Source organism: Arenibacter catalasegens (assembly GCF_002909235.1).
In the GTDB taxonomy this organism is placed as follows: domain Bacteria; phylum Bacteroidota; class Bacteroidia; order Flavobacteriales; family Flavobacteriaceae; genus Arenibacter; species Arenibacter catalasegens.
In genome coordinates, this window is sequence record NZ_PHQQ01000027.1 from 1 (window position 1) to 57,671 (window position 57,671).

General features: G+C 40.0%; 39 protein-coding genes and 2 pseudogenes (1 of these 41 running past the window's edge). 7 read left to right on the forward strand and 34 right to left on the reverse strand.

From position 1 onward, the window contains the following. Positions 1-221: 221 nt before the first annotated feature. Together CWD90_RS18380 and CWD90_RS18385 are read right to left on the reverse strand one after the other, a co-directional pair. Positions 222-1,685: a hypothetical protein gene (locus tag CWD90_RS18380; RefSeq protein ID WP_103477535.1), complete on the reverse strand. Its 1,464-nt coding sequence runs from the start codon at positions 1,683-1,685 to the stop codon at positions 222-224. A 574-nt stretch (positions 1,686-2,259) separates the two neighbouring features. Next, on the reverse strand, positions 2,260-2,517 hold the full coding sequence (locus tag CWD90_RS18385) for a hypothetical protein (protein ID WP_103477536.1): 258 nt from the start codon (positions 2,515-2,517) through the stop codon (positions 2,260-2,262). Positions 2,518-2,624: 107 nt separating this feature from the next. Here CWD90_RS18385 and CWD90_RS18390 point away from each other — a divergent pair, with 107 nt between their 5' ends. Continuing rightward, positions 2,625-2,861: a hypothetical protein gene (locus CWD90_RS18390; RefSeq protein WP_103477537.1), complete on the forward strand. Its 237-nt coding sequence runs from the start codon at positions 2,625-2,627 to the stop codon at positions 2,859-2,861. A 36-nt stretch (positions 2,862-2,897) separates the two neighbouring features. Next, positions 2,898-3,368: pseudogene (locus CWD90_RS18395) on the forward strand (SOS response-associated peptidase); the annotation flags it as partial. Positions 3,369-3,442: 74 nt separating this feature from the next. Here CWD90_RS18395 and CWD90_RS18400 read toward each other — a convergent pair. From CWD90_RS18400 to CWD90_RS18440, 9 genes are all read right to left on the reverse strand, one after another. Next, a complete protein-coding gene (locus tag CWD90_RS18400; RefSeq protein ID WP_239986559.1) occupies positions 3,443-4,447 on the reverse strand; it encodes a phosphotriesterase family protein in 1,005 nt (334 codons plus the stop codon). A gap of 34 nt (positions 4,448-4,481) precedes the next feature. Beyond that, positions 4,482-5,339, reverse strand: a complete 858-nt coding sequence (locus CWD90_RS18405; RefSeq protein ID WP_103477539.1) for a sugar phosphate isomerase/epimerase family protein — start codon at positions 5,337-5,339, stop codon at positions 4,482-4,484. A 77-nt stretch (positions 5,340-5,416) separates the two neighbouring features. Beyond that, the gene (locus tag CWD90_RS18410) at positions 5,417-5,950 is read right to left on the reverse strand and encodes a GNAT family N-acetyltransferase (protein ID WP_103477540.1); all 534 of its coding nucleotides are present in this window, start codon (positions 5,948-5,950) and stop codon (positions 5,417-5,419) included. Between the two features lie 152 nt (positions 5,951-6,102). Beyond that, positions 6,103-8,280 (reverse strand): multicopper oxidase family protein, encoded by a 2,178-nt coding sequence (locus CWD90_RS18415; protein WP_239986561.1) that lies wholly within the window; start codon positions 8,278-8,280, stop codon positions 6,103-6,105. Positions 8,281-8,320: 40 nt separating this feature from the next. Then, positions 8,321-9,181, reverse strand: a complete 861-nt coding sequence (locus CWD90_RS18420) for a DUF3347 domain-containing protein (RefSeq protein ID WP_239986560.1) — start codon at positions 9,179-9,181, stop codon at positions 8,321-8,323. Between the two features lie 128 nt (positions 9,182-9,309). Next, complete coding sequence (locus CWD90_RS18425) at positions 9,310-9,681, reverse strand: hypothetical protein (protein WP_103477542.1); 372 nt, start codon at positions 9,679-9,681, stop codon at positions 9,310-9,312. A gap of 210 nt (positions 9,682-9,891) precedes the next feature. Continuing rightward, entirely contained in the window at positions 9,892-10,308 is a 417-nt protein-coding gene (locus tag CWD90_RS18430) for an SRPBCC family protein (RefSeq protein ID WP_103477543.1), read from the reverse strand. Between the two features lie 185 nt (positions 10,309-10,493). Next, positions 10,494-11,987, reverse strand: a complete 1,494-nt coding sequence (locus CWD90_RS18435; RefSeq protein ID WP_103477544.1) for a YfcC family protein — start codon at positions 11,985-11,987, stop codon at positions 10,494-10,496. A 75-nt stretch (positions 11,988-12,062) separates the two neighbouring features. Next, positions 12,063-12,905: a class I SAM-dependent methyltransferase gene (locus tag CWD90_RS18440; protein ID WP_103477545.1), complete on the reverse strand. Its 843-nt coding sequence runs from the start codon at positions 12,903-12,905 to the stop codon at positions 12,063-12,065. A gap of 280 nt (positions 12,906-13,185) precedes the next feature. Here CWD90_RS18440 and katG point away from each other — a divergent pair, with 280 nt between their 5' ends. Continuing rightward, the gene (katG, locus tag CWD90_RS18445) at positions 13,186-15,441 is read left to right on the forward strand and encodes a catalase/peroxidase HPI (protein WP_103477546.1); all 2,256 of its coding nucleotides are present in this window, start codon (positions 13,186-13,188) and stop codon (positions 15,439-15,441) included. A gap of 197 nt (positions 15,442-15,638) precedes the next feature. On the opposite strand, the gene CWD90_RS18450 is transcribed toward katG, so the two are convergent. From CWD90_RS18450 to CWD90_RS18485, 8 genes are all read right to left on the reverse strand, one after another. After that, positions 15,639-16,319, reverse strand: coding sequence for an FAD-binding oxidoreductase (locus tag CWD90_RS18450; protein WP_103477547.1), 681 nt, complete (start codon positions 16,317-16,319; stop codon positions 15,639-15,641). Positions 16,320-16,403: 84 nt separating this feature from the next. Beyond that, the gene (locus tag CWD90_RS18455) at positions 16,404-17,129 is read right to left on the reverse strand and encodes a flavodoxin family protein (protein WP_103477548.1); all 726 of its coding nucleotides are present in this window, start codon (positions 17,127-17,129) and stop codon (positions 16,404-16,406) included. 97 nt (positions 17,130-17,226) lie between these two features. Beyond that, positions 17,227-18,243 (reverse strand): L-glyceraldehyde 3-phosphate reductase, encoded by a 1,017-nt coding sequence (mgrA, locus tag CWD90_RS18460; RefSeq protein ID WP_103477549.1) that lies wholly within the window; start codon positions 18,241-18,243, stop codon positions 17,227-17,229. A gap of 213 nt (positions 18,244-18,456) precedes the next feature. Next, complete coding sequence (locus CWD90_RS18465) at positions 18,457-20,442, reverse strand: beta-galactosidase (protein WP_103477550.1); 1,986 nt, start codon at positions 20,440-20,442, stop codon at positions 18,457-18,459. 374 nt (positions 20,443-20,816) lie between these two features. Then, complete coding sequence (locus tag CWD90_RS18470) at positions 20,817-22,226, reverse strand: purine-cytosine permease family protein (RefSeq protein WP_103477551.1); 1,410 nt, start codon at positions 22,224-22,226, stop codon at positions 20,817-20,819. Between the two features lie 116 nt (positions 22,227-22,342). After that, the gene (locus CWD90_RS18475) at positions 22,343-23,716 is read right to left on the reverse strand and encodes an FGGY-family carbohydrate kinase (protein ID WP_103477552.1); all 1,374 of its coding nucleotides are present in this window, start codon (positions 23,714-23,716) and stop codon (positions 22,343-22,345) included. 9 nt (positions 23,717-23,725) lie between these two features. Further along, complete coding sequence (locus tag CWD90_RS18480) at positions 23,726-25,006, reverse strand: TIM barrel protein (protein ID WP_103477553.1); 1,281 nt, start codon at positions 25,004-25,006, stop codon at positions 23,726-23,728. Positions 25,007-25,094: 88 nt separating this feature from the next. After that, entirely contained in the window at positions 25,095-27,200 is a 2,106-nt protein-coding gene (locus tag CWD90_RS18485) for a bifunctional aldolase/short-chain dehydrogenase (protein WP_103477603.1), read from the reverse strand. A gap of 198 nt (positions 27,201-27,398) precedes the next feature. Here CWD90_RS18485 and CWD90_RS18490 point away from each other — a divergent pair, with 198 nt between their 5' ends. The 4 genes and pseudogenes from CWD90_RS18490 to CWD90_RS18510 all read left to right on the forward strand — a co-directional run bounded on the left by CWD90_RS18490 (position 27,399) and on the right by CWD90_RS18510 (position 34,963). Continuing rightward, positions 27,399-28,439, forward strand: coding sequence for a GntR family transcriptional regulator (locus CWD90_RS18490; protein WP_103477554.1), 1,041 nt, complete (start codon positions 27,399-27,401; stop codon positions 28,437-28,439). A gap of 820 nt (positions 28,440-29,259) precedes the next feature. Continuing rightward, positions 29,260-30,925 (forward strand): annotated as a pseudogene (locus CWD90_RS18500) (L-lactate permease). Between the two features lie 10 nt (positions 30,926-30,935). Then, positions 30,936-33,803 (forward strand): FAD-binding and (Fe-S)-binding domain-containing protein, encoded by a 2,868-nt coding sequence (locus CWD90_RS18505; RefSeq protein WP_103477556.1) that lies wholly within the window; start codon positions 30,936-30,938, stop codon positions 33,801-33,803. Between the two features lie 47 nt (positions 33,804-33,850). Next, positions 33,851-34,963, forward strand: a complete 1,113-nt coding sequence (locus tag CWD90_RS18510) for a pyridoxal-phosphate-dependent aminotransferase family protein (protein ID WP_103477557.1) — start codon at positions 33,851-33,853, stop codon at positions 34,961-34,963. A 682-nt stretch (positions 34,964-35,645) separates the two neighbouring features. Here the strand turns inward: CWD90_RS18510 and CWD90_RS18515 are convergent. The 15 genes from CWD90_RS18515 to CWD90_RS18585 all read right to left on the reverse strand — a co-directional run. Beyond that, positions 35,646-37,532, reverse strand: coding sequence for a cytochrome-c peroxidase (locus CWD90_RS18515; protein ID WP_103477558.1), 1,887 nt, complete (start codon positions 37,530-37,532; stop codon positions 35,646-35,648). A gap of 129 nt (positions 37,533-37,661) precedes the next feature. Next, complete coding sequence (locus CWD90_RS18520) at positions 37,662-39,332, reverse strand: metallophosphoesterase (protein WP_103477559.1); 1,671 nt, start codon at positions 39,330-39,332, stop codon at positions 37,662-37,664. Further along, entirely contained in the window at positions 39,329-40,198 is an 870-nt protein-coding gene (locus CWD90_RS18525) for a tetratricopeptide repeat protein (protein WP_157941270.1), read from the reverse strand. The genes CWD90_RS18520 and CWD90_RS18525 overlap by 4 nt, the downstream gene beginning before the upstream one ends. A 416-nt stretch (positions 40,199-40,614) precedes the next feature. After that, positions 40,615-42,042, reverse strand: coding sequence for a M20 family peptidase (locus CWD90_RS18530; RefSeq protein ID WP_103477561.1), 1,428 nt, complete (start codon positions 42,040-42,042; stop codon positions 40,615-40,617). A 174-nt stretch (positions 42,043-42,216) separates the two neighbouring features. Next, complete coding sequence (locus CWD90_RS18535; protein ID WP_103477562.1) at positions 42,217-42,762, reverse strand: nuclear transport factor 2 family protein; 546 nt, start codon at positions 42,760-42,762, stop codon at positions 42,217-42,219. Between the two features lie 52 nt (positions 42,763-42,814). Continuing rightward, positions 42,815-44,380 carry an amidase family protein gene (locus CWD90_RS18540; protein WP_103477563.1) on the reverse strand — a complete coding sequence of 522 codons (1,566 nt, stop codon included), beginning with the start codon at positions 44,378-44,380 and terminating at the stop codon, positions 42,815-42,817. 140 nt (positions 44,381-44,520) lie between these two features. Next, a complete protein-coding gene (locus CWD90_RS18545; RefSeq protein ID WP_103477564.1) occupies positions 44,521-45,720 on the reverse strand; it encodes a DUF3500 domain-containing protein in 1,200 nt (399 codons plus the stop codon). A gap of 108 nt (positions 45,721-45,828) precedes the next feature. Next, the gene (locus tag CWD90_RS18550) at positions 45,829-46,704 is read right to left on the reverse strand and encodes an amidohydrolase family protein (RefSeq protein WP_157941271.1); all 876 of its coding nucleotides are present in this window, start codon (positions 46,702-46,704) and stop codon (positions 45,829-45,831) included. 640 nt (positions 46,705-47,344) lie between these two features. Continuing rightward, positions 47,345-47,797, reverse strand: coding sequence for a hypothetical protein (locus CWD90_RS18555; RefSeq protein ID WP_103477566.1), 453 nt, complete (start codon positions 47,795-47,797; stop codon positions 47,345-47,347). A gap of 121 nt (positions 47,798-47,918) precedes the next feature. After that, on the reverse strand, positions 47,919-48,749 hold the full coding sequence (locus CWD90_RS18560) for a carboxylesterase family protein (protein WP_103477567.1): 831 nt from the start codon (positions 48,747-48,749) through the stop codon (positions 47,919-47,921). 53 nt (positions 48,750-48,802) lie between these two features. Next, a complete protein-coding gene (locus CWD90_RS18565) occupies positions 48,803-50,311 on the reverse strand; it encodes an alkaline phosphatase D family protein (protein WP_157941272.1) in 1,509 nt (502 codons plus the stop codon). A gap of 79 nt (positions 50,312-50,390) precedes the next feature. Beyond that, complete coding sequence (locus CWD90_RS18570) at positions 50,391-51,047, reverse strand: DNA alkylation repair protein (protein WP_103477569.1); 657 nt, start codon at positions 51,045-51,047, stop codon at positions 50,391-50,393. Positions 51,048-51,541: 494 nt separating this feature from the next. Beyond that, the gene (locus CWD90_RS18575) at positions 51,542-52,480 is read right to left on the reverse strand and encodes an alpha/beta fold hydrolase (protein WP_103477570.1); all 939 of its coding nucleotides are present in this window, start codon (positions 52,478-52,480) and stop codon (positions 51,542-51,544) included. Between the two features lie 846 nt (positions 52,481-53,326). Next, a complete protein-coding gene (gene asnA / locus CWD90_RS18580; protein ID WP_103477571.1) occupies positions 53,327-54,370 on the reverse strand; it encodes an aspartate--ammonia ligase in 1,044 nt (347 codons plus the stop codon). Positions 54,371-54,800: 430 nt separating this feature from the next. Further along, on the reverse strand, positions 54,801-57,671 hold the 3' portion of the coding sequence (locus tag CWD90_RS18585) for a PVC-type heme-binding CxxCH protein (protein WP_103477572.1). It continues 108 nt past the right edge of the window; 2,871 of the gene's 2,979 nt are visible here — the last part of the coding sequence; the start codon falls outside the window, past its right edge; the stop codon is at positions 54,801-54,803.

A 57,671-nucleotide genomic window follows, 5' to 3' on the forward strand; every position in this document is an offset into this window, starting at 1 on the left:
AAAAATAAAATGACGGTAATCAATGCGGTACGGGCCAAAATAATCAACAGGATCTTTACTTTGATCAAAGAAAACAGAAAATATGAAAAAAACTATAATTTACCCTTGGTCAATCCATAAGAATATCGGGATGGCTAATGCCTTCTGGCTGTAGAGAACTGTTCACTGGAAACTATCTGTCGACTACCCTATTAGATCAGCATTATTAAATTTATAGACGACTAATTTAAGGACACCTTTATGCCAGATATAAAATAATCGGGATTGTCCGTCCCAAAAGCCATAAAAACGTATAGGGTGTTATTCTTTATAATTGGGGAGACAAAGGCTCCCAGGTGATCCCAAGCCCAATCATAGGCAGGATACTTTTTGTACAATTGCACAGGGTTTACCAATAATGGACTTCTACTATCATGATTCCAACTACCTCCGTTCCACTTAACCAGTCCGTATTCCCGATTCCTAGAAGTTAAATAGGTAGACCCTAGATCTTCACCCCCTAGGAGAATATAGAGTTCCGAATTAAATTCCATATATGCAGCATCATCTGCTTTCCCCCGTAAATAACCACTTCTGGTATTTCCTTTGTGGATAATATTGGAAGAGATAATACTTTGATTCAAATTCAGGGCATCGAACAAATTTGAAGCAACAATCTCATGGATTTCCCTATCTATAAAACTTGGATTTCTTCGGTGAAATAATATCCTGTACTCATTATTAAATTTGGTGATGGACAAGGGAAAACTGTTTTGATCTAAACCATTCCATTCCGGAATCATTATTTCGGTTGGTTGTTGCAAAATATTTAGCTCCTCATCCACAATCATATATGCAGAAGTATAATTGTTATTGGGCTGTTGTACCCCTAGCAGCACTAGTAAACTACCGTCTTCCAACCTAAGCGGATTTCCCGTAGAAAACACGTTGCCATTTGCTTTGGCAAAAGGGATAGTCATCGTCTCCAATACTAGGTCATCATGGTAAGTCCAATCTTCCAAGTTGGTACTGCTTGCATAATAAATACTTCTTTTGGTATGAGGACCGAATACTACAGGAGTTAATAAAATATAAGTGCCATCAGATTTTTCAATGATACCCCCAGGTTGAATGTAATGCAGGTTTTCTTCAGATATAACGGTAGGGTAAGGGCTAAATAATGGCCTATCATTAATAATTTCGTAATTGATAAATGGATTAAAAAATTCCAAGGTCGAACCAATTCTGGTATTTAAACTTCCGAAATAGGTATTCCCAAGGCCGATCCAACCCTCGGTTGTATTTACACTTACTATTTCAACTACGGTTGAAGCTTCCGCATTTTGGGTTACAAACCAACTTTGATTATTGGTACCCTGCACCAATAGGTTTTCCAAGTTTGAATAATTGGTTTTGATTCTGTTATTGCCCTGATCATATTCTGTTATCTGTATTGGATTCTTTCTGGCAATATTGCTGGATCTATCGGAGATTAGACAGTTGGAAAAAAAACTGTTCAAACTGCCTGCTGGGAAAACCTCTTCTGGCAATAAAACCTCTTCCACTGGCACTTCCTCCTCCTCCTCCTCTTCTGGCAAAGTCTCTTCCTCTGTTGGAATTACTTCTACATTAGTCACTGGGACAACATTGTCCGAATTACAAGCAATAATCAAAAAGAGTATTGAATAAAGAAGTGGTTTTTTCATTAACAGGGTTGGTGGGTTAAGCTATATAGGATAGGTTGGAGATGGAATTAATTTCTTTATATCCTGGGAATATTGGGGTCATATTTGGTTTAAAGATAGTGGTGGTTTTATATGAACGTAAACATACGTTGTTTTAGTGGAACAACGCAGCACAAAATTTATGTCAGTTATCGTTTCCATCAAGGGTCAAAACTACTTATGAACATACCTTGGAAGAATATTGACTACTTCACAATCCATAACCCCGCTACTTTCGCGCGAACTGGCGCAAAATTCATTCCCCTCTTCGTTCTTGGAGGGGAACCGATAGCTGATTTACACCCAAGGAGTTCTCTCCCGATAGATATCAGAACGCATTCGAACGGACAATTTAGGTCACTTCGGCAGAGTCCCTTTTCTGGACGAGAGAAGTCACACATAAAAGGCTGGAGCTACTTGTGCGATTTCTCATATTCATTCGAAATGACTGGTTCCGCAAACTTGAAAATTAGACTGAACATGAACTTCCCTGATTACTGAAGACTGTGCACTTCTCACTATTCAATTCTCAATACCATCCAACGCCAATTAAGCTTCACTCCAAATTAACCCGTTCCCAGCCCGCCTCGGGGAGTTCAAAACGATCCAGTTTCATGACCTTTCTTTCCCCATCGTAATATTTGTATACCAAGTACACGCAATCATCCGAACTTTCAATATAAAATAGGCCCAAACGTTTTGGAAAAGGAAGTCGCATCAATTCGCATTCCTTGTTCAACTGGTGCGCACCTATTTCCATTAAGAGGCGTTTAATGGCATATCGATCATGATTCCTATATACAATATATTTCATTATTTGGATATAATCCTATTTTATGGATATTTTCCAAATTTACAATTTTTTGATTTTGTAGTCAATCCAGAAAAGTTAAATTCTTAAATTAGGGTAAAACTATTTTTATGTGTTTCGGTACCAGGGCAACCACCTCTATTAAGGATGTGGAAAAATTTTACAATGTTTCCAAATTAATGGGCAAGACCCCAATAGAAGGAGAACTCACCTATCACCACGCCAACGGATGGGCACACCCCTTGTTATGGATTATCCCCCAAGAAAGCAGTAACCATATTACCCCTTCGATGTGGGGCATAATGCCACAAAGCAGTATGGGAGCTGATTTTAAAAACTATTATTAGGATGCGGCCAGATTTGGGGCGGGACTCAATGCCCAATCGGAAAAATTTTTTGATCATTTTATTTATAGGTTCAGTGCCATGACCAAACGTTGCGTAATTCCTGTAAACGGATTTTACGAACCCCATACGGCACCTAAAAAGTTCAAGATTCCTTTTTATTTTGAACGAAGAAACGAGGCCCTTATGAGCCTCGCCGGACTCTACACTACGACTAAGGATGGTTACAATACCTTTACCATCTTGACCAAGGCCGCCACTCCCCTTTTTAAAAAAATACACAACACCAAAAATAGAAGGCCCATTATACTAAGGGATGAGGATGTGGACCTATGGTTGAATAACGACCTCAACGAAGAAGAAATCCGTAATGTCATGGAAGATGATATGGAGGATGTGGCCTTAAAAGCCCATCCCATTAGCAAGGATCTTTACAATCCCAAAATAGATTCCAACAGGACAGATATAATTGAGGAAGTACAATACGAGGAATTGGAGATTGAGTATTAGGTACTCCCCTGCCTTATATATCCAGCTATTCCTGGTCACAGTAATTTTAGGACAGCACTTAGCTAGTAATTTACCTACTCCCTTTCTATACCAAAAGCCTTAGCCGGATTTACAGACATCAATAGATTAATATCCTCTTCCGTAAAGCCTTGCTTTCTTAGTTCCGGAAGGAGTTTGCCAAAAATATTAGTATAAGGGGTAATGGTTTGTTGTTGTTTTTGGGGATCGTACCAACCCGCATCATGGGATATTAGAATTCGATCTAGAATGCCATGTTCTTTGGCAAACAACAGTTTCTTAAGATGCCTGTCCACTTCCCAACCCAATCCGTCCAGACTTATCCAGCAACCCATGGCGGCAGCCTTTAGATAGGCATCGTTATCATCTTCCGCCTGAGCATGTACCCAAATAAATGAGTTTGGAGAAACCCCGGTTTCTGTAAGTATCTTCAGTTGAGGCCATAGACCTATAGCTCTTCCGGTATGGGAAGCAATGGTTAATCCCGTTTCTAAACTGGTAAGGGCAGCGGCTTTTACCAATTTTTCGTGTAGGGTATCCAAAGGGTCAGCAGTATCTACCCCAATCTTGATAAAACCAGGTTTAATAGAAGTACCATCTATGCCGTTCTTAAATTCAGTTATCCACTTTACCGCTAGTTTTTCAGCCGTAATTTCTTGGACATATTTAGGGAGGAATTTATTATTTCGCGCCCCATATAGCCCTGTATTGGTGATGATCTTCAGTCCTGTTTTTACAGCAAGTTTTTCTAAAAGTAGCACATCCCTTCCTAGATAAGCAGGAGTGGCATCCACAAAATAATTAACTTTAAAGGCTGCCAGTTCTTCCAAATAAGGAGTTACTTCCGCAATTATGGTTTCGTGGCTCCAACTGCCTGGTTGAATACTATCGGCCCCAATAAAGTCGACCAGAATATGCTCATGCGACAACCATATTTGGGTGAAATCTACGGGGCGACTTCCTTCCACATCTTGTATATATGGTAGTTGCGCGTAAATTGAACCTCCAAAAGCCATCACAGCAATTAAAAATAGGATATGATATTTTGGAAGCGTGCCCATCTTTTATTCAACCATCGATTTACATATATGCCCCCTATTTCATGGCGTCCAATGCTCCGTTTACAAAGCCAACACATTCAGCTAGGCCTGCAAAAACATCATCGGAATCCTTTTCAAATTCCATGGCCATTACTCCTGTATAGTTAATCCCTTTCAAGGTCTTGAGAACGGCCGGGATATCTAACACCCCTCTTCCAAACTCGATCGACTTACCATCGGCCTCCGACTTGTCCACATCTTTAAGATGAACATCATACAAACGATCAGCGTATTTTTTAATGTTCTTTACGGGATCTAATCCCAGTCTTTGTACATGACCTACATCTATACAAAGTCCAATACGGGAATCGAGCATTTTAATTTTATTGTAAACCACTTCAGGTGTTGGGTACACCTCATCTCCTGGCCCATGATTATGTATGGCTAACTTTATATCGGTCTCCTTCACCTTCATTTCCACCAAATGCAATAAGTCGTGATTGGGCACCCCTATAATCACCTTGATCTTGGCCGCTTTAGCATAACGGAAAGCATCTTTAACTTCCTGTGCTGTTTTCATATAGATAACCCCAGCGCCATAAAGACTTATTCCGGCATCATCAAATTTTGAAGTTATAGTTTTTATCTCTTCCTCACTGCTCTCCAATGGCATATGCATGCTTTTAAGCGCAATGTGCTTGAGATTTAATCGGTTGGCCATTGCCAATGTTTCATCCAAACTAAATTTTCGCGTGGAATAGGATGCCAATCCCAGCGTGAGGCTTCTTGCTTTCGTGCCTACATGACTTGCCCCTAAAATTTCCTTGAATGGACTAGCGGTCAAAACTGAACTGGTAGCCAATACGCCACCCAGACCAAGGGTTTTTAAAAATGAATTTCTTGAGTATTGCATTGTATTTGGTTTTAAAGGATGTGGTTTTTATAACTGTCTCTATTATAACTGTAAGATATAAAATCTTTGGTGCACTGTTAACAATTGGATTTATAAAGCTCGTAAATCATATTGTCTTCATTTGCAGAGTCCTTTCTGCTTACATTCCATATAAATTGATTTCTAAGCAGTAATTTCTTTGAGCTCTCATTTTGTTTGGTAGTGAAGGCTTCGATTGCATTAAGTTCCAATTGGTGGAACCCAAAAGTAATCACTGCTTTCACAGCCTCGTCCATTATGCCCTTTCCTTGAAATTCAGGACTTAAGTCGTACCCCAATTCCGCTGTTTTACGATCCTCGGAAAAATTCCAGAGAACAATATTTCCTATCATAGCAGGACTATTTTTTACGGTAATACACCATTGGTACAGTAGCCTACTGCTAATTCCGTTGTTAGTCTTAGCTATAAAGGCCAGTGCTTTTTCCTTTGTTTCTGCAGGCTGTCTTTTCACAAACTTGTTGACTTCCTTATCCGAGCGTAGATAACGGATCATTTCCCAGTCTGTCTCCACCAATCTTCGCAATAGAAGTCGGTTAGTTTCCAATTCCCGGAAATTATTTGTTGTAGTCATCTCATAAAGATACAATCTTCTGTTTAGGTAAAACAAACAGCAAAAGCCCTATTTTGCTAGATGATTTCAAAATAGGGCTTTGGTATACTTTATTTAAACCACAGACTTATGTTATAATCCAAAGTCCAGCGTTAGCAATTTAATTTATGGACTCAATAATTCAAGGTGGCACCAAATCCAAGTCCCATATCACTATCATAATGTGAGGAAAGTCCTAGATTACGTGTTACGATATACTTGAAACCAGTCATATATTCCTTATCCGTATTAACCATAAAGGCCCATCGCAATCTTGGACTAACCGGAATATCCTCCCGCATCAGTTGAAAACGTATATTCCCGTCCGTAAATATCTCTCCTTGTATGGTTACCAACATTGGTAAGGTATATTCAGCTCCAAGACTTGCTACAGCCCTGGTATCCTTTGTATTTCCTTGCCCAAATATGTTTTTTTCTACGCTTCCCTCTGATTTTCGATAGCGCCAATCGAACCCTACAAATGGCATAAACCACTGATTTTTTCCAATATATCTACCGATATGGGTTTCACTTTCGTAACCATGTCCATCATGATACCCTAAACGCCATTCCGTACCAAAACTCCAACGGGCATTTTGCAGCATTGCCATTCCATCGTTGCCATTGGTTGCAAAGTCGTTTTCCGCCATAAAATGGAATTCGTTACTTTCCTTTTGCAACTTCTTGTAGGCCCATTCCTTATTGGGAAGATACGGATTGGGAGCTTGCTCCTCATAAGAAAAAACACGGTTCATTCCCGCCATCATATGATAAAGAATGTGGCAGTGAAAAAACCAATCTCCTTCCACATTTGCGAGAAACTCTATGGTATCGGTCTCCATGGGCATTATATCCAAAACGTTCTTTAATGGCGCAAATTCCCCTTGTCCGTTAATTACCCTAAAATCGTGACCGTGCAGGTGCATGGGGTGCCTCATCATCGATCCGTTGTAAAGTGTTATCCTTACATTCTCACCCTTTTTGATCAAGATTTTATCTGTTTCTGACAGCACTTTATTGTCCATGCTCCACACGTAACGGTTCATATTTCCCGTTAGTTCAAAACGGAGTTCCCTGACGGGGGCATCTTTAGGCAAGGTCGTAGGATGTGGTGCTTTTAACATTCCGTAATTTAAAGTCACCAAATCTTCATCGGTTTTCATGGAATGATTTGCATGGTCCATTTTCATATCAGCACTGCCAGTAACCTCTGGATACATCACTGTGTTCATATCCATTTTTTGAAGGGACATATCCATGCCCATATCATCCATGGTTCCGTCCATATTCATCATGCCGTTCATCATTTTCATACCTTCAAAATACTTCAGTTTAGGCATTCTACTTTTCAATTGAATGGTTCCATTTCCCAAGTAAATTGAGGCCGACTTGGTACGGTCCTCTGGGGTTACCAAAAATTCATAGGCAGTATTCTCCTGAGGAATATTGACTACCACGTCATATGTTTCCGAAACGCCAATAATTAATCGGTCAACCTCAACTGGTTCCACATCATTTCCATCATTTGCCACAACAGTTATTTTTCCTCCAGCGTAAGTGAGCCAAAAATAGGAAGACGCTCCACCATTGGATATGCGTAAACGCACCTTCTCCCCTGCCTTAAATTGGGGCAGTTGGCTTTCCTCCTTACCGTTGACAAGAAATTTATCGTAATACACATCACTTACGTCCATGGCTAGCATACGCTTCCATTCGTTTTCCAGTTTAGTCTTAAAATGTCCCGCCTTTATAGCCTCCGAATAACTCTGTACGGTGCCTTTCTTAATTCCACCCCAGTCGTTGGCATTATGCAACATCCTATGCACATTTTCAGGTTTTATATCTGTCCATTCGCTCAAAATAATGGGAACAGCAGGTAAGTCATCTATACCTTTTCTAAAGGTGGGATCCGATTCCTTTTTCTTTAGTACCAAAGATCCATACATTCCTATTTGTTCCTGTAAACCACTATGACTGTGATACCAATGAGTTCCGTTTTGAATAATAGGAAAACTGTAGGTATGCGTAGTGTTAGGTGCAATCGGCAATTGGGTCAGAAAAGGCACCCCATCTTCCTTGTTGGGAAGGTATACCCCGTGCCAGTGTAAAGAGGTCCCTTCCTTAAGTTTATTGTGAACCACTATTTCTGCAATATCACCTTCTGTAAACGTAAGTGTTGGCATCGGAATTTGCCCGTTGACAGCAATAGCCCTTTTTTCTTTGCCCGAAAAATTAACAATTGTATCCGTTACCGTTAATTCATATCTAACTACATTTTGGCCATAGCCAAAATGGATGGACAGTATTACCATTAATACTGCCCAACATTTTTTGTGTCCGATCATTTCTCAGTTAGTTTATGGTTTCTACGGTACTGCCACAACTCAACATCTGTGAACCATAATATGGATTCTTAATGATTTCGTCCTTACTAAGCCAATTGGCGCCTTTACCTCCATTGGCCATTGGACAAAATTGGTAATATACGGGTGCTTGGGATTTTGAAACCTTTATAACGTCATACATGTTTTTTGACAGTGATATAAAATAATCACGCTGTTTTCCAATGTCTTTGGTTGCCACCATACCAGCAAGGTCTTCCCTAAGGTTTTTTAGCACCTTCATCCAAACCATATGAACGTCCATAGGAAGTTTATCCATTTGCACTTCTGTCACCGATTTCAAAAGGCTTTCAGCCAAAGTGGAGGCCAAAGCTCCATCTGTTTTTATCAGGGCATCCTTAAGCACGAAATAATTCTCAAAAACACTTGAAAGCGCATTTTTGTCCTGACTAGCTTGAGTCATTGCACCATGATGTGAATGGTCATTGGCTATTTTCATGTCATGCGCCTCCATATCATGGACATCTTTTTTAGCTCTTTCATATTGGCAACATTCCGGTAAATTCGCATAAGTGTCGTCGGGCGCAAAAAAGAAATCACTGTCATAACCTGCCAAAGCAATTCTCTTTAGAATTTCTTCTTTTGATGTGGCCAGACTATCATAGGCAATGATTGCCATTTTCGTGTCCTTGTTCCAATCTACTGTGGCTTCCTTGTTTAAACTACCTGCTTTCTCAATGGTTTTCTCGCACATTGCACAGTTTCCATAGATTTTCAGGGATTCAGATTTTTTATTAATTGTTTGGGCCATACCCTCTGTTAAGGATAACAATAAGAAAATTGCCATCAATATATTTATTGATTTTTTCATCGTACCAATATTTTGTAAAAAGGTGTTTGTGATAACCTTTTCAAATTGTTAAAAAATTAATTATTCTGAGTTAATATATAAGCCCGTTCTTGTAATAAAAAGTCAGACCTATGGCCATCATAAAAAAGTCAGCCTATTTTGGGCCGTTGCCAAATGGGGAGATAAACTAATTTTGGGATTTTTGGGGTGTATGCCCAATCAACTTCCAATACATTGTAATTATTTGTTGATGTTAATTCAAAATCGGTTAAATAAACGGGAGCGTTTATGGGAACCGGGCAGTAACAAGGGTTATTGCTACAACTTCCACCCAAACCATCATCACCATGATTTTCACCTGAGTCACAGCAAGATTTTTTTTCAGTATGATGATAATTGGCAGAACAACTGTTACTTACAATTTTGGAGTTCTCCATGGAATTTCCACATGCCAAAACTTCACTGATCGGAAGGAACAGCAAAAAAACAAATAGCGCTAATATGTGGGTTCTATTTTTCATTTTTTTCCAGAAGCAAATTTACTCAAATAATCTTTTGATATTTATAATTAATATAGGCAATCAATAAATGTTCGAGGCACACAATAGTGCCCCTTGGTCCAATATAAAGTGCTCGTTACGTTTTGCTTAGGTGCCTATCCGCTCTGATAATCCTTCTGGAAGAGAATAGATAGTCGCCTCCTCCCTATCCAATCAAGAATATCCCAATATTCAATTGGACTCCGTGTACTTTTTAAAGTTATCGAGTATGGCCTGCCATCCTCCCTTTTGCATTTCCAATGAATTTTCGGATTCAGCATCAAAGCTTACTTTTACTTCTGTCTTATCCCCCACCTTATTAAAGATGACCTTTACCTGTCTCCCATCTGGCATAGTATAGGAAAACTTCTCTCCAAGAACCACTTCATCATAAATGGCTTCAAAATCGAACCCAAAACTACCATCCTTAGCTTCCATTCGAGCAGAATATTTTCCTCCTACATGCATTTCATTTGAGGCATGTGGGCATTGCCAGTCGTCTGTAGCAAAATTCCATTTTGTTATGTGTTCCGGACCGGTGTAATAATCCCAAACCTTATTTTTTTCTGCAGAGATGGTCGCTTGGACCAAAATTTTTGTCTTCTCCATCTTTTCTCTTTTATATTACTTAGCTCGGTGGATATTGTAAATCCCCTTCAACCATACCAACAAGGATTCCCATATTTCTGGTTACGTGTATCTATCAAAATTACTAAAGTTAATTATTTGACGGAATTTTTTATAAAAAAATTAGGAAGACGTTCAACGCAACTTTCTATGTTCTGATTTATATCTCACAACACAGAAATAGTCAAAAAAATCATAGTGGTAGCCGTTAGTATTAAAAGAAGGGGAACAATAAATTTTAACCATTTATCAAAACCAATTTTCACTATTGCCAAGGCTGCCAGAATTAAACCTGTAGGATTAATTAAATAAAATAAGCCCATCCCATATAAATAAGTGTCTACAATTATTTCCCTACCTATATTAACCGTATCCGCCAAGGGAGAAAAAATAGGCATGGTCAAAACGGCCATACCCGAGGACGATGGCATAAAAAATGACAGTCCCCCATAAATAAAGAGCATTACATTGGCAAATAGGCCTTTATGCATACCTTCGGTGATGGTGCTGGCATAATACAACACCGTATCGCTAATAAGTCCATCTTCCATAAGAATGGTAACTCCCCTAGCGATTCCCACTATAAATGCCACACTAAGTAAATCGGCAGCACCCTTGACAAAGGCCTCCACAAAATCGCTTTCCTTGATTCTACCGATAAAGCCTATGATTATGGCCCCTACAAGAAATGTGGCTGTCATTTCTACGAACCACCAATCTAAAAAGGAAACTCCAATAATCATAACGACGAAACACAAGGAAAACACTATTGTGATTAGCCGCAGTTTATTGGTGAATTTTACCGTAATATCCATAGTATTCAATCCAAACAGTTTGTCAATAGTTTCTTTTTGGTCATAAATAAGCGATTTTGTAGGATCGGCTTTTACCCGCTTGGCGTATCTAAGGATATAAAGTATGGTAATGGTAAGACATATAAGCAGCATTATCACTCGATTATTGAGCCCCGTAGTCCAACTAATTCCGGCAGCATCCGAAGCTATAATTGTCGCAAAGGGATTTACTGTAGAACACATAGAACCTATACCAGAACCTAGAAATACACAGCTAAGACCAACCATAGCGTCATACTTGGCCGCTAGAAAAACCGGAATCAAAATTGGATAAAACGCCATGGTTTCCTCCGCTAGACCAAAGGTCGTCCCCCCAAGGGCAATAAGAGTCGTTACCGCAATTATTAGGATATACTCCCGCCCTTTGAGTATTTCCGCCATCCAGGAAATTCCAGCATTGAAAGCACCAGTTAGGTTCATGATGCCGATGAGGCCGCCAATAATAAGGATTAAAAAAATAATGTCGGCCGCGGCTATTATCCCCTTAATGGGCGATTTTGCCAAGGCGGCAAGACCCTGAGGATGGGACTTCATTTCCCTATAAGTATTTGGAATACCTATAGGTTTATAGATATCCCCGTTTGTGAATTTTTCTATTGAAATTTTTATTCCCAGATCCTCCAAAGTTGCCTGTGTCGCCGGAAATACCAAACTTTCTTCAGGGCTTATTTTAGTGAAACTATTGCTTTTGGCATCATATGCCAGACTATCATATTTGCCGGCAGGAACGAGCCAGGTTAATATGGTTACCAATACAGCAATTAGAATAAGAATAGTTTGTGCCGTTGGAAACTTAAGTTTTTTCATGTTTATATTTGGTCAAAGTTTGGTAACAGGTTAAGGTACATAATTTTCATATACCCTTTAATCAGAGCATATTATTTAGGATTTCATTTTCTGCAAGAGATAGAAATTTTCATTTAAGATAAGTTCCTTTTGTAGTCTAATTTTATGGTTATAGGTCTTGGAGAGACTAAAGTAATCTTGATGATCCATTAAGGAATAATTCCCTCTCCTTTGGTAAAACTCATCCTGAACAGTTTGATAGTCGCTCGCTTTTGTCTTAGCTACCTTCTCCACAAAAAAGTGCATCAACCGTTTAAAGGCCAAGGATTCCTTTAATTCGTCTTTAAAGGATGCACTGCCAATGATATCGCCCATATTTTGAATGATGTTAAAGAGATCGAACAAATTATCTGTTTCTTCACGGTCCAAAAAGAATAAAACCCCTTCAATTAGAATAAAGCATTTTTTGTTGCCCTTTAATGTGTTAATGGTTGTCAATAATGCATCCTTGTAATCCGAACGAAAATCAACTCCTATAAAATGTAAATTTCGCTTGGGAAGCACATTGGTTTTTTGCCATTGATCTATTTTGAATCTTTTGTATTCTACAATCTCAGATTTATCAATTTCTATGTTGATTATCTTTTTGTCCAACAGAAATGGATACATACTAAACCCCGCTCCGAAATTTATTAATACCTCAATGCCGTTTATTTTAATATTCTTCCCAATGCTATCTAAAAAATATCTGTTCCTTAAGCAATGCGTAAAAGGTTCCTCTGAAGAAACCTTTTTCAGATATTCCTGTATCCATTTTTCGGTTTTGGGATTACTCCACAAATGGGCAAAAATATCTTTACTTAGGTTTACATCTGTAGCCCGAAAGGCAGAGGTTACAAATGCTGTTTCATGTATTTCTATATTGTTACTGTCCAACATGGTTTAATCAATCTTAGAACAATAATTACAACTGGCTATGAAAAATAAAACCAGTGAAACCTAAAGTTATAAAATCTTTTATTTTCCCGTGAAGATTATTTTTTACCAGAAATATATTTTGTTTTTCTATTCTAAAGTTCTCTTAATTGAAGAAATGGCCCAGTCCGGGTTGGGTCATAAGTTTTCTTTAACTCCCATAAGTTTTAGTTATCAAAAAATCAAATCCATCAGAAAATATTATCGTAAATTTAGAGGAACTATCAAATAAAAACCATCGAAAATGGAAAATAAGACACATTCAAACTCTTCATCAAACGGTAAAACATGGGATGTAAACGAATCGAGTGCACAATGCCCTTTTTTAAACGGAGAATTACATCAAGTCGCTGGTGGAGGTACTAGCAACCGCGAATGGTGGCCAAATCAATTAAAATTGAATATACTTCGCCAAAACTCTTCTTTGGTAGATCCAATGAATCCGGATTTTAATTATGCAGAGGAATTTAAGAAGCTAGATCTGGCAGCGGTAAAAAATGACCTATACAAATTAATGACAACTAGTCAAGATTGGTGGCCAGCAGATTATGGACATTATGGTCCTCTCTTTATTCGTATGGCCTGGCATAGTGCAGGCACCTACCGTATACAGGATGGTCGCGGTGGTGCAGGTTCAGGATCACAGCGATTTGCGCCCCTAAATAGCTGGCCGGACAATGCCAATCTGGATAAGGCCCGTTTGTTACTGTGGCCTATTAAAAAGAAATACGGCAAGAAATTATCCTGGGCCGATCTATTGATATTGGCCGGAAACTGTGCACACGAATCCATGGGATTAAAAATGTTCGGTTTCGCTGGAGGCCGCGAGGATATATGGGAATCTGAACAGGATGTCTATTGGGGTTCGGAAACGGAATGGATGGGAAATAAAGAACGTTATTCCGAAAGTGGAGAATTGGAAACTCCGCTTGGAGCTGCCCACATGGGGTTGATCTATGTAAATCCCGAAGGGCATAATGGTAATCCAGATCCAATAGAGTCTGCACATTATATACGCGATACTTTTGGCCGTATGGCTATGAACGATTACGAAACGGTGGCACTGATTGCCGGCGGACATACTTTTGGTAAAACCCATGGTGCTGCCGATCCCAATAAATATGTAGAAGCAGAACCTGCAGCAGCGGGCATAGAAGCCATGGGATTGGGATGGAAAAATAACTTTGGTAGTGGAAAGGGTGCCGATACCATTACCAGTGGAATAGAGGGTGCATGGACCAATACACCTACCAAATGGAGCCACACCTTTTTTGAAAATCTATTTGGTTACGAGTGGGAATTAACAAAAAGTCCTGCAGGAGCACACCAATGGAAGCCAAAAGATAATGCTGGAGTAGGAACTGTACCTGATGCCCACAATCCCAATATAAAGCACGCACCGTTTATGTTGACTACAGATCTATCTTTACGCATGGATCCTGCATATGAGAAAATATCAAGACACTTTTTAGAAAATCCCGAGGAATTTGCAGATGCCTACTCCCGTGCCTGGTTTAAACTAGTGCACCGTGATATGGGTCCGGTATCTCGATATCTAGGGCCTGAAGTGCCTAAGGAAGAATTAATATGGCAAGATCCGGTGCCTACGGTTGATCATGAATTGATCAATGTTAAGGACATTGCCGATCTGAAATCAAAAATTTTGGCATCAGGTCTTTCTATTTCACAGTTGGTATCAACAGCTTGGGCTTCGGCCTCTACTTTTAGGAGCTCAGATAAACGAGGGGGAGCAAACGGGGCACGTGTCCGTCTGGCACCACAAAAAAATTGGAAGGTAAATAACCCTACTTTATTGGCCCATGTTTTGGAAAAATTGACAGTGATCCAAAAGGAATTCAACATTTCACAATCCGGAAATAAGAAAGTTTCCTTGGCAGACCTTATTGTTTTGGCAGGAAATGCTGCTGTTGAGAAATCAGCGCAAAATGCAGGTAAGCAAGTGAACGTGCCATTTTCACCTGGACGCACTGATGCCTCAGAGAAACAAACCGATGCAGAAGCTTTTGAAGCACTAGAACCAAGGGCCGATGGTTTCCGAAATTATGCAAAGGATACCTACAAGGTTACACCAGAGGAAATGCTCGTGGACAAGGCTCAATTATTGACACTAACCACTCCTGAAATGTCCGTCCTCCTTGGTGGCTTGCGAGTACTTAACACCAATTATGACGGTTCACAACACGGGGTTTTCACAAAACGCTTAGAAGCTTTGACGAACGACTTCTTTTTGAATTTACTTGATATGGATACTACTTGGAAGGCCGTTTCGGATTCCCAGAATGTCTTTGAAGGACGTAACCGCAAGACCGGAGAACTACAATGGACAGGCACCAGAGCCGACCTTATTTTTGGTTCTAATTCAGAGCTTAGGGCCATTGCCGAGGTGTATGCCTGCGAAGATTCTGGAGATAAATTTATAAAGGATTTTGTTTCAGCTTGGACCAAAGTGATGAACTTGGATCGCTTTGATCTGGCTTAATTTTAGGTTATCCAATTTTTTAAAAAAGGTGGTCCGGAAAGGGACCGCCTTTTTTAATGCTTAATTGTTTGGGTTAAATTCTAATTTGTAGAGGGACGAGAAGTTGCACAAGCAAGGTTCTATAAATGTAGAAGCGAAACCTTGTTGTTTTTCATTGATAGCTGCCAGGAATTACCTTTCCCACCGTTATCTTATGCTTATTCCTCAATTATAACCGTTTCGGCCGTAGCTCCAAGCTCCAACAATAATTCGGTAATACTTTTTACGAACTTTTGGGGACCACATAAATAAAAGTTCTGTCCAAAGTCGGAAATATTGTTGATAAGGTATTTACGATCAATTCTATTCCCCCTAAAACCCACCACATTTTCACGGGTAAAAATTTTAATAAAATTACCATCGAGCATCTTTTGCAATTCTTCTTCCATAATAACATCTTCCGATGTTTTATTGGAATAAATCAATTTATTGCCATGAAGGTTCTTATGGGTATACAGATGTCTAAAAATGGATATAAAGGGCGTAATTCCTGCTCCACCGGCAATAAAAACACCAGGTCCCTGGTATTGAATGGCTCCAAAAACCTCGTGAAGAATAAGCTCTGCCCCCGCATGGGTACGGCCCAGCATATTGGTGACCCCCTCATGATCATTGTAGATCTTGATAATAAATTCAAGAAAGCCATTCTCCATTATTGAGGTAAAGGTAAAAGGTCTCAGTTGGTCCTTCAATTCCGGAAGGTTAATGGAAACCTCTGTTGCCTGTCCCGGAATAAAGTCATATCCCGCAGGTCTTTCCACCACAAAACGTTTTACGTCATGGGTAATATAATGTGTCTCCAATATCTTAACGATATGGTGTTTCTTAGCTTTAGGCATAATTGAACTCTAATTGTAGATTTCAAGATAATGAATAAATTATTTGCTCAGTCATTTTTAAAAGGCCCAATACTCCCTCTACTATTACCTATATTCTGGGTTTTCAAAATTCCACCTTTCCCCTTTCTGCCATTCTTCTTTAGAGTTCCCATAGGCTGGGTATCCATTTTGCTTTTTAAGCATAGAAGCCAAATGCAGAATATTATAGGTCATAAAAGTGGTGTTTTTGTTAGTGAATTCACTATCAAAACCCGTAGCGGATTCAAGTTTTTTCCCTTGCCATTCCTTATCCCCGTAGCTGGGTCCTGGTCCTACCTCTCCGATCCATCCACAATCTGCTTGGGGAGGAATGGAATACCCAAGGTGTTGTAAGGAATAAAGAATCCCCATGGCACAGTGTTTAACGCCATCCTCGTTGCCTGTTATAATGCAACCTCCCACTTTGCCATAGTAAATGTATTGCCCCTTTTCATTGATTTCACCACTCATACCATATAATCTTTCAATCAATTTTTGTGCTATGGAGGATTTTTCCCCTAGCCATATGGGGCTACCCATAATAAGAATATCGGCATCAAGTATTTTTTTGAAAATTTGGGGCCATTCGTCCTTCTTCCACCCGTGCTCCGTCATATTGGGATATATCCCATTGGCCACTTCATGATCTACCAAACGAATTACTTCAACGTCCACCTTTTCCTTTTCCATGATTTGTTTGGAAACATTCATCAACTTGGAGGTATGGCTGGGCAAAGGGGATTTTTTCAAGGTACAATTAACGTATATCGCTTTTAGATTGCTAAATTCCATATCTGTTATTTTTTATTATTATTCCCAATGGATAAATACTAGACTTGAGAATCTTAATGCCCAAAAGATAATACACAAGGGTCCAACCTCATTATACCTATCCCAATATCTCTTTTATCTCCTTTAATTCCGTTTCGTTAAAGCTAATATTCTTCAAACCTTCTATATTGTCCAGTAATTGCTCGGTACGACTAACACCAACTAGTACCGTAGAAATGCGCTGATCTTTCAACAACCACGCAATAGCCATTTGCGCAAGGCTCTGTCCTCGATTTTGAGCCAGTTTATTTAGTCGACCCACCTTATCCAAAACTTCCGGTGTAATTTGGTCTTCTTTCAAATAACGCCCGTCCTTACTGGCACGACTATCTTCTGGAATACCTTTTAAATATTTCTTGGTCAAAACACCTTGAGCCAATGGCGAGAAAGCAATTGCCCCTATCCCCTGTTCTTCCAATACATCTAACAAACCACCTTCCACCCAACGGTCGAACATATTATATCTAGGTTGATGGATCAATAAGGGAGTTCCAAGGTCCTTCATGATTTTTGAGGCTTTGGCCGTTAAATCTGCTGGATACTGGGATATGCCAGCATATAGTGCCTTTCCACTTTGAACCAAATGGTGCAAGGCGCCCATTGTTTCCTCCAAAGGGGTATCGGGATCGGGTCTATGATGATAAAAAATATCAACGTATTCCAGTCCCATGCGTTTAAGGCTTTGATTAGCAGATGCAATCAAATATTTACGGGACCCGAAATTACCGTAAGGCCCGGGCCACATATCCCAACCGGCCTTACTTGAAATAATAAGTTCGTCTCTATAGGGCCTAAAATCTCTTTTAAAAATTTGTCCAAAATTTTCTTCGGCAGCACCGTATGGCGGTCCATAATTATTGGCCAGATCAAAATGGGTAATCCCATTATTGAAAGCACAACGTAAAAGATTACGGCCCATTTCCAGATTATCGGTATGACCAAAATTATGCCAAAGCCCTAAAGAAATTAAAGGCAAAAGGATACCGCTTTTTCCACAACGACGATATTGCATGGTATCGTATCTTTTGTCATTGGCGCGATAATAGCCTGGATCGAAGGAGTCGTTTATTTCCATAGTATATATTCTCTAATTAATCTGAACAGATATCGAAGATAGCAAATCTTTTAAGTTCAGGAAGATTTCGGGTGTCCTATCCTAGGAAAAGGTAATAAAAATTGCAATGAACCCAGACTACCACTCGATTTATATTAATACAAGTCTAATATAATTGTCGGCAATAGCAGCAAAAGCCCTACATATCCGTAGCGAAGATTTTTTATTTTAATTCTATAAAGGATTTACCCTTAATAGCACCGTTGATTTTGGTTTCAATGTCAATTTGAACTGTCTGGTGGAATCGTACAGGATTTTATTCTCCAATGGATCTATCACCTGGGCCTTGTATGGAAAATTGATGGTCCGTTCCCCGCCTTCTATGGTATGTATGCCCATCCAGTTTCGGCCGATATAGAATACATCCTCGGTATTAATATACCTATGTACACCAGCTTGTTCCCAGGTCTCTCCCAATTCCGAGGCCGACCATTTAAGTTTTCCGTCCATAAACAATTCCTCACCATTTGGATCAAAAATTTTGGTTCCTTTTCCATTGGTCCATAGTACCGTTATTCCATTTTTGTTCCACTTTTTTATTCGGGATTCCTCCTTGGAACTGAGTTCAAGAAACCCCATAAGCCAAACTACCTTATATTGGGAGGTTGACATACTCTTTAGGTCTGTTCGAAGAAATAGGTCGTATGAAGTCCCTGTCTTTGCCAACGGATAACGGTTGGATAAAATATTCTCTGTAAGTTGACCATAGGTTGGATCCCAAAAAGAGAGTTCTTCATCCACCACTACCCCTACCTGTGGTTTCATCTTTTCTCCCTGTGATTGGGGGAATGTGCTGTGGAATTGCTGTGTTTTCTCTAAAACATTCAATAGTTCAGGGTCACTGAACCATCCGCCCCACATATCGAACCACCAGCCTCCATACCCATGTGTAAGCATTCTAGCAGTGTTCTTCCATAGAAAGGATACCGAGGTGTCCATATCCTCCGGACCTAGCCATACACCGCTCTCATACTGTCCGGGAGGTGCTATACCGGTTGAACGATCTTTTAACAAGGTGGTTATAGAAGTTCGGGTATCGTTTTCCGTAAGCCATAATTTACCATGGAGCTGAACAGAGTTTATTGCTGCCATTGCCGGCCAGTCCTCCCCTATTACCCGGTTATAGACATTTGGGCTCGACAGATAATCCAGGTCCGGACAATCCAACAACTTTGCCAGGGCACCGTGTCCACGCCTAGCGTCGCCTACAAAATAATGGTACCCGGAAAAGGCTCCCGTTAAAAGGTTGCCTTGGCTCTTTTCTTTGACAATTTTGCTGAAATAGGCAATATTATCGACCAAGACCTCTGCTTGGAAGCGATAGGTATCGATATAGTTCTGTTCCTGATCGGGATTCCTCCATTCCTTTCTTTTTGCCGATTCATCTATATTGGCCAATTGGGCATTTTCAAAAGTAAGTGAAGGGCTGTTCCATGCCTTTCGCAAGGCAACATTGTTCTTGTAACGTTCCTTTAACCATTGTCTGAAAGCCTGCAATCGGGCAGGGTTTTGGTCCTGATATTGTTTGGGATGATAAAACCATTCTTCTGTAAGGCCACTGGCAACGTGTATTCCCGCCAAAAAGTTGGAGTATTGGGAATCTAAAAGCCAATCCAGACAGTCACGGAATACCTCCGCTGTTTTTTCCCGCCAAATTTCCGAGGCAAAGCATTGGCGAAAAGTAGTACCGTCCGGTAAATGGGCCGATGCTTCCGGATATAGTTGCGTCCACCATTGCGGGGGATCTAGATAAAAACGGATAATTACTTTTGCCTTGGGATCTGCTTTTATAATCTTTTCAAAATCCTTTACCAATCCAGTAAAATCATATTTGCCTTCCGCTAACCAAATGGGTGGCCTAAAAGCACCTATACCTGAAATGGTATTGATTCCCCCTTCTCCCAGATAGGCCGGAATGTTATAAATATGGATACCGGTACCCGCTATTTCCTTGTAATATTCCTCCTCCCCTAAATAGGACATATAGGCATAGGGCGGATAGGTTTCACCGTCGATTACCAGAGCGGGACTACCTTCCGTCCATTTTATTTCTGCCTTAGATTGGGCATAGACCGCATTATTCCCAATAAAAAACAACCCTATTAGGAGAAAATAATGATAAGGTTTAATTAACAAATACCAAATAGTGCTTTTTTTCATTTTTAACTTTTAATTGGCCATATAAGTGGATGGGATAAGGTAAAACTATAAATAATAATCATATCCAACACTCCCATCCCTATACTCTAAGTCTCAAGAAAAAAGTTGAGTTAGACTGCAATTTATGAATTTTGGAAAAACAGTATACTAATTGCAGTCTAACTCAAAAACATCAAATGCGTATTAGATTCATTAAGACCGCATCTAAATCTGGAAATAGAGCGTTAAATCATCAATTGGAAAGAACAAAAGAAGGCTCCCAATTTTATGGAAGCCTTTTTTTTTGTTATGACACGGATAAGAGTCAATAACCTATAACATCCCATATTCCTTGTCTTTGCTAGCCTGGTTGATGGGAATACAATAAACTTAATTCAATTCTTTTGAATCCATTCGCTAAAGACCAAGAACAGCACTCCACAAAGTAACCAAGCAGGTAGGGTGACAAAGGATAGGAATACGTCGAATTGAATGGATATAAAATAGAACAGCCCAAAGCTGATCGCCCAAGCGAAAAATACGGCCCTATTGAATTTTAGGTTTGCAACTTCGGCATAATTCTTAACGATTCCTGCTTGTTTATGGAAAAAATGCTCAAATACGATGATAGCACCAAAAGGCGCTAGGATAAACCCGTACAAGGCAACAAAGCCCAACAATTTCATCGCAAATGCTGGAAAAAGACCGGCTATGGTCGCAACAGATCCAGCAATTATTGTTACCCAAAAAGTGGACACTTTGGGCATAATGGCCTGAAAGGCCAGTCCCGCCCTATAGATTGTAGGATTAGCGGTTGTCCAACCTGCCAAAACCACAGCGATTATTCCAAAAATACCTATGGCATTGTGGGCTAGAGGTCCAGGGGCTACCGTAGGAGCCTCTCCATTGGCTAGGAGAGCCTGAGCCTCCGGAGACCGTAAATAAACCGCATATAATAGTGCTGCGGCAATCCAGGCCATATAGTGACCTACATACATTCCGGCAGCTGTGGTCCATCCACTACTTGCTTTTTTCGCAAACCGGAAAACGGAAAGATCGGACATCCCTATATGCATGGCGGCATTGGCAAACCAGGACCAGATAACTACATGCCAGAAGGTGTACTTGATCTGTCCGGGAAAGGGTTCGGAACCTTCTCCCCAAATATTCCAAAATTCAGAAAAACTTTTAACTCCCAATTGATTAAGTGCCACTATGCCACAGGCCAGAAACGCCAGGACAATAATTGGGGACATCCAATTGGCCGCTTTTGAAACCGTGTCGTAGCCTTTGGAAGCAATCAATGAAATAAGAGCCCCAATAACAATCACTATAATTACCCAAGTAGGTCCATTAGGGGTAGTATCGGTAAGCTTTGGCATCTCCATATCGAATGGTATGCCAACAGCGGTTGCTGATACTGTTATCATCGCCCCTGCTAGAAAACAAAAAAGAATTCCGTTGGCCAAATTATATCCGGTCACTAATTTTTTTCCACAGATTTTTTCCAACTGATAATAAAGAGTCAATCTATTCTTTACAGCAATCTCGGCTGTGAGAAAACGCCAACTCAACACAGCGAGTAAATTGCCTATCAACAATCCAATAATCAAATCAAAAGCACTTACCCCTGCAGTCAAAAACAAGGGGCCTATCACAAATTCTGTTCCGGCCGCATGTTCTCCTGCGTACATGCCTAAAAAGCTTTTCCAGCCCTTTAATTTAGATTGGGGAACTGGTTCCCTTTCGAACTCCCCTCCTACTAAATCTTGGATTACTTCTTCTTCTATATTGTATTGGCTCATAGTTATTGGTTGTTATAATTGGTTTTAGTATCCGGTTATTTGTTCAATCTTCATCTATGACATGACATATTCAACTAAGCGAGTTGATAATTATTTGAATGACTTGGTCCTCCTGATTATTGTATAATAAATGGTACATGTTTCTTCAAGGCATAATTCTTTCTAAGAAACTTGGAGTTCAACCTTACGTCTGATATACATAGGGCCGCTCCAAGAGCAGATCCCAAGGAGGAATCCGTGGTACTTAGTTTCATATTTCTCAGATAGTGCGATATAAGTTGAATGTATATGTCATTATCAGAAAACCCACCATCAATATATAACTTCTCAATGCTCTCGTACCCACTTACCGTTTTAATACTTTCAACCTGCAACAGCACCAGTTCAACCATTAATTGGTGATAGGCGTGAGCGTATTTATCGTATGGGATTCTGGTCTCCTTTGGCATATTCTTATCCAAAATACCCGTCCATTTGAACATATGTTGAAAATCTTTTAAGATTTCAATATATATATCGTGATCAAAAGGAATGCTTTTATGGTAATCATAAGGAACTTGAAAATGTTCGGACAACTTTTTAACTTGCTCCTTGTATTCATTGCCTAGGAATAAACGAGAGGCTTTGACGGCCTTTCCATTTATCCGCATATAATTAATGCAGTTTGATTCTATGTCCGAAGCTTTCAATGCATCTTCCGAAAATGGGTTCATGGCGATACTCCAAGTACCAGTGGAAACAAGTATGAATTTTTTTCTAACACTCCGAATGTAGGGGAGTAATGCAGCAGAGCTGTCATGTATACCGACACCAATCTTAATACGTTTACCATTATAATTCATATTAATACTGGTCTCGGTAGAGACGATCCTTGGTAATATTTTGTTTATACCTTCTTTATAGACCCAATCGTGATAATCTTTTTTAGTAAAATCCCATAACGCTGTATGGCAACCAATGCTGGTATGTTCACTTACCGGGATACCTGTGAAGATAAAACTTATATATTGAGGTAAGTGTAGTGAATACTTGATTCTTTTAAAGGTCTCAGGTTTTGTATGTTTCAGCCAATAAAGTTGAATTCCGGAATTCAGCAGTCCAGAAACCGGCGAACCTGTGGCTACAGCAAAATTGGATGAGGGGCCATATTTCTTATTAAATGAATCAATAACATCTTGGGGAATCTCCTTGGTGTAATTATAAAGTGGCGTTAAAACTTTATCATTTTCATCCAAATGCACCAAGCTGGCACCATAGGTTGAAAAGTTGATAGAAGTAATGTCGTACTGCTTCGCAGCCAATATCCTATCAAAAACTTCCTTCAACCATTTTTTTAGTCGCTCCAGATCTTCTGTTGGGTAACCATCCTCATCTTTAATGTTATCAAAACGAGTATATTCCCTATACACTTCCTGAAAATCCTTATCGAATAGAAAGAATTTTTTATTGGTCTTTCCAATATCGAATACAGCCGTTACTTTCTCTTTCATTTGGTTGTATTATAATCCTGAGGCTTTGCTGTTTTTGCCCCTAGCGCTGATCAAATTTTCCCTTACCTTAAGTGAGCGATAGGCGTTTAAAGGAGAAAGTGCACCTCCCGTTTGGAGTCTAGCTTCTTGCAATAAAGGTCTGACATCTGTACGATAGGCATTCTGAAGTATCTCTTGACAGCGAACTACATCGTTTTCCATTTGTGCCGTTCTTAATTGTGATTGATCGATCAAAAGCGCCTTGGCATAGGCTTCCTGAATAGCTTCCAAAGACTGGATCAAATCCTCCAATGGGTCTTTGATATTATGGCTGGCATCGATCATCCATGCTGGGTAGGGATTTTGGGGATTATTGTTCATCCCGTAGACCAATTCGTTAAAAATTAAAAAGAGGGCATATGGTTTAATGCTGCCCACAGTAATATCATCGTCCCCGTATTTGCTATCGTTAAAATGAAAACCACCCAGTTTCCCCTTCATCATTAATGTTGCAACAATCTGTTCAATATTGGAGTTTGGCAAATGGTGGCCTAAATCGACCAAAGTATAAGCCTTATCTCCACATTCGTTTGCCAACATAAAAGATGTTCCCCAATCCTGGATTACCGTACTGTAAAAATTAGGTTCATAGGGCTTGTATTCAATGAACAGCTTCCAATCGTCCGGCAATGCTCCATAGATATTTTTTAGACTGTCCTGGGTATTTTGCAAAGCGTGCTGAAAATTGTTCTGTCCCGGAAAATTAGATCCATCGGCCAACCAGACCGTAAGACTCTTTGAACCCAATTTGTTGCCAATATCAATTACATCAATGTTGTGCTGTATCGCCTGTTCCCTTATAGCCTTCTCCCTATTGCTCAGTGAACCAAACCTATAGCTTTCCTTTGCGTTTTTTTGATCTTGAAAGGTGTTGGAGTTTACCGCATCAAAAACGATATTGTGTGAAGCGGCTAACTGCTTAATAGCTTCATAATCTTGTGGTATATCCCAAGGAATATGAAGGGATATGGCACCAGCTGTCTGGGTGAGGGCATGTAAAACACCAACATCATCTATTTTCTGTTCCAAGGTGGACGGCTCCCCCTGAAAGGAAAACCTACCAAATCTAGTCCCACCCGCGCCTAAGGCCCAACTGGGAATGGCTACTTGAAATTTGGATAATTTATTGATAACATCATGGACATTACAACCGTCCTTTGCTAGGATATTCGATAAAAAATCGAATTTTTCCTGGTGTGATTTTAAATCCTTTTGGTTCTTTTCCTGTATTTTTTCTTTATCTATTCTCATTATATTTCCAATTAGAATTAGACCTGTCAGGAATTAGCACACTACCCTGACAGGTCCTAAACAAAACTAACTCAAACTCACTCACTATCTATCTTACAAATGCATTGGCCATACCGCCATCCACATTTATTATATTACCAGTTGTCTTTTCCAAGATGGCAACACAGGCGAAAACACCTTTTGCAATATCCTCTGGATAAATAATTTCGTTCAATAAATTTCTTTTGGCATAATGTGCAGGAAGTTCGTCTACGGTAATTCCGTAAGCTTTGGCCCGACCTTCGGCCCAATCACCTTCCCAAATCTTACTGCCCACAATGACCCCATCAGGGTTTATTGTGTTGACTCTGATCTTATCCCCACCCAATTCGGCGGCCAATAACCGGGCCATATGTTGTTGTGCTGCCTTAGCAGTTCCATAGCCCACATTGTTTGGACCGGAAACAAGACCGTTCTTACTGGCTATACTTATGAAATCACCGCCCAGAGCTTGCTTGCGTAATATGGCAACTGCCTGTTTGGCAAGTTCAAACTGTCCTTTCACTAGAACATTCTGTAAAATGTCCCAATCCTTTTCGGTGGTCTCTTCCAATGGTTTGGAAATGGCAAGTCCTGCACTATGTACCACAATATCTACACCACCAAACTCCAAACATGCTTTTTTATAAGCCTCGGCAATCGATTCACTTTTGGTAACATCGCAAACCGCATAACTTGCTGTATCCGCTTTATAGGTACCCACGGCCTCCTTCAATCGGTCTTCAGCTATATCTGTCAATACCACATTAGCGCCTTCCTTTGCCAATTTATCCGCAATGGCCTTACCTATACCGCCGCCTGCGCCGGTAACCAAGGCAACTTTTCTGGATAGCGGCTGCTCTTTCGGCATACGCTGCAATTTGGCCTCCTCTAGCAACCAATATTCAATATCAAAAGCTTCCTGTCTTGGTAAAGAGGTGTATTCCGTTATGGCCTCCGCACCCCTCATAACATTGATCGCATTGATATAAAATTCACTGGCTACCCTAGTGGTCTGCTTGTTCTTTGCAAAACTGAACATTCCTATACCTGGATAGATAATAATTACGGGGTTCGGGTCGCGCACCGCCGGGCTATTGTCCTTTTTACAGGTCTCATAGTAGTCCTTGTACCCCTTTCTGTACGCTTCAAAGGCCGGTTCCAGTTTTTTCAGTACGGCTTTTGAATCACTTAGATCCTCATTGGCACTAAGATCCAATACCAAGGGCTGAATTTTGGTCCTAAGAAAATGATCGGGACAGGAAGTTCCCATTGGAGCAAGACGTGAAAGGTCGTTACTATTAATAAATTCCAGGACCACATCATTGTCCGTGAAATGCCCTATCATCCTATTTTCCGAAGAACAAAGTCCCCTTAGCAAGGGTATCAGTTGGGAAGCCTTGTCCAAACGCTCCTCTTTAGTTAGCGATTGCAGCTTTTGACCTCCAAAGACACTCCCCTTTTCCTCTATTTTCTTGGCAATATACGCTGAGGCCGATTCTATAACCTCCAAGCTGTTCATGTAACATTCATAAGATGTATCCCCCCAAGTAAAAAGCCCGTGACTTCCCAAAACAATTCCCCTTATTCCAGGATTCTCATTTAAACATTTTTCCAATTGTAGGCCTAGATCAAACCCTGGACGTTGCCATGGCACCCAGCCCATGGTATCTCCCCAGATTTCTTTAGTTACTTTTTCGCTATCCTTGGCAGCTGCTACCGCAATTAGGGCATCCGGATGTAAATGATCTATATGCTTAAAAGGTAACAGTCCGTGTAAGGGGGTATCTATGGACGGAGCCTTACTTTCCAGATCGTAGATACAATGGTTAAAAAGGCCTACCATTCGGTCCTCATCCGAAAGGCCGCCATAAACGTTTTTTAAGTTTCTTAATCTTTCGGTATATAGTCCAGCGATACCGGTCTTATTCAAAGTACCTATATCTCCTCCAGAACCTTTGATCCACATTACCTCCACCTCCTCATTGGTCAGAGGGTCTTTTTCTATGGTCTTACAACTAGTATTGCCTCCCCCATAATTAGTGATTCGAAGATCGGCCCCTAAAATATTGGACCTATAAAGAAAAAGTTCTACTTGGTCGTCACCAAGCGCCTCCGCCCTACTCTCCTCCCAGAGATAATTAACATACTTAAAATTCTTTACGGAATGATTCATATTTAATAGCTTGATAATTTTTATATTCGCTAATGTATAATAGAGTTTCTCTGTTTCCATCCTGCACTGTACTGCAAATAGGTTTTTTTTTGATTTTTTAGGACATTGTGGCAAGGAAAGGAGCTAAATTATTTGTTACTGCCTATGTCGAATCAAAAGCGGTAAACTTATCCATTCAAAATACGCACCATTATAGATATGTACAAATACCTCAAAATCGATGAAAATTCAAGGATCCCTAAATATAGGCAGATAGTAGATTCCATTATCAATAATATTTCCAATGGTAATCTAAAGATCGATGACAAGATTCCTTCTATAAATAGCTTTAGCGAAGAATTTATCCTCTCTCGCGATACTGTGGAAAAGGCATACCAAATTTTAAAGGAACGTAAGATAATTACATCTATAAGAGGAAAGGGATATTATATAGCCCGAACAAAACTCATATCCAAAGTCAATATTCTTTTCCTCATCAACAAGCTAAGTGCCTATAAAATGCGCATTTATAATTCGTTTATAAATACTATAGGAGGCAACTCGCATACAGACCTTCATATTTACCACTGCGACAACTCACTTTTTCTGAATTTATTGGAGAAGAATATTAATGTATATGATTATTACATCATCATGCCGCATTTCAAGACCGATGACCTTAAACACCTAAGTTATACCGAGGAAGCCATTAAGGCCATTAATGGGATACCGAAAGATAAACTTATTTTAATGGACAATAATAATCTTGAAATTGAAGGAAATATTGTTGAAATCTATCAAGATTTTGAAAATGATATCTACAATGCACTGAAGGAAGGATTACCCAAGATATCGAGATATGGGAAATTGATTTTGGTATATCCCGAAAAGGCAGTTTACCCATACCCCAGAAGAATTTTGCACGGCTTTCGTAAATTTTGTGCAAAACACAAATTAGATTTCGAGATCCTAGACGAGATTTTCGATGACATCATTCTTAAAAAGGGTGATCTTTTTATCACCATTGAAGAAACCGACTTGGTGAGCTTGGTGAATCAGATCCGTGACAAGGAGTTTATTTTAGGGGTTGAAATAGGTGTAATATCCTATAATGACACACCCTTAAAGGAGTTACTTGGCATCACCGTTATCTCTACAGATTTCAAGGTTATGGGTGAAACTGCTTCCCGTATGATCCTAAACCACGAGAAAGGTAAAATTAAGAATCCTTTTAATTTTATAGATAGAAATTCCATCTAAGCCTGGGTCTATAATTTGAATTAGGCAAAGTGGAGAACGCATATTTTTATAAAGATGTGTAAGTCAAGGTATCCATACTGCACGGCTGTTCCTTTCAGGCCGCTTTCACTAGGGTGAACATAGGCTAATGGACGCCTTCCCCAGCCCGTTGTTAAAACCCCTTGATTTTAGGAGCTACCTAGTAAAGAAGGGTCTTTTCTCCGGCCCCAACGGTAGGCGGGTTTGTTTAGCTCATGGCTGGTTATTTTCCTATATATAAGTTTCAATCAAAACAAAACTCAAATAACATAGGAATCAATTAATTAAAGCTGATATTTCTGTCTCCTCGAGCGCAGTCGAGTGGTATTGGACACTTATTTCATTGAAATGAGGTCTGGACTCCGCTATTAGATTAGCATTATTAAATTTATAGATGTTTAATTTATTGAAATTACTGAACACCTTCAATTAATCAACTGACATTTTAAATATAAAGTGAAAAATGTCACTTAAAAAATGTCCTATTTTTAGGGAAGCTTTGAATACTACTTTATTCTTTTCTTGATTAACATAATATTTTTTTATCTTTCCTTGAACGCTAAAGTCAAGTATTGAATATTTTTTGAAATCCCAAGCCGAATTCTTGGTTAAACTATGCCATAGTAGCTATGCCGTCTTTATCCCTTCAAAGGATGAAAAGGTCCATAGGCTGACTATAGAAAAAGTGGCCCAAGATAACAGAAACGAGACCGGGCAGGGTTATGATGACATGTGGGTTGACCATTCGTTTTTTTGCCAATAGACATAGTACCAACCAATATAAAACAATAACCCACTGAATATGTCACCATCGATAATAGCATTTTTGGCGGTCGTTCCGATCTTAACGGCCGCAGTTCTTTTAGTGGGATTTAGAACCCCGGCCAAAATAGCCATGCCCATTTCCTTTTTGGTCACTGTCCTTGTCGCCTTTACGGCTTGGGATATTGCCATCATCGATATTTTGGCCTCCAGTATCCAAGGGCTGTTCATCACCTTTGACATTCTGTATATTGTATTTGGAGCTATTGTCCTCTTGAACCTGCTTAAATATTCAACCGCACTCCGGGCGATACGCAAAGGTTTTGCCGATATATGAGGATCGAAGAGTACAGGTCGTCATCATTGCTTGGTTGTTCGGTTCCTTTATCGAAGGGGCCGCCGGGTTTGGAACGCCCGCTGCAATTGTGGCACCCCTATTGGTGGGGATGGGATTTCCTGCATTTTGTGCCGTAATGTTGGGCATGATGGTGCAGAGTACAGCGGTATCCTTTGGAGCAGTGGGTACCCCTATTTTGGTTGGTGTAAGTGGGGGTATCCAAAGTCCCGAATTCACTGCCGAGCTAGCTGCGTCAGGACTTGAACTTTCCGATTACATACAGATGGTAACCTCCCAAGTAGTTCTCCTACACGGAATAACCGGAACCCTTATGCCCACTCTCATGGTCTGCATGATGACCCGCTTTTTTGGAAAGAACAAGTCTTGGAAAGAAGGGCTTCGGATACTGCCCTTTACCATTTTCGGTGGACTTGCGTTTACAGTGCCCTATGTGCTTACAGGCCTATTTTTGGGACCCGAGTTTCCGTCAATGCTCGGCGCATTGGTAGCCATACCTATAGTGGTATTCGCAGCAAAACGCGGCTTCCTGGTGCCCAAGAAAACCTGGGACTTCGACAAGGAAAAGAATTGGCCTTCCGTTTGGTTTGGTACCTTGAACGTAAAATTGAACGGTGATAAAGAAGAAAAAAGAATGCCCTTGGTCAAGGCATGGTTACCTTATCTCATTATGGCCGCCTTATTGGTAATTTCCCGACTTCCACAATTACCTATAAAAGCGTGGCTTACAGATATCAAGATAGCGTGGACCGGAATATTAGGCACCTCCATATCCGCCTCCAGCAGCCCACTATATTTGCCCGGAACCATTTTGCTCTTGGCGGGCATAATTACCATTTGGCTACATAAAATGAAATCGGGCAAGGTCAGGATTGCTTTTAAAGACAGTGCAAAAATGTTGTTGGGTGCAGGGTTTGTACTCATTTTCACGGTGCCCATGGTCCGCATCTATATCAATTCTGGTTTAAACCCATCAGGCCTTCCCGGCATGCCCATAGCCATGGCAGAATGGGTGGCCGGTAATGTGGGCGACATATATCCGTTGTTCGCCCCTTCAATAGGTGCCTTGGGAGCCTTTATTGCAGGTAGTAATACAGTGAGCAACCTTATGTTCACCCTGTTCCAATACGGGGTGGCCATAAAACTGGCGATGCCTTCTTTTATTGTGGTAGCACTTCAGGCAACGGGCGCGGCGGCCGGCAATATGATAGCGATCCATAACGTTGTGGCCGCTTCGGCTACCGTAGGCTTTCTCGGTAAGGAAGGTATGGTACTTAGAAAGACCATAATACCGACCCTATATTATTTATTGGTTGTGGGACTTTTAGGTCTTATATTTATTTTCTATTAATTTCATTACTATGAAAAATATATTCGATGGCTTACGGGATTCGATCCAAGGGGAAGTGCTAACGGACAACTACTCCTTGGGCATGTACGCCACCGATGCCAGCATCTACCAGATTAAACCCCTTGCAGTTGTTTTGCCAAGGGATTCCGAGGATGTAAAAAAAGCCGTTGCCGTGGCCTACGAAAACAAAATAACGATACTTCCTCGTGGCGCCGGTACCAGTCTGGCGGGGCAAACGGTTGGTGAATCCATGATACTGGATTTTTCAAAACACATGAACAGCTTGTTGGAAATAAACGAAGCTGAAAAATGGGTGCGGGTACAACCTGGTATGGTCAGGGACAATCTAAACGAGGTCTTAAAGCCCTATGGCCTGCATTTTGCCCCAGATCCCGCAACCAGCAGTAGAGCAAACGTAGGGGGAATGGTCGGCAACAATTCTTCAGGAACCAAAAGTATATTATATGGTAAAACCGTAGACCATGTTCTTGAAGCTTCCGTACTATTGGCAGATGGCACCCAATTGCACCTAAAGAACTGTCCACCAGTGGAATATTCGGAAAAGGCCTCGCAAACGGATAGGGAAGGTGAAATTTATGCCTCCTTTAAAAAACTGATACATACCCATTCCGAAGAGATTAAAGAACGTTTTCCTAAAGTAATGCGCAGGGTCGGCGGTTATAATTTGGATGAATTCACCTATACCGACCAATGGAATTTGGGCAAATTGATATGTGGCAGCGAAGGCACCTTGGCAACAACATTAGAGCTGAAACTAAATTTAACGGATCTGCCCACGCATAGGTCAGTCTGTGTCGTACATTTTACAGAAGTCTTGGAAGCCATTTCCGCGGTGGAATCCATGTTACCCTACACCCCTTCGGCCATTGAAATATTGGATAAGACCGTAATCGATCTAAGCCGGCAAAATTTAACTACCAAACATCATTGCCATTTTATAGAAGAGAATCCCGCTGCAATATTGATCGTAGAATTTTACGGGGATACCATGGAAGATGTGATGGACAGACCCAGGCGCATGATCGCCCAATTAAAGGACAATGACGTTGGATATGCCTACCCGCTTTTTCCGGAAGGGCAGGCCTATGAAGATGTATGGGTTATCCGCAAAAAGGGATTGGGACTCATGTTGGGCATCAAAGGAAACAAAAAACCACTGGCCTTTATCGAGGATGCGGGAATACCCTCTAAACATTTACCGGAATATATCGCCCAAGTTTTGAAGGTTTGTGAAAAACATGGCACAAAGGCAGCCATGTATGCCCATGCCAGCGTGGGCGTAATCCACGTACGTCCCATATTGGACCTAAGACTGGCCGAGGACATTGAGCGATTGAAGGCTATTACCGAAGATACTTTTGAACTAGTGATGAAATACAAAGGATCATGGAGCGGGGAGCATGGCGATGGACTAGTACGAAGTGCCTATAACAAACGCTTCTTCGGAGAAACCCTGTACGGGGCCTTTTTGGAAATAAAAAAACTTTTTGACCCCAATAACCTGATGAACCCAGGTAAAATTGTAGAGGCACAGTCCATAGAACACAATTTACGCTATGGTACGGGGTATAAAGATCAGACTGTAAAAACCGAATATCAATATAAGACCGAAGAGGGTTTTGCTGCTTCGGTACATATGTGCACCGGGGTTGGGGAATGCCGAAAAATACTTGGGGGAACCATGTGTCCCAGTTTTAAGGCCACCAGGGAGGAGGAACATTCCACCCGTGGCAGGGCCAATGCACTTCGATTGGCCATGTCCAACCAATTGGGACCGGAGGGCCTGGCCAGCCAACGCCTTCACGAGGTCATGGATCTCTGCCTGTCCTGTAAGGCCTGTAAATCTGAATGTCCCAGCAATGTGGATATGGCAAAAATGAAAAGTGATTCCCTTCAAATGTACTATGATGAGCATGGCATCACCTTTAGGGATAAATTGATACGCGAATCGGCTAAAGCAGCTGGGAATATCTCTGGGTGGAAGGCCGGTATGGTAAATACCCTTCAAAGGAGTATTCTATTCCGTTCGCTGTTGGAACGTACCGCAAAATTCGACAAGCGAAGGACCTTGCCCGATTTTACAAAAGAACCGTTTTATAAATGGTTTGCCAAACACGCACATAAAACCAACATGGGCGATAAAAAAGTGGTGCTGTTCGCGGATACCTATCTTAATTATCACGAGCCACAGATTGGCATCTCCGCCCTGCAACTTTTAAATTCCTGCGGCTATGAGGTTATTTTAGCTAATGTAGGTTGCTGTCAAAGACCAAAAATATCTCATGGCTTTTTAAGGGATGCGAAAAAAGAAGGGGCCAAAACCATAGCAGGCTTAAAGCCATTTTTAGATCAAGGTTTAAAAGTGCTGGTTTGCGAACCTAGTTGTGCTTCTGCATTAAACGATGACTTACCAGATTTAATTGCCGACCAAGACATAGCCGATCAATTAAAAAATGGCGTTATGATGATCGACGTTTTTCTAGCCGATGAATACGAAAAGGGATCTTTGGAGGTCCATTTCGAATCCGCTTCAGAAGGTATTGCCATTCACGGACATTGTCATCAAAAAGCTTTGTATGGCACAAATGCTATGAAATCTTTATTAAGGAATTCCAAGAATGTCACAGAGATTCCATCAGGGTGTTGCGGAATGGCGGGTTCTTTTGGATACGAAAAGGAGCATTATAATTTATCCAAAAAGATTGGGGAGGAAATTCTATTTCCGGCGGTAGAAAAACTGCAAAAAGACCATAAAATCGTGGCCTGCGGATTCAGCTGCCGTCACCAAATACAGCATTTTACAAGCACAAGGCCCATACATTTTGTGGAGGCCATTAGAGCCGTAAAAAATAATTGATTTAATTTAAAAATATTTTTAAAACCATCCATATAAAAAATACAATAATGGCAAAAATTGATGAAATGAAAACAAGCACTAGGATCTTGATGGGTCCTGGGCCAAGTGACGTACATCCTCGGGTATTAAGGGCAATGGCCACGCCTTTGGTAGGGCATTTAGATCCCGAATTTTTAGTAGTGATGGACGATATCAAGTTTATGGTACAGGAGACCCTGAAGACCAAGAACGAACTTACCTTTGTGGTCTCGGCTCCTGGAAGTGCCGGGATGGAAACCTGTTTGGTGAACTTGCTGGAACCTGGCGATGAGGCCGTAATCTGTATCAATGGAGTTTTCGGTACCCGTTTGGCCGATATTGCAGAACGTTGCGGTGCAAAAGTGATCAAGGTTGAAGCTGATTGGGGGAAAACTATTGATCCCAAAGCCGTAAAAAAAGCCTTGGCAAGTTGTAATCCCAAATTATTGGCCATTGTACATGCCGAAACTTCAACAGGCGTTTTACAACCTTTGGAGGAAATTAGTAAACTAACGAAAAATGCAGGTGCCTTGTTGGTTGTGGATGCTGTAACCTCATATTGCGGAACCCATTTAAAAGTGGATGAATGGGGAATAGATGCCCTATATTCCGGGAGTCAAAAATGTTTAAGTGCCCCTCCTGGCCTATCACCTGTTACCTTTAGTCAGGCAGCGATAGATGTCCTTGACCGTAGGAAGACCAAAGTGCAGAGTTGGTTTTTAGATCTTACCTTGGTCAAGAATTACTGGGCCGGTGCTAAAAGGGCCTATCATCATACAGCCCCCATTTCGGCCATGTATGCCATGCGCGAAGCCCTGCGAATCGTCATGGAAGAGGGCTTGGAAAATCGTTTTGCACGTCATCAAAAAAATCATGAGCTACTGCGGGATGGACTCGAAAGCCTAGGTTTTGAATTTCTGGTGGAAAAACAACACCGACTCCCTATGTTAAATGCCGTACGGATTCCTGAAGGCGTGAATGATGTGGAGGTTAGAAAGCAGTTGCTTGAAAAGTACAATATTGAGATCGGTGGCGGCCTGGGGCCATTTGCTGGAAAAATATGGCGAATTGGACTAATGGGTGAAAGCTCTAATGCCAATCATGTGAATATGTTATTGGCGGCATTGAAAGATGTAATGTGAAATAGCAATTAGAAAACGAAGACTGAATTTATCGGATTAAACTTCTATAAATTTAATAATGCTTATTTAATAGGCCGTCGAGACCTCAATTTAAAATATAACTGCCTTAAAACTCTCGACTACGGTACCTATGAAGTAATAGCCATAAGTCACAATGCTCAAGAAATAACCTCGTGGGCAAAAATAGACAGGCAATGATGATAGCTGGGGCTCCTTCCCTTAGATAAGGGAAGGTGGATCCTCAGCTAGCTGCGGAGGAGACGGAAGGGATTGACAGCCCATGTCCTCGGGGAGGTGACAATAGATTGGGGATAGGTTTAGGGTGCGGGATTTCCAACTCCCCTTTCTTTCACGCCAAATGGCGCAAAATTCATTCCCCTCTACGTTCCAAGAGGGGAGCCAATAGTTTTAGCATACAAAAGGAGTTCTTTCCCAATAGTTCATGACTCCGCTCGACCGGACACGGCAGTCACTTCGACATGAGCCCTTTTTCGGGCGATTGAGAAGTCACACATATTTGGTCAGAGCGACTTGTGTGATTTCTCATATTCATTCGAAATGACTCCTACTTCCTTTTAACTTTTATCTGCCAACTCCTTACTGACTCCTATTTCGACTCCACCAAGTCTGGCGATAGGCAGGTTCCATGAGACAGAAACACAACAATTTGATCATTAACCAATTAATTCCCACTAGCCCCATATTCGGGTACATCTGATAGTGTTTCCATAAAGGAAATAATATCTTCAATTTCTTGCTGGGACAGTTCTAAGGGTGCTTCGGGCAGCGTTTGGTTTTCCACCTCCAAACCCATCCCAGCGCCTCCGCCCAGGTTGTAAAACGCCAAAACATCTTCCAAGCTACCAAATAAACCATTGTGCATGTAGGGTGCTGTTAAGGCTATATTTCTGACAGTAACCGTTTTGAACGAATTTTTAAAAAAAGGATGATTGTCCATTTTTAGACCATTGCCAAGGCGTCCCATATCCGTATCCAACTTTGGGGCAATGGAATCAAAGCCCTGGGAAATGCCCAAAACCTCCGATTCCGATTCTAGATAAAAAGGAGGAATGGTACCATTGAACACCGGTGCAAAATGACAACTTCCGCAGGCCGCTTTACCCATAAACAAATTAAATCCCCTTTTGGCATTCTCGGGATACTCCTTTGTTTCGTTACGCACAAATTTATCAAACGGACTATTGAAGGATTTTAAAGAGTTTACATAGGCCGCAATGGCATTACTAATAGAACGCTGATTAATATCCTCTTTATCAATACCGCCATAAGCCTTTTTAAATAGTTTATTATAGACAGCATTCTTATTGAGTTTACCAATAATCGCATCAAAATCGGTATTGAACTCCAAATCGTTATCTATGACGTGTACCACTTGTTTTTCAAGATCAAATGCGCGCATGTCCCAAAAATAACGTGTGGAATAGCCTGCATCCATCAAAGTTGGGGCATTTCTTGCCGTAAAAACACCTTTTTGATTGGATACACTTTTAGGCAAACCATCGGAAAAACCTTTATTTGGGTTATGACAACTTATACAGGCCATGACATTGTCCTTGGAAAGCTGTGGATCCCGGAACAACAATTTACCCAACGCTATAGTCTTAGGGTTATCCAAAGGCAGGTAAACCAGTTCTGAATAAAAATCCGTATTCAGAAAATCAATGTCGAATATATTCCTGGCCCGATAGTTTTGGGCATGCTTTTTATAAGGCTCTAGCGCAATGTTATTTACATTTTGAAATTCCAACAAGGCCGCATACAAGGGGTTGACCACTTCCTTTAAAAATGCCAACCTATCAAAATCATTAAAAGCGGTATTGGCATTTAATATTTTCCTGCCCTTGGCAAAGTGTTTTTTAATGGCTTCAAATTCAGCCTTGGCTTCAGGGGAAATACCTGATTCAAAATATAAAAATGTGGTTGCCATGCTTTGCCAACTCACATAACTTTCTTTCAAACCATTAACAGAACCTGGAGTATCATATCCTGTTACCCCCAAGGTAAAAATCCTAACAATACCGGACCGGATACACTCTATAATCTGGCTCGACTTTAAATGAATAGGCAAATGTATTTTTGCAATAAAATCTACCCGCTCCTTAAGTCCGTTGGCCAATACTTTTATGTGCTGCAAATTTTCATTTGAAGCTTCCCCATAAACAGCTTCATCCAACGCCTGTAAGCCGCCAGGTGCAATAACCTTTTCGGCTTCAAAATATTCGCTTACCTTAGGCAAAGGCGCTCCATTGATATAAGTACCATTGTAGAAGGTTTGGTAATAATCAAAAATAAATTCGATCTCCTTATAGACCAACCTAGTTTTTTCAACCTGCCTTTTCAGCGACTCCCATTCGTTCACAGAGGATGCATTATTGGCAAGGGCGACCAATGAATCCACCTCATTTTGAAACTTGTGAAAATTGGCCGCATATAGTGCTGCTACTTTTTCTGGAATAGTATCCTTTTGATAGGTATTGGCTGTCTTCCTCCCGGACAACATCAACAGACAAATAAAAATAGACCCCAATAAAATGCTTGTCTTCTTCATTTTCAACAACCGCTTTCCACCATTTTATGGGCTATTATACTACCTCTATCATTGCTTTCCCACTTTGGGCAAATCCATTCAAGTGGATACTATTGAATATTCATTTTAGAAAGAACCTTTTTGGCCAAACTATTCTATCGTAATAGACTCGGTATACCCTTTTTTGTCTGTAATGACTTCAATAACATACAGGCCTTTTGCCAGCTTACCAACATTGATGGATTTCTTTCTACTTTTCTTCACCAATTTCCCAATGTTGTTATAGAATTTAACTTTCTTAAGTCGCTCATTTTTATCCAATTTAAGGTTGACCACATCCTTGTCGGCATCATAAATTAGCCCTGCACTTTTTTGTCCAAATTCTTTTGTGTTAGCTTTAAGTGCTATTCCTGATTTGTTGATGGTGAAATAATCATCTATGCCATCGGTATCCCTTATAAACTTTACGGTCAGGTTTTGTCCTCCCTTACCATCATCTTCCACCTCCATAACACAAGAGCCCATTTGGTTCAAGGACACGGACATGGCTTGGTGGTTTAGGTCACCCCCAGAAATTTTACCGGCAGATCCGGTAGTTATATAAACGGCACCTTCCGCAGCTGCACTGGTTTTTTGGTAGGCACCATTGCTATCCGCTTTGCCGTCCCCATATCCAGTTGATCCAACAGTATGGCCACCCTTCGAAATTTCATCCGGGTTAAACGTATTGGCAAATCCATAATGCCCGTTCAAGAAATAAGAGCGTTCATAAGAATGGCTATGTCCGTTTAGAATGAGATCCACTCCGTTAGCTTCCATCATAGGCATAAAGTTATTCCTCATTTCAATAAGTCGATCTTCGGTATCGGAGTCATGGGACCCTTTTGTATATATTGGATGATGAAACAAGGTCACGATCCAATCTTGTTTGGTATTTTGAATATCGGCCTTTGTCCAGTTGTACATGGCACCTCCAACTTCGCGACTTGTATGATGGGAATCCAGTACTATAAAGTGGATATTGGCATAATCATAAGAATAATAGGCCTCTGTTCCAGAGGGTGTGCCTCCGGCCTGTCCAGTGGTTGGGAAGGTAAAAATATCATAATAGGGACCGGATTGTGTAGCCGAATCGGCCGACTTGCCATCGTGGTTACCCAAGCAGGACCATGCTACGGATTTTTTCAACATATCGTCATAAATGTCAAAAAAGGCATTTTGATATTCTTGATCCGTGCCACTGCCATAGGCGTTATCCCCTAAAAACAACATCATATCTGTCTTACCGCTATTTTGGGGAGCAGCGTCCACATAATCGTAATAAGCATCCCTTACGTTCCTCTGATTGTTATTGGCCGTACCTGCATCTCCCAAAATCCAAGCACGTACAAATTGTTTGGTACCCGCTTTAGGGGCTGTTATTATGTACATATCGCCAGAAGCACTTTCGGACAGCACTCCTGCTTTATTACCAATATTGAAATAATATTTAGTATTAGGGCTTAAACCGGATAAGGAAACTTCGTGTTCGGTGGTCAAAGCTGTATTTTTTGCTTTCTTGGACAATGAATTTAATACCGTCCCATAATGCACAAAGGATTCGGTTGCGATATCCGTTCTCCATTTTACCACAACAGATGTTGGGGTACCACTTTGTAAATAAGGGCCTCTTTCTACCCCTACCGAAGGTGAATTCTGAGAAAGGTCAATATTGTTGGTTACCGCAACAGCACTTACATTGGGAAGATCTACATTAGAGGTTTGGGCAATTGAAACCACCGTACATAGGGTGGCTAGCAAAAAGGTACTTTTTCTGATCATGATTTTTGTTTGTTAATGGAGCTTTCCAATCTCTTTATTTGTTCTTTTAATTCTATTACGGGGCTCATATTTTTAAACTTTGCATTCAATTGCTCAATAGCAACCGTAGCCAATTTTAACGATATGAAGGCCTCATGGGGTTTATTTATTTCCGTTAAATACTTCGCTTTTTTATAATACCAGAACTCTTTTCTGTTGTATTCAAGGATAAAATAATTGTATTGTTCCAATGCCTTTTCAGTTTGATCGGAATCCTTTAAATAGTCCAATTTTTTAAGCTGAAGCGATATGGTGTGCGGGCCAAGTTGGTCCAGGCCATATTCAAGCGCCTCCAAAGCACCTTTATAATTTTTGTTGTTTTCAGCGAGTATGATGCTACTGTATTCCAATATATCCTCGGGCCGAATGTCCGTCATATTATGGATAACATAACCATACCCCTCCAAGGATTTTTTATATGATTTTAGATTGAAAAGTATTTGAGCCTCCAGTTTTTTAGCGCTTAAGTCAATGCTATCCAATTCCAAATAGGAGCCTATACTTCTTAAGGCCTCGGTGTACTCTTCGGTTAAATAGTGAACCTCGGCAATTTGATAATGTAGCGCTTTGGTTGTATTTCCCAAGGATTGGGATTTAAGGTAATCTTCCAGGGCATAGGGGTACTCCATGTGCTGTTGATACAACAACCCTCTTTCATAGTAGAGTTTAAAATCGTTTGGATTTTCGGATATCTCTATCGTTTTTTCAGCTATACGTATGGTTAAGTCCCCATGAGCAAACACTTGCATGGACAATGATAAAAACAGAAGTATAAGTAGCGTTCTGTTAATCACGAAATGTAGATACCCCTTATTATTAAAAATCATTTACAATGGTTAACATAATTTCCTTTTACCAAAACTTCCTCCATAAAGTAAAATTTAAAAGAGAGACACCGCTATTGACGTACATTTTCAACATATGCACCCCCAACTTTGGTTTATTTTCTCATTTTAGGATGGAATTTTATCATTTTTAACGGCTCTGACATGCCGCTATCAAACGTATTGAAACAAAATTAAATGTGTTTTTATGGCGAGTTAATCTTTTGTTAAAAGAGAAAAGAAGATTCTTTCGAAAATTGGGTAAAACATCAAGGATTAGAAGCTTATTCTATTATTTTTTTTGATACACTGCTAACGGCTAGAGTAAAATACGTTTAAAGGCGCTATATACGTTATGGTGCTTTCGTTATTTTGTGCCTCAAAATTCTGTTTCGAACGAAAAGAGCACTAATTAGTGCCTAATTAAATTTCTTAATCAAGTGGTACGAAAACTCAATAATTTCTGAGTAGTTGTCCTTACTGATTTTTTCGTCAACACCATGAAAGCGCGTTATAGTTTCAGGTCCAATACGAATTGGATAAAAACGATAAACATTATCCGAAAGCTCATAAAAATAGCGGGCATCAGTAGCTCCCCCTAATAAACCGGGAACCACAATACTGTTCGGAAACACATCTCGAATAGTTTTTTCAAGAATTCTATAGGCTTCTGAATCTATACTCGAAACTGGCGAAGGATCCGTTAAAAAGCCAACAGCCTCTACTTTTATTTTATCCGATATGGTACTTTCAATGTGTTGTTTTACAGATGCTATAGTTTCTCCTGGCAGAATTCTAAAATTAATCGTTGCTTCTGCTATAGTAGGAATTACATTATTCTTAACCCCACCATCAATTATAGTCGGAGCCGTTGTGGTATGTGCATTCAAGGCTTCAAGGATCGGTTTTTGAAATAACCAAGGGTTGGCAAATGCCAGCTTTTTGAAAAAAGGTAATTCTGCACCCATGTATTCTAACTGGTTATCAATAGGTTTTACGAGTTTATATGGCAACTGATTATTTTCCAAGTCAACAATGGCTTTGGCCAACATTCCAATAGTGTTTTCTCTAGGCGGTTGTGAGCTATGACCTCCTTTGGTCTCAACAGTAAGCTTAAATGAAGAAAAACCCTTTTCAGCTAAATTGATCATAGCGATAGGGTTGTTAATACCGGGAACCATGTTTTCAGCTATAAAACCGCCTTCGTCAAGTGTCATTGCTGCATGAACACCTTTTGCTTTTAAATGTTTTGCGATTTCCGCAGCCCCCTTTACACCACCAACTTCCTCATCATGACCAAAAGCAAGGTAAATAGTTTGTGATGGCACAAATGATTCTTCAAGTAGCTTCTCCACTGCTTCCAATAGGCCTATTAAAGTGCCTTTATCATCCATTGTACCACGACCTATAATAGCTGTCCCAGTAATTTCACCCTCAAAAGGCCCTCCTTCCCATTGATCTAAAGTGGGCTGATCTACAGGAACGACGTCTTGGTGCGACATAAAAATAATTGGTTTTTTGGATGCGTCCGATCCTTCCGAGGTATACAATAAACTGTAGGTGTTAATTTTTTCCAGGGATAGTTTAGCATGTGTTAACGGAAAGGTTTCTTTAAGGAACCTATGGAAGCCGAAAAAAGCGGTTGAATCGGGAATGGCATCTTCGCTAGAGGAAATTGTTGGGTATTGTATCCCTTTTGCAAGGTTTTGAAAGACATCTTTTGGTAGTTCTATGTTATCTAGACGCTCTGAAGCTACCTGCTTAGAATTGAGCATTAAAGTATTGAAAATCAACACTCCTAATAGGATAACAATGGCTACAACAATTAAAAGAACTATTTTTTTCATACGGACGGGATTAAATTTATTGAAGTGGTTTTATCATTGGGCAGGAGTTGGTCATAATGAAGGCTTATAATCTGAATAAAATGCGTTTCAATGCACTTTGTTTGGTGTTGGTGGATCGTTTCCCTTTTCCATTTGACTTTAAATAATTTCGTTTTGAAATATTAAAAATTAACGCTATTCCGAACTTACTACATTTGAGGCATGTATATGGACTATTTGCCACCCAACATCGTTTTTCGCAAGGACAATGGTTCTTCTTGAAAGCGATTTACCATTATCTAAGTGAAAGGTTACAATTGCAGCAGCATTGAGCATTGTAATTTTTAAATCTTCTGGCTCAAGTTGCATAAAAGGCGGTTGTAAACCACTTTCCCGTATGCCATTTATAACCTGTTTCATTTGAGGGTCAAGCCCATATATTCTTTTATAATTAGCATTATCAATTGGTCCTAATGAATCATTTGACATTATCGCTCTGGGAAAAATATATGCATCATCAGTCATTAAAGCTTCCATCGTTTCAAAATCTCCATTTTCAAATGCCCTAAGAAATTTGTCGAGCGTAGCAATTACCTCTTTTTCCTCATCTACGTTTGGCTTTGTTGAATTACATGCCGTTTGAAAAATACCAATTGTAAATATTGCACCTAGGATTAAAAATTTTTGCATAATTCTACTGTTCAAATTGCTTTCATTAATTTTTCTGCTGAGTTTTATCATAATTTTATTTTCTTTTTTTAACGACCTCCAACGGACTTTATTAAAATGAGGATCAATGCATTTTATCTTTTGTTATAGCCTTTTCTAAATTCGGTTTTCGTCTATGTTTTGTTCCCTGTTCATAGGAGTATGCAAGTCTTATTAATGTCGATTCTGAATACATTCGCCCTAGAAATTCCACCCCTGTCGGTAAATTATCCTGCATAAAACCCATGGGAATTGTAAATGCCGGTTGACCTGTATGAGGTGCGACAGCTCCAGTATTTTCACCAGTGTATTCTTCAACTATAGAATCCATCTTGTATGGTTTTATATTCCAGGTCGGATAAATAAGTGCATCGAGGTTTAATGAATCCATATAGTTTTCAATGGAATTCCGAAACGCTATTCTCAATTCATCTGAGTACGCATCTAAACATTCAATTTCGGGATTCTCTGGTCGACCGCCGTGGGTCGTATAGAACTTTAAACGCTTTTCCGTGAATGTTGACTTCGTACCTATTCTGATAATATCATCAAGTGAACTAATGGTATCGTTCTTAACTTGCGTAATTAAGTAGTTTTCAATATCTGTTTTGAAATCGGAACACCAATGGTTTTTCCGAAGGGATAAAAAATTAGGGATGTCAACCGGATCAATGATCTCTGCACCCAATTTCGTCATATCTTCAATAGATTGTTCAAAGAGGGCTGAAACTTCAGGGTCCATTTGGGTTTCAATTATTTCCCTAAGAACCCCAATTCGGGATCCGATCAACCCGTCTTTCTTGAGAAACTGAATATAGTTGTCAGTTACTCTACCTTCAGAATATTTCGTCAATTCATCCCCTGGATCATAACCGCTAATAACTTGTAGAACTCGTGTGGCATCTTCAACGGTCCGGCACATTGGTCCGGCCATGTCCTGTCTGAGTTCGCATGGTACAATTCCGGATCTACTAACCAAACCCATAGTTGGTCTGAAGCCTACCAATGAACCATTAGATGAGGGTAGACGAATAGAACCCCCAGTATCAGTACCTAATCCTATTACGCCAAAATTGGCTGCAATAGAAGCACCTGTGCCTCCACTTGAACCTGCCGAGGTATAATCTTGATTATATGCATTTAAGGTTGAGCCATTAGTTGAGCTATACGATCCCCATGGAGTAAATGCCCATTCTGCCATATTCGATTTAGCTAAAATAATAGCTCCTGCTTCGACTAATTTTGAGATAATGAACGCATCTTTTTCAGGAATGAAATTTTGAAGAGCTAGTGCACCAGCAGTAGTTTCAATTCCTTTAGTATGGATGTTGTTTTTTACAATTACAGGTATACCATGGAGCGGACGAAGTATCTTGGTACGCTGATATTCGTCATCGAGTGCTTTAGCAATTGCTAGAACGTCTGGGTTGATTGAGTTAATAGCATTTATGGTTGGGTCAAGCTCCTGAATTCTTTCCAAAAAAGCCGAAACCAATTTTTGACTATTGTATTCACCTTTTTCGAAAGCTTTATGAATATTTTGGATTGTCAGTTCTCCAAGATTTATTGGAGCTGGTTTCTTATTGGTTTGACACCCAAAAATTCCTGAGAATATGAAGATGCCGATAAAAATTAATCTATGAGTTTTCATATTTAGTCTAATTGGCGATAACGGTTGAATAAACGCCTGTTTTCCTGCCCGCCGGTTTATGTGCCGTAGGCATACAGGTAAGAATAGCGTTTAGTTTTTGTTGGACACTTTAATATTCGATTTCACACATGAAATTTATTTTATTTGTGGTGTGGGTGTTCTTTGTAATGCTGCTTGAGTAGGTCTTTGCCATAATCATTGCCGTTTGGTGTACGTACAACGGCATGAATATGTTGCCGATGTACATCAGTTCCATATAATTTTTTTGTAGCTATTGGTTTCTGATGATCAAATTCAATTAACACCACAGGACTAAGTATCCGATAGTAGTAGACAGAATTGTCTTCGCTCCCTCCGATCCAAGTAAACCATGTATCATTAATGTATTTCTCCACCTCGTCCATCTTGACTTTCGCATGACCATCATCCATATTGTCTACATAAAGTTTTATCAATAGGAGTAACTGATCCTTTTGTTCCATCGTAAATGACGATGCGTTTACACCTGTGTAGTCCAGCACTATGTTGTCTTTGAAAGCTTCTGTCAGGTTATTATTTCCTTCTTTTGATAGCTCGATTACATCCTCACTCCTTTGCTTGTCATTTAAAGACTTAAGCAATTGTAATCCCGAATCCTGTTCATCCTGCAAAATTTCAATTCCTTTGTACTTTCCTGTTTCAGCAATTACGGGCTCTGATCCAACAAATAATGGGGTCATTACGACCTGGTCGCCTAAAACAAAATAGTTGATTATAAGGTGGTGTCCATCCATTTGCCAACCCCATGGTTCGGTTTCTGAAGGCTCCCCCATAATAGTTATCCAATAAAGCCATTCACCATATTCCTGGAAGTTATTATTAATCTCCCCCAGAGTGTAATTTAACTTCATAATATCCCTGCCTAATTTTAACCCTTTTACGCTGAGTGAAGCACTCATTAAGTCAAATGCCGCACTACGTTGTTTGTCTGACATATCAACGAAACCTACCCCCTGTCGAACATAGAAGTGCTGATTCATCCATTTTCGCCACTCATCGTCATCTACGGAAAATTTTACTTTACCCTGTTGGTTACGGTCCAGGGATTCCAGAAAGGCCCTGGCTGCATTTCGGACGGGTTCCGTAGATACACCAGTGGAGTTGAGTTCGAAAAGACCTTCCTGGACATTTCCATCAATTGTAATACCCTTAAATGGTACTGCCAAGCCTTTTTGCTCATTCTCGATGGATATTTGTCTATATCTTTCCTTTCGTTCTAGATCTGTTATTTGTGCGAAAACTTGACTGCCAAATGAGATTAATAAAAACAAAAAGATAAATTGAAAGGAGTATCTTTTCATGGGTTTAAAATTAGTGGTTAATCTTTTTGTATCTAACGTTTTGGCTATGAGCAGCAGCATCCCGCAGGGTGCTTTTTCTCATAGGTTTTGATAGCGGTTGCTTGGTCTTTACTGGTTTTTATGTTTCTGTATCTCTTCATCTGTTAATCTAAGGAACCTTGCAGCGTTGTTATAAAAGATATCTTCCTTTTGTTTTACGCTTAGAAAGTCAGCTGCTCTAATATTGCCAACGGAAATTTTAATTGACTGAGGCCAAATCATCTCATCCGAACCATACATAATTCGCTCTCCATAACCGGCTTCAACAATTCTTCTCAAATAATTATGAAATTCAATCTGTGGCAAAACCCAATTGATTACAGCAACATCGACGTAGACTTGTGGATGAGCCCATAGAAGTCCAATGAGTTCGTCGATGAATGGATATCCGGCATGCATAATGTAGATTCTCAATTTTGGATGTTTCACCAATACTTCTTCTAATAACAGAGGATTGCTAAGGCTCATTCTGTAATTTTTCATTCCTATGTAGGCTGCTCCTGGAGGCCCTGGTCCCATATGAATTCCAACTGGAATGTCAAGTTCCTCAGCTAAGGAAAAATACGGCTCAAGTTTCTCGTCATTGGGAGCTAATCCACTGTACTGAGGACCAAATTCTGCCATGATTTTGTAGGTGCCTTCCTGAAACCATTTCCTTAAGGAATCAACAGGTGTAGAGGAGGTACCCCAGGCTGGAATAAATCGCTCTGGATCTCGACTTTGATAGTCCAAAGCATTTGGCCCATCAACCACAGCTTTAACGATATTAAATTCATTCAAATACTTAAATGTAGAATCTCTATAGCTTGGTTGATCGTTATTCGATCTAAGTTTTGTTACCGCTTCTAAGATATCAGGTCCCGCATATCCAGAATGCAGATGCATGTCAATAATGGGGGTATTCAACATAGTGTTTTTCCTTTGTCCAATACTGGGAATGCTCATTAACACCACAATTGTCACTAAAACATATTTTTTCATATTGATTTATTCTTTTGTTTATATGATAAAATTACCACCAACGTAAGTATATATGTGCGCGTACAGATATTTCCATTTTAACGGGCCTTACCGCAATACATTTTAGTGTCCAATAAATAATATTAATCCAATAAAATTTTATCTAGTGTAAAGAGAGGGGGAAGTACTACTACGAAGCATTTGCTTCTATCCTTCTAAGTTAACAAATATTGGTTTAGTATTAACTTAATAAATAAAAATAGATAATACCCACGGTATGGTGATTTTGGATTGTTACAAATTTGTATTTACCAGCGAAAAGGTTAGTGTTAAATTTGGCATGATTTTTTGGCGAAATTATATGCACTTCAGCATCTATAGTATTATTTTTTTACCACAACTTCACTACCTATCACCATAGGGTGCACCACAGCTTCACCCTGTAGAAATTGATGGCTTTGCTTCTGTTTTTTGCTGAAGCTAATTGCCTACAAATATTTCACGCCATCCTGATCGGAGAAGAAAAAAGTAACTCCATACACGCCAACAATTCACTACTCAATAATCAAAATTAGAGACTGATATGAAATTGGTGGCAAAAGGCCAATAAACTTATTCAAGTTGTTCACTCTTTGGCCAAAACCTTTTTCAATGCTGTCTGAACGATTCCGATATCATTAAAACCCTGAAAACCACTAAATCCTACAGAAATTCGGCTCTCATCGTCTAATTGGATTAATTGTCCACCAACCCAGCCAATAAGGTCGGGAAGTTCTATAGGGGCATCTTCGGGGTCCATAGTGCCCCCGAAAACAATCTTTTCATAATCTCCTGTATTATGACCAGTAATCCACACCTGACTCGCTTTTTGCCAGGCAATCCTAAAGATTTCCCGTTGTTCTATTTTATCTGTTCCAAATAACTTTCCATAAACTTTGCCATCTTCCGAGATGATACAGATTGCTACATTCCCATTACAAATTTCCCAATCTTCAGGACTGTTTTGAAACCCAGGAATTTCTTTTTCCAAGGCTTCGAATAAGGAGTAAATAGTTTTCTCAAGTTTAGCGGTGGTCATTAAAGAATGGTTTTAGATTTATAATTCTTTGTAAAAGTGATATAATAAACATCAAATATTTTTATCGAACAAAAATTGAAAATATTAATAGGGTGCAACACATTACAACCGTTAATTCATTTTATCTTTTGTTAGTTTCCTTTTCGTTGACCTGAACAAAAAACCAATCCAACAATTCCGGGGTATCAAAAGCCAGATGCCAGCTCCCATGACCAACACCGGGAAACTCATTATATTTTGGATTTCCACCCGCCTTTTTAAGTGCGGTAACCATATTTCGTGAAAAGTCAACAGGAACAGTTTTATCATTGTCACCATGAAAAACCCATAGGGGCACATCAGAAATATTTTTTGCAAGATCAGGATTACCTCCACCACAGATGGGTATGGCTGCGGCAAACATTTGAGGGTGGGTTAGGATGTAATGCCAGGTTCCAAATCCGCCCATGGATTGACCGGTAATATAGCGTCTAGTGGTATCTATATTAAATTCTTCTTCCAAGGCAGATATGGTTTCAAAAACTAAAGATTCAACATTGGGTTGATTATATCTTCCTCGTGCAATCAGGCCTTCTCTTTCAATCTTTCCCAGAGACCTCCCCCAATCAGCGCCAGGTGGACATTGGGGCACAAAAATAAAAGCAGGGTATTTTTTTCTATTTTCTAAAGTGGACAACACTTGTGCTGCCTTAGAACCCGCAATTTGCTTGATATTATCTGTACCCCGCCCTGCTCCTCCCGACAGACATACTACCAGGGGGTACTGTTTATTGGGATTGTAATCCAAAGGCATAAGCAAGCGATATTGCAGCGTATCTTTCTGCATGTTGACATAGGTTCTTCCGCTGAACAATTCAGCCGTTTTAGGCACCTTGGTCTGGGATACCGATTTGGTTACACCAAAACTGAATATGCCAACTGCAATTATCAATATTTTTAAAAACTTCCTCATTTCCTTTATATTCCTTCTTTAGGGAACTTCATTGAAACTAACTTCCTTGTCATTTAATTTCGGCTAGTTTTTTCCGTCTCATAAAGTAAATTTCCCTTTTCATCATAATGTTGAAAGATTGCCACTGGAATACTATCCTTTCTTTGCACTGTAACAGACAAAAATCCACCACTTGCAGACTCCTGATCTCCTTGAATATAGAATTGCTTAATCAATTTATCGGGATCGGTCGATTCGGGATCTCCTGCCAGGCGTCCAGGGCGTGAATTGTTATCTACCAGGGAACCTGTAGAAAATTCTTCAAATCCACTCGGGTGCATGGCGTGGTATTGCCAATGCCTGTCGCCACATATGATATAAAGATTTTTATCGAGAAAACCATTATCACCCAACCATTTGAAAATTGCTTCTCCCTCATACCTGAAACCGTCATGATTTACATGATTATCTGTTTTGTATGCATCATCAGGACCTACCATAGGAGTTGGAGAAATTATTAGTTTAAAACTGGCATCGCTCTCCTTTAATGTCTCCTTAAGCCAATGTAATTGCTCCGTTCCCAACAGCGTTTTGTCGGGGCCATCTTTCATTTCATTGGGACTTCTATAGTCCCTCCCTTCCAAAAACCAAACCTGAAGATCGCTGCTCATCTGATGGGTACGATACGTTTTAGCATTTATGTCCTCTAGATCCACCACAGGTAATTGCTCCTTAAAATTCTTTATCCCCAATTCATGGGATATAGGAAACTCCTGAAAAGGGTCGGCATCGTTGAATCTATAATCATGATCATCCTTTTCCCAGTAGGTTCCCACCTTGCTAAAAAGTTCACGAAACCGTGGTTGGGCAAATTGTTCGTGGTATTTTCTGCGCATCCCTTCTTCATCCACCACTTCCATTCCCTTATATCCTCCAGGGTTCGGATTCTTCCCTGCTTTGACGGCTCTGTCAAAGTTGGTCTTGTGGGGATGGTCAAAGTAAACGTTATCACCTGTACCAATGAAGTAATCTGGGTTCAGGTTTTGGATAGCCCTCAATGCCGGATACCCTAGAAGCTTGTCTTCTCCAGAATACGCCGTACCTTCCTCATATTTTCCGAAATGGAAAAAATAGTGGTTCATACCCGTTACTACGACCAAGGATAATTTTGTACTGCTATTTGGTCCAGGCAAGGTTTTAAAAGTCGCTATTTCACTTTCAAAAAGTGTATTCTTGTCACTACCGAATTGGAGACGATAGAAGTATTTATTTCCTGGCTCCAGACCTTCAATTTTCTTTTTTACAATAAAGTCGTTCTCTGATCGAACCTTAGAAAAGTCAGAATACAAGGGATTATCAAAAGTAGCATCCTTATCAATTTCAAATCTCGCGACACCATCTTTACCGGTTAAATCTCCGTTGATCAAGCTGTCAGTAAGGGTTAATCTGGATTGTAGGATTACGGATGTTGAAGTGGCTTCACCAGCCATAATTCCTTGTCCCAGATAAATGTCCTGAACCATGGGTTTGCAGGAGCTAATTAGGGCGGTGATCAGAAGGGTTCTTATAATTGTTTTTATCATACTATGGTCATTGTTGTCTAGGTTCAGTGTATGTTGTGTGTCCCGAAGGGCATCCAATATACCTTGTTGGCGGTAGTTTTTATGTATTCTTCTTGGCTAATCCCAAATAATGCTTTCGCGTCTCAGGGTCGAACTTCTCAATGGCATATCTTAAGGTAACCCTAGGTAGCGTTGGAGCATACTCATCCAGAAAGCGTTTCAGTTTATTTTCGTCTCTTTTGCCTGCTTCCCTGATCCAGCTACCCACTGCTTTTTGGACAAATTCGTCTGAATCGCTTGCAAGAATTTCGGCAATTTTAAAGGTGTCATCCAATTCATTCTTTCTTATAAAATAGTAAGTACTTACAATTGCTGTCCTTCTTTCCATTGGATTTAGGGATTTTGCCAAATTATATAGTGGCTTTCTGTCCTTATCAAACAAATAGCCTCCAACAACGTAAGGTGCGGCCCTATCTACCATACCCCAATCGTCTATATATTTATGATTTTCAATATACGCCAGGTAAATATCCAGCCTCTCCCCTACGGAGGTTTTCTTATTACGTGCTTTCCAGTCTAGGATGGATACTGCACCAAGTCGGTGATCGTAATTTTCGCCTCTTAGTAATTTTACAACCTCACTAACTAGCATGTACTGAAATTCTTTCGCTAAAAAAAACAGCTCCCTTTTAGGAATACTTCCTAAATATTCATTCCCAATAATTTTTAAGGTGTCAATGAATTCTTTTGCCGTCATTATCTTATTGATTCATTATTCTGCTTTGCTTTCGAAGTCATTTGTTCTCTATTTATAATTACCGCCATGGTCCTAGCTGTCCGTAGATAGGCGGTCAAGCACCTAATTTAGCAAATATAAACCAAACCTGCCTGCCGAAACACTCCAAGAAAATTTGTCTAGCCATACTTTTTTGGTATGGGAGGATTTTGTTACGTAAGCATGCTCCAGTAAATAATTTAATACGGTGTTGTAGCACGTTTTATTACGATTTTTCGTATATTATAACTATGGACTTACCAATTGAAGTTTTCGAGATACTTATTCCTGTGGCTATAATTAGTGTAGCGCTGGTTATAGTACATTACCTAACAAAAGGGAGTAGGAATTTCAGAAGCAGCAGAAATAAAAAGGCTAGGAAGCAGTTTTAATCTGCTAAATTCATCTTTTAGATTTATTGAAGACCAACTTTACCTTGTCGAAAAAGAAGATTATTTACCGAATGAACAGGGTTCTTATTTTAAAAAGTCCAGCATTTTTTTATTCACTGTCTCCGCTTGATCAATAGATAAAAAATGTCCTGCATTTTGTATTACTTCACCTTTCCCTTTTGGCAGCGTATTGGCAATTGCAACCGTTCTTTTTTCATTAATCATATCGTCATCACCAATTAAAACCAAAACAGGCATTTGTAAAGATTTTAATTCGTCATTGGAAAAAGGTTGCATGCTAGTTACAAATTTGTTTTCAGAATCCATTTTCGCACCTATTTTATATTGCTTTAAGTAGGCATCGCTAATATTAGCTACATTGCTGGACATGCTTTCCAGGCTTTGCGCAATTTGTTTTTCCTTTGAAGAAAGTATCGTAACTATATTTTTTAATAAATCCGTACTTGGTTTAATCCATGTAAAAGTTTGGGCAGGACTTAATAATAGTAAGCTTTTTATCTTTTTCTGATCGTCCAATGCTAGGTTAACAGCCAACCAACCCCCTCTAGAAGCACCAATTACATGAAAGCTATCCAACTCCAAAGCAAATAAAACTTCTTTATACCAATCGGTAACTTTTTCTACACTTTCAATATCATTTTGCAAATAGGATTTCCCTGCTTCCAAAATAAAGTCGATCGCAAACACCCGATGGTTTTTGGTAAGTGATCCTATATTTGGATACCACATTGTAGAACTGGCATTCATTCCGTGAAGTAATACCACTGGTTCTGCATTTTTAGGGCCACTTACAATAACATGTGCAATTCCGTTGGTTGTAGGAATATATAATTCTTCAAAAGAGACATTCCATAATTTTAAAGTCTCGTCATAAGCTTCAAAATAAGCTGCATTTGAAGCAGATGGCTTTGTAATGTATTCCGGTGGATTTTTATATTTATCGTATTTGTCAGTACAACTAACATATAAAACAAAAAAAGTAAGCAATAAAAATGGTCTCATAGAATGCAATATACAATGGATAAATCCCAAATGTTGTGTGTGAATTGGATAAAGATAGAATAAACTAACTGGAGTTAGTGTTTTGTTCATTTTTTGCATCGCCCAAAAAACGAACCAAAAAACGCTAGGCTGATTTTTCTATTCTTGAAATCTACGGACTTTGCACGGCCGCAGCGTCCAGGCCGCTTTCACTAAGGTGAAATGCTCTATGGACGCCTACCTACACCCGATGTGAAAACCCCTTGATTTACTACTAAAATAAAAATAGGCCGTTCCCTTGTTCCGTCAACCGATATGATGTCATTAAATCATTGACCATTATTGACTAGAGTTGAATATTGTCCTTGAAGTCCGTTGTAAGGTCTGTCTTCTTCCGTGGTGGAGATGACATGGCCGTAAAGAATTATTGAAGCCTTGGAAATAATTTAGGCCATGGCATCGGTCCATAAAATCCAAAGATTTTAGGGGCCACATAGTGAAGAAGGGTCTTTTCTTTTGTTTCGTTTTCTTTGGACAAGCAAAGAAAATGAATAAGTTTGATGGTATTCATGAACCTCCTGCGGCGGTTTCATTGGACATGCAAAGCAATCGAAGATTCACAAAAACCAATAAGGAATAATAACAACCACTTGAATAAAATGAAAGTTGCGCGTTTATGTGCAAGAATTTTCCACAGGAAAATCAGATGCAACAAATTGCGCGGACTACTTTTCTATAAAAAACCTAAGTACCCAAACAAAATTACTACACATAAATGTGCCATCTATTATGGATAATGATTAAAATAAAAATGGCTGCCAAAAAGTATCGGCAGCCATTTTAAAATTATTTTAAAGTGTGGGGTTCCTAAAAGAAAATGGGAATATTCCCTTGCTTACATTCTTCAATCATTTCTTCGGGCCAGATACTGGTCTGAATCTCTCCAATATGCGCTTTTTTCAGAAAGAACATGCAGAGACGGGACTGACCTATACCACCTCCAATGGATAAAGGAAGTTCATCATTAAGAAGCATCTTATGCCACATTAACTCTTTTCTATCTTCTGCTCCTTCAATTGCCAGTTGCCTATTAAGTGCTTCTTTATCAACGCGAATTCCCATAGATGAAAGCTCCAAGGCATCTTCAAGCATAGGATTCCACAGAAGGATATCTCCATTTAGACCCTTTAGACCATTATCGGTTTCAGTGCTCCAGTCGTCATAATCTGGAGCTCTTCCATCATGCTTTATCCCTTCTGGGAGTAGCCCCCCAATTCCTATAATAAATACGGCACCATACTTTTTAGCAGCTTCTGTTTCCCTTTCCTTGCATGACAGATTAGGATACTGTTCTGCCAGTTCCTCTGTATGAATAAAAGTAATTTCTTCTGGAAGTACAGGTTTTAGATGAGGATAGCGCTCGTAAACAACATATTCTACCCTTCTAAAAATGCTGTAAATTTTACTTACAATATATTTTAGAAAATCAATAGTTCTTTCTTCTTTAATAACCACTCTTTCCCAATCCCACTGATCTACATATATGGAGTGTATATTTGAAAAAACTTCGTCTGGACGTAATGCATTCATATCTGTATATACCCCGTAGCCTGACTCAATTCCTAATTGGGCCAAAGCAAGTCTTTTCCATTTGGCAAGCGAATGAACAATTTCAGCTTCAGCATCATCCATACTTTTTATTGGAAAGGTAACAGGACGTTCTACGCCACTAAGATCATCATTAATTCCAGATCCTTTTTTCACGAACAAAGGAGCGGTGATTCTTCTCAATCTCAATTCGGACGACAAACTAAGCTCAAAAAAGTCTTTAATCAACTTAATTGCTTGTTCTGTTTCCTGCATATTTAATTGCGGATGATATCCTTTCGGGATTTGTAATTTATAATCCATTCTATGTAACCTTTAATTAAATGATTAGCGATTTGCCATGTTATTGTTGAAAAATAAAACGCAAAAGTGCAATAAATAGAAGGAATATCAAAACAGTGATTAGTGATAAATAAAGATGTTTTATGGACTTCTTCCCGTTAAACCAAAGTGATAACTATTAAATGCATAAATAAAAGAGGCTTGATCATTATATGGTAAGAAAACTGGATTCGGTTCATTCAGAACTACTTAATCCATGCTGCAAATTCATAACCAGCCAGCTAGCGTTGTTAGTTTTTTTATTTACTCCAAAACTCTAACAAGTTTGGATTTCATAACACGCTAGGAATAGGTCCAATTCTTTATATTCCATGTTTCCATATGGTACTAACCAATCACTCTTTACCATTAAGAAGGTATGAATTATTGCTTGATTTGAAGTTTATCCCAATTAATGGCTTTTCCCTAGTTCGGTGAGATATTTCAAGAGGTCAATAAATTCACTCTCACTTAAGGAATTTGTCAGCCCGGCGGGCATCATTGAAACCTTACTTGCCTCACGAGATTCAATTTTACTTTTTTGCAGGGAAACTTCTGTTCCTGCAGAAGTTTTAATTTTAATCATGTTCGCATCTTCAAAAATTATTGAGCCTGCATAAAAGTCTCCATTTATTGTTGTGATTGCAGACGATTTATAACCTTCTTTTATCTTTTTATTTGGTTCGATCAATGACTCGATGATGTAGTCTACTGGAGCACTAGCACCAATACTACCTAAATCAGGTCCCACATCACTAGAACCAACTCCCTTGAGTTTGTGGCATGAGGTACAAGCAATTTGAGGCCTTAGATATATTTCCTTTCCATTCTTTGCATCTCCGTCTTTTAATTTTGTCATGAGATCCTGAGTACTTCGGCCATAATTCGCATCAACAGAGGCGGTTTTTATAGAGCCTGCTTTAGCTAGGGCAGCCATTAATTCCTCTGCTCCCTCACGTCCGGATGCCTGAACAAAACGAGAGGCTTTTGCAGCGGTTTTGGTGGCTATGGTTTTTCCTTTCAATGCTGAACTTAAGGCGGTAAAGGCTCCTTCTTTCTTAATGACCGTCTTGATTAAGTAATTGATTGTTTCTTCGTCAAGTTCTTTGTTTAACAGTTGGGTTATTGTTTCTACCCCCTCATCCAGGTCAACTTGGACTAGTGCAGCTACTGCTAACTTAGTTGTGCTAATAGAACGGTCTTCACTAATAATCTGCACAAAGAATTCACTAATGTCATCCGTATTAAACATCGCCAGACCTTGAGCGGCACTTTCTTGGATAGCATAGCTTGTGTTCGGCTTACTCAGTTTTTGTTTGAGTATATCGATAAATTTTGTGCTTTTCCAATATCCTGTAAGCGCACAGGCAGTTTCTTGAATATACTCATCGCCGAATGCAAAAAGGTCTTGGAGTGCCTTATCTTTATTCTTAGTGGGAAAAACACCTCTATTTTTTGCTGCAATTAATAGGCTGTTGGTCGCATCTCTTTTGTGAGGGTGGCCCTTTACACTAGCAATTTCCGTAAGAAAATTTAATTGCTCAGGTTCACCCATTTTCCCTATTACTGTCAAGATGCCTGCATCGGGATTTTTACTATTCTTATAAAAATCAATTAACGGCTGGGTCGCACTAGGGTCTTCTGTTGCTTTAAGAGCAAAGATGAGTGCGGCATCTTCTACTTGAAGTTTTTGATTTCCGTTGTGGACGGAAGGGAGCCAATATTTAGATAATATCCGGCAGGTTTGACGTAATGCAAATGAGTAGGATTGATCCATATTCGGATTGTAGGCAAGTAGGGCAGTATTGAAGGCCTCAATTGACCTGAACTTGCTCAGCGCAGTAATCGCTTCACGTCGGACACTGGGATCTGAATCTTGAACGGCAGTTTTAAGTAAGACAAGTGCATTGGGCACTTTTTCATTCCAATAGTAGAGGACCCTAACAGCAGCTGATCGAGCACTTGCAGTTTTCGATTTCAATACAGATTTCAGTAAGTCTATATCCATTAAATTGAGAGTCTGCACTGTCCATAGTGCTTCGAGTCGATGATGGTCGTAGTCAGGACCTTGAGAATTGAGGTTTCCCAACCACTTGTCTATAGCATGTATAACCTGGTTAGCTTCCCTTGTCTTTAACGTTTGTTTAGCTAGTAGTCTCACCCAGTTTTCATCTGCCGTCAGGAGGTCTAACAATTCAGGTATGCTTAACTCATTATAGTTGGGCTTATGAAGTAGAGGCCGTCCCTTTGCAGTAATTCGCCAGACTCGACCATTCACGTGATCTCTTCGCTGATCGCGAAAATCAACTTCCCCGTGCTGTATAATGGGGCTATACCAGTCTGCCACATACAGGGCTCCATCCGGCCCCATTGTGATATCTACAGGACGGAAGGAAATGTGCTTTGATTTTAGAAAAGTAGGCTCAAGTTTTGCGATATAGGAGCTTCCATCTGCTTCAAGGGAGTAGCGGTCTGTTATGTGCGCACGGAAATCGTTGGTAATGACATTACCCGTCCATGATGGTGGAAAATGTTTCCCACTAATAATTTCAATACCACTGGCTTTGGGACTGTTAGGGGTGAGTGAGGGCAAGGCTTGGGATTCGCCGGGAGAAGTTAAAAGAACAGCGTTTGGAAAACTGTGCCCAAAACCACTACCTGCACCATCAGCCTCAAAGGACTGACCCCAATAATTGACTGAATGTCCCCAAGGATTTATATATCCCTTTGAGAAGATTTCCAAACGTCGCGTCTCCGTGTCATAGGACCAGATACCCGAGCCATTGAGATGACGTGGTCCGTAGGCTGTTTCTACATTTGAAGAAACGTAAAAGCCTTGCTGCATATATATTTTCCCTCCAGGACCCCAACCAAGGCGATGGAGGGTATGGTGTGTATCTTCTGTTCCAAACCCAGTGAGTAAGACTTCTGATTTATCAGCTTTCCCATCACCATCTGTATCACTAAGATGAATAAGTTTGTCGCTGCTTGCAACATAGGCCCCACCTTGGTTATCTGGAAGTACCCCATTGGGCATAATAAACTTATCATAGAAAATGGTAGACTTATCGGCCACCCCATCATTATCAGTATCTTCAAGTATTACAATCCGGTCACTTGGTTCCTCATTTACGTTTAATTGTGGGTACAAATGGCTACCACAAACCCAGAGCCTGCCCTCGTTGTCAAAATTAATTTGGGTAGGTTTTTCCATCATAGGGGTTGCGGCAAAAAGATTTATTTCGAAACCATCAACAAGAGAAAAGGAGGCCAGCTCCTCTTT

What these genes read in the sequence shown, in the direction of transcription:
- CWD90_RS18485 (WP_103477603.1), bottom strand. Translation starts at nt 27,200, where the DNA reads ATGAATCATTCCGTAAAGAATTTTAAGTATGTTAATTATCTCTGGGAG.
- CWD90_RS18480 (WP_103477553.1), bottom strand. Translation starts at nt 25,006, where the DNA reads ATGAGAATAGATAAAGAAAAAATACAGGAAAAGAACCAAAAGGATTTA.
- katG (WP_103477546.1), top strand. Translation starts at nt 13,186, where the DNA reads ATGGAAAATAAGACACATTCAAACTCTTCATCAAACGGTAAAACATGG.
- CWD90_RS18380 (WP_103477535.1), bottom strand. Translation starts at nt 1,685, where the DNA reads ATGAAAAAACCACTTCTTTATTCAATACTCTTTTTGATTATTGCTTGT.
- CWD90_RS18440 (WP_103477545.1), bottom strand. Translation starts at nt 12,905, where the DNA reads ATGTTGGACAGTAACAATATAGAAATACATGAAACAGCATTTGTAACC.
- CWD90_RS18565 (WP_157941272.1), bottom strand. Translation starts at nt 50,311, where the DNA reads ATGATAAAAACAATTATAAGAACCCTTCTGATCACCGCCCTAATTAGC.
- CWD90_RS18435 (WP_103477544.1), bottom strand. Translation starts at nt 11,987, where the DNA reads ATGAAAAAACTTAAGTTTCCAACGGCACAAACTATTCTTATTCTAATT.
- CWD90_RS18515 (WP_103477558.1), bottom strand. Translation starts at nt 37,532, where the DNA reads ATGAAGAAGACAAGCATTTTATTGGGGTCTATTTTTATTTGTCTGTTG.
- CWD90_RS18545 (WP_103477564.1), bottom strand. Translation starts at nt 45,720, where the DNA reads ATGAAAAGATACTCCTTTCAATTTATCTTTTTGTTTTTATTAATCTCA.
- CWD90_RS18415 (WP_239986561.1), bottom strand. Translation starts at nt 8,280, where the DNA reads ATGGTAATACTGTCCATCCATTTTGGCTATGGCCAAAATGTAGTTAGA.
- CWD90_RS18560 (WP_103477567.1), bottom strand. Translation starts at nt 48,749, where the DNA reads ATGAGGAAGTTTTTAAAAATATTGATAATTGCAGTTGGCATATTCAGT.
- CWD90_RS18535 (WP_103477562.1), bottom strand. Translation starts at nt 42,762, where the DNA reads ATGATAAAACTCAGCAGAAAAATTAATGAAAGCAATTTGAACAGTAGA.
- CWD90_RS18530 (WP_103477561.1), bottom strand. Translation starts at nt 42,042, where the DNA reads ATGAAAAAAATAGTTCTTTTAATTGTTGTAGCCATTGTTATCCTATTA.
- CWD90_RS18450 (WP_103477547.1), bottom strand. Translation starts at nt 16,319, where the DNA reads ATGCCTAAAGCTAAGAAACACCATATCGTTAAGATATTGGAGACACAT.
- CWD90_RS18420 (WP_239986560.1), bottom strand. Translation starts at nt 9,181, where the DNA reads ATGAAAAAATCAATAAATATATTGATGGCAATTTTCTTATTGTTATCC.
- CWD90_RS18430 (WP_103477543.1), bottom strand. Translation starts at nt 10,308, where the DNA reads ATGGAGAAGACAAAAATTTTGGTCCAAGCGACCATCTCTGCAGAAAAA.
- CWD90_RS18410 (WP_103477540.1), bottom strand. Translation starts at nt 5,950, where the DNA reads ATGACTACAACAAATAATTTCCGGGAATTGGAAACTAACCGACTTCTA.
- CWD90_RS18405 (WP_103477539.1), bottom strand. Translation starts at nt 5,339, where the DNA reads ATGCAATACTCAAGAAATTCATTTTTAAAAACCCTTGGTCTGGGTGGC.
- mgrA (WP_103477549.1), bottom strand. Translation starts at nt 18,243, where the DNA reads ATGGAAATAAACGACTCCTTCGATCCAGGCTATTATCGCGCCAATGAC.
- CWD90_RS18490 (WP_103477554.1), top strand. Translation starts at nt 27,399, where the DNA reads ATGTACAAATACCTCAAAATCGATGAAAATTCAAGGATCCCTAAATAT.
- CWD90_RS18400 (WP_239986559.1), bottom strand. Translation starts at nt 4,447, where the DNA reads ATGGGCACGCTTCCAAAATATCATATCCTATTTTTAATTGCTGTGATG.
- CWD90_RS18540 (WP_103477563.1), bottom strand. Translation starts at nt 44,380, where the DNA reads ATGAAAACTCATAGATTAATTTTTATCGGCATCTTCATATTCTCAGGA.
- CWD90_RS18470 (WP_103477551.1), bottom strand. Translation starts at nt 22,226, where the DNA reads ATGAGCCAATACAATATAGAAGAAGAAGTAATCCAAGATTTAGTAGGA.
- CWD90_RS18475 (WP_103477552.1), bottom strand. Translation starts at nt 23,716, where the DNA reads ATGAAAGAGAAAGTAACGGCTGTATTCGATATTGGAAAGACCAATAAA.
- CWD90_RS18505 (WP_103477556.1), top strand. Translation starts at nt 30,936, where the DNA reads ATGAAAAATATATTCGATGGCTTACGGGATTCGATCCAAGGGGAAGTG.
- CWD90_RS18550 (WP_157941271.1), bottom strand. Translation starts at nt 46,704, where the DNA reads ATGAGCATTCCCAGTATTGGACAAAGGAAAAACACTATGTTGAATACC.
- asnA (WP_103477571.1), bottom strand. Translation starts at nt 54,370, where the DNA reads ATGGATTATAAATTACAAATCCCGAAAGGATATCATCCGCAATTAAAT.
- CWD90_RS18520 (WP_103477559.1), bottom strand. Translation starts at nt 39,332, where the DNA reads ATGATCAGAAAAAGTACCTTTTTGCTAGCCACCCTATGTACGGTGGTT.
- CWD90_RS18575 (WP_103477570.1), bottom strand. Translation starts at nt 52,480, where the DNA reads ATGAGACCATTTTTATTGCTTACTTTTTTTGTTTTATATGTTAGTTGT.
- CWD90_RS18525 (WP_157941270.1), bottom strand. Translation starts at nt 40,198, where the DNA reads ATGATTTTTAATAATAAGGGGTATCTACATTTCGTGATTAACAGAACG.
- CWD90_RS18570 (WP_103477569.1), bottom strand. Translation starts at nt 51,047, where the DNA reads ATGACGGCAAAAGAATTCATTGACACCTTAAAAATTATTGGGAATGAA.
- CWD90_RS18510 (WP_103477557.1), top strand. Translation starts at nt 33,851, where the DNA reads ATGGCAAAAATTGATGAAATGAAAACAAGCACTAGGATCTTGATGGGT.
- CWD90_RS18425 (WP_103477542.1), bottom strand. Translation starts at nt 9,681, where the DNA reads ATGAAAAATAGAACCCACATATTAGCGCTATTTGTTTTTTTGCTGTTC.
- CWD90_RS18465 (WP_103477550.1), bottom strand. Translation starts at nt 20,442, where the DNA reads ATGAAAAAAAGCACTATTTGGTATTTGTTAATTAAACCTTATCATTAT.
- CWD90_RS18390 (WP_103477537.1), top strand. Translation starts at nt 2,625, where the DNA reads ATGTGTTTCGGTACCAGGGCAACCACCTCTATTAAGGATGTGGAAAAA.
- CWD90_RS18455 (WP_103477548.1), bottom strand. Translation starts at nt 17,129, where the DNA reads ATGGAATTTAGCAATCTAAAAGCGATATACGTTAATTGTACCTTGAAA.
- CWD90_RS18385 (WP_103477536.1), bottom strand. Translation starts at nt 2,517, where the DNA reads ATGAAATATATTGTATATAGGAATCATGATCGATATGCCATTAAACGC.
- CWD90_RS18555 (WP_103477566.1), bottom strand. Translation starts at nt 47,797, where the DNA reads ATGACCACCGCTAAACTTGAGAAAACTATTTACTCCTTATTCGAAGCC.